The 57,671-nt window shown below is 42.2% G+C and carries 33 protein-coding genes and 1 tRNA gene (1 of these 34 running past the window's edge); 11 read left to right on the top strand and 23 right to left on the bottom strand.

The genetic code is table 11. The annotated features are described in order from the left end of the window. Positions 1-160, top strand: partial view of a hypothetical protein gene (locus FIB07_12505; GenBank protein NJD53676.1) — the end only. The gene continues 1,901 nt to the left of window position 1, outside the view; only the last 160 of its 2,061 coding nucleotides appear in the window; its start codon lies beyond the left edge, outside the window; its stop codon occupies positions 158-160. Positions 161-365: 205 nt separating this feature from the next. On the opposite strand, the gene FIB07_12500 is transcribed toward FIB07_12505, so the two are convergent. The 5 genes from FIB07_12500 to FIB07_12480 form a co-directional block, all read right to left on the bottom strand. Further along, a tRNA-Arg gene (locus tag FIB07_12500) sits at positions 366-455 on the bottom strand. Between the two features lie 83 nt (positions 456-538). Beyond that, positions 539-1,645: a DUF2117 domain-containing protein gene (locus FIB07_12495; GenBank protein NJD53675.1), complete on the bottom strand. Its 1,107-nt coding sequence runs from the start codon at positions 1,643-1,645 to the stop codon at positions 539-541. Between the two features lie 221 nt (positions 1,646-1,866). After that, a complete protein-coding gene (locus FIB07_12490) occupies positions 1,867-2,061 on the bottom strand; it encodes a hypothetical protein (protein NJD53674.1) in 195 nt (64 codons plus the stop codon). 96 nt (positions 2,062-2,157) lie between these two features. Continuing rightward, positions 2,158-5,934 (bottom strand): hypothetical protein, encoded by a 3,777-nt coding sequence (locus tag FIB07_12485; protein ID NJD53673.1) that lies wholly within the window; start codon positions 5,932-5,934, stop codon positions 2,158-2,160. A 169-nt stretch (positions 5,935-6,103) separates the two neighbouring features. Then, the gene (locus tag FIB07_12480) at positions 6,104-22,066 is read right to left on the bottom strand and encodes a hypothetical protein (protein NJD53672.1); all 15,963 of its coding nucleotides are present in this window, start codon (positions 22,064-22,066) and stop codon (positions 6,104-6,106) included. A 371-nt stretch (positions 22,067-22,437) separates the two neighbouring features. Between FIB07_12480 and FIB07_12475 the strand changes: the two genes are divergently transcribed. Beyond that, the gene (locus FIB07_12475) at positions 22,438-23,253 is read left to right on the top strand and encodes a hypothetical protein (GenBank protein NJD53671.1); all 816 of its coding nucleotides are present in this window, start codon (positions 22,438-22,440) and stop codon (positions 23,251-23,253) included. Positions 23,254-23,436: 183 nt separating this feature from the next. On the opposite strand, the gene FIB07_12470 is transcribed toward FIB07_12475, so the two are convergent. After that, the gene (locus FIB07_12470; protein NJD53670.1) at positions 23,437-25,068 is read right to left on the bottom strand and encodes a radical SAM protein; all 1,632 of its coding nucleotides are present in this window, start codon (positions 25,066-25,068) and stop codon (positions 23,437-23,439) included. A 53-nt stretch (positions 25,069-25,121) separates the two neighbouring features. Continuing rightward, positions 25,122-25,823 carry an endonuclease/exonuclease/phosphatase family protein gene (locus FIB07_12465; GenBank protein NJD53669.1) on the bottom strand — a complete coding sequence of 234 codons (702 nt, stop codon included), beginning with the start codon at positions 25,821-25,823 and terminating at the stop codon, positions 25,122-25,124. Between the two features lie 830 nt (positions 25,824-26,653). On the opposite strand from FIB07_12465, the gene FIB07_12460 reads away from it, so the two are divergent. Together FIB07_12460 and FIB07_12455 are read left to right on the top strand one after the other, a co-directional pair. After that, positions 26,654-27,844: a hypothetical protein gene (locus tag FIB07_12460; GenBank protein NJD53668.1), complete on the top strand. Its 1,191-nt coding sequence runs from the start codon at positions 26,654-26,656 to the stop codon at positions 27,842-27,844. A 368-nt stretch (positions 27,845-28,212) separates the two neighbouring features. Continuing rightward, complete coding sequence (locus FIB07_12455) at positions 28,213-28,449, top strand: type II toxin-antitoxin system HicB family antitoxin (protein NJD53667.1); 237 nt, start codon at positions 28,213-28,215, stop codon at positions 28,447-28,449. A 448-nt stretch (positions 28,450-28,897) separates the two neighbouring features. Here FIB07_12455 and FIB07_12450 read toward each other — a convergent pair whose 3' ends face one another. Further along, positions 28,898-29,092: a hypothetical protein gene (locus FIB07_12450; protein NJD53666.1), complete on the bottom strand. Its 195-nt coding sequence runs from the start codon at positions 29,090-29,092 to the stop codon at positions 28,898-28,900. A 384-nt stretch (positions 29,093-29,476) separates the two neighbouring features. Here FIB07_12450 and FIB07_12445 point away from each other — a divergent pair, with 384 nt between their 5' ends. Beyond that, positions 29,477-29,917, top strand: a complete 441-nt coding sequence (locus FIB07_12445) for a hypothetical protein (protein ID NJD53665.1) — start codon at positions 29,477-29,479, stop codon at positions 29,915-29,917. Positions 29,918-30,091: 174 nt separating this feature from the next. Here the strand turns inward: FIB07_12445 and FIB07_12440 are convergent, their stop codons facing one another. Then, positions 30,092-33,091: a PAS domain-containing protein gene (locus FIB07_12440; protein NJD53664.1), complete on the bottom strand. Its 3,000-nt coding sequence runs from the start codon at positions 33,089-33,091 to the stop codon at positions 30,092-30,094. Between the two features lie 320 nt (positions 33,092-33,411). On the opposite strand from FIB07_12440, the gene FIB07_12435 reads away from it, so the two are divergent. The 4 genes from FIB07_12435 (at position 33,412) to FIB07_12420 (ending at position 43,175) form a co-directional block, all read left to right on the top strand. Continuing rightward, positions 33,412-35,766 (top strand): PAS domain S-box protein, encoded by a 2,355-nt coding sequence (locus FIB07_12435; GenBank protein ID NJD53663.1) that lies wholly within the window; start codon positions 33,412-33,414, stop codon positions 35,764-35,766. 225 nt (positions 35,767-35,991) lie between these two features. Further along, positions 35,992-39,654: a PAS domain S-box protein gene (locus FIB07_12430; protein NJD53662.1), complete on the top strand. Its 3,663-nt coding sequence runs from the start codon at positions 35,992-35,994 to the stop codon at positions 39,652-39,654. After that, positions 39,655-40,767, top strand: a complete 1,113-nt coding sequence (locus tag FIB07_12425; protein NJD53661.1) for a transporter substrate-binding domain-containing protein — start codon at positions 39,655-39,657, stop codon at positions 40,765-40,767. Positions 40,768-41,471: 704 nt separating this feature from the next. Further along, a complete protein-coding gene (locus FIB07_12420) occupies positions 41,472-43,175 on the top strand; it encodes a response regulator (protein NJD53660.1) in 1,704 nt (567 codons plus the stop codon). A 3-nt stretch (positions 43,176-43,178) separates the two neighbouring features. Here the strand turns inward: FIB07_12420 and FIB07_12415 are convergent, their stop codons facing one another. The 10 genes from FIB07_12415 to FIB07_12370 form a co-directional block, all read right to left on the bottom strand. Beyond that, positions 43,179-43,619 (bottom strand): hypothetical protein, encoded by a 441-nt coding sequence (locus FIB07_12415; GenBank protein NJD53659.1) that lies wholly within the window; start codon positions 43,617-43,619, stop codon positions 43,179-43,181. Positions 43,620-43,777: 158 nt separating this feature from the next. Continuing rightward, the gene (locus FIB07_12410; GenBank protein ID NJD53658.1) at positions 43,778-44,287 is read right to left on the bottom strand and encodes a type 1 glutamine amidotransferase; all 510 of its coding nucleotides are present in this window, start codon (positions 44,285-44,287) and stop codon (positions 43,778-43,780) included. A gap of 142 nt (positions 44,288-44,429) precedes the next feature. Then, positions 44,430-45,203 carry a hypothetical protein gene (locus FIB07_12405; GenBank protein ID NJD53657.1) on the bottom strand — a complete coding sequence of 258 codons (774 nt, stop codon included), beginning with the start codon at positions 45,201-45,203 and terminating at the stop codon, positions 44,430-44,432. Continuing rightward, entirely contained in the window at positions 45,188-46,105 is a 918-nt protein-coding gene (locus FIB07_12400; protein ID NJD53656.1) for a polyprenyl synthetase, read from the bottom strand. Before FIB07_12400 ends, FIB07_12405 begins: the two co-directional genes overlap by 16 nt. Continuing rightward, the gene (locus tag FIB07_12395; protein NJD53655.1) at positions 46,106-46,789 is read right to left on the bottom strand and encodes a hypothetical protein; all 684 of its coding nucleotides are present in this window, start codon (positions 46,787-46,789) and stop codon (positions 46,106-46,108) included. Beyond that, the gene (locus tag FIB07_12390) at positions 46,771-47,739 is read right to left on the bottom strand and encodes an NAD(P)/FAD-dependent oxidoreductase (GenBank protein NJD53654.1); all 969 of its coding nucleotides are present in this window, start codon (positions 47,737-47,739) and stop codon (positions 46,771-46,773) included. Before FIB07_12390 ends, FIB07_12395 begins: the two co-directional genes overlap by 19 nt. 95 nt (positions 47,740-47,834) lie before the next feature. Continuing rightward, a complete protein-coding gene (locus FIB07_12385) occupies positions 47,835-48,506 on the bottom strand; it encodes a hypothetical protein (protein NJD53653.1) in 672 nt (223 codons plus the stop codon). A 15-nt stretch (positions 48,507-48,521) separates the two neighbouring features. Beyond that, positions 48,522-48,776 (bottom strand): hypothetical protein, encoded by a 255-nt coding sequence (locus FIB07_12380; GenBank protein NJD53652.1) that lies wholly within the window; start codon positions 48,774-48,776, stop codon positions 48,522-48,524. Between the two features lie 29 nt (positions 48,777-48,805). Continuing rightward, a complete protein-coding gene (locus tag FIB07_12375; GenBank protein ID NJD53651.1) occupies positions 48,806-48,976 on the bottom strand; it encodes a cbb3-type cytochrome oxidase assembly protein in 171 nt (56 codons plus the stop codon). Positions 48,977-48,981: 5 nt separating this feature from the next. Next, positions 48,982-51,702: a c-type cytochrome gene (locus FIB07_12370; protein NJD53650.1), complete on the bottom strand. Its 2,721-nt coding sequence runs from the start codon at positions 51,700-51,702 to the stop codon at positions 48,982-48,984. A gap of 323 nt (positions 51,703-52,025) precedes the next feature. Here FIB07_12370 and FIB07_12365 point away from each other — a divergent pair, with 323 nt between their 5' ends. Both FIB07_12365 and FIB07_12360 read left to right on the top strand, forming a co-directional pair. Next, positions 52,026-53,504, top strand: coding sequence for a DUF2769 domain-containing protein (locus tag FIB07_12365; protein NJD53649.1), 1,479 nt, complete (start codon positions 52,026-52,028; stop codon positions 53,502-53,504). Positions 53,505-53,555: 51 nt separating this feature from the next. Beyond that, a complete protein-coding gene (locus tag FIB07_12360; protein NJD53648.1) occupies positions 53,556-54,815 on the top strand; it encodes a 3-isopropylmalate dehydratase large subunit in 1,260 nt (419 codons plus the stop codon). A gap of 200 nt (positions 54,816-55,015) precedes the next feature. Here FIB07_12360 and FIB07_12355 read toward each other — a convergent pair whose 3' ends face one another. The 4 genes from FIB07_12355 to FIB07_12340 all read right to left on the bottom strand — a co-directional run bounded on the left by FIB07_12355 (position 55,016) and on the right by FIB07_12340 (position 57,569). Then, positions 55,016-55,522 (bottom strand): hypothetical protein, encoded by a 507-nt coding sequence (locus FIB07_12355; GenBank protein ID NJD53647.1) that lies wholly within the window; start codon positions 55,520-55,522, stop codon positions 55,016-55,018. 20 nt (positions 55,523-55,542) lie between these two features. Next, on the bottom strand, positions 55,543-56,436 hold the full coding sequence (locus tag FIB07_12350) for a hypothetical protein (protein ID NJD53646.1): 894 nt from the start codon (positions 56,434-56,436) through the stop codon (positions 55,543-55,545). Positions 56,437-56,724: 288 nt separating this feature from the next. Further along, positions 56,725-57,012, bottom strand: coding sequence for a hypothetical protein (locus FIB07_12345; protein ID NJD53645.1), 288 nt, complete (start codon positions 57,010-57,012; stop codon positions 56,725-56,727). Positions 57,013-57,026: 14 nt separating this feature from the next. Continuing rightward, entirely contained in the window at positions 57,027-57,569 is a 543-nt protein-coding gene (locus FIB07_12340; protein ID NJD53644.1) for a hypothetical protein, read from the bottom strand. Between the last annotated feature and the right edge of the window lie 102 nt (positions 57,570-57,671).

Here is a 57,671-nt window from a genome sequence, read left to right as displayed (position 1 = left end):
AAGATTCAAATATATTAATGGTTTATATATAATTATTTTAGTATATATATTATTTATGACTATATTAAAATCTGTCCAGGGATCAATTAATTTCATGAAGGATTTAAAGGATGTAAGATTAAATGAAATTGGACGATCGAAACATATCAAGAATCAATAAATACGGATAGCATCTTATTAATTCAGGCTGAAAATTGTCCAAATCATGAAATCTATCTTAAAATTATTGCTTTATGAGCTTGCTTCCGCTGGTTGAAGTTGATCCGATTTTTCATACCAGTGCAAAACATAAAAAAAATTGCTGCTACGCTTTGCGCTCTTTGCGTCCTTTGCAGTGTTTAAGATTCAGATTGCGAGATATAAAACGGGCGCGGAGGGATTCGAACCCCCGACCTACAGCTAGCTCCAATATTATTTAGGAGGCTGCCGCCCTATCCAGACTAGGCCACGCGCCCTTTGGGGTTTTGTCTAAATGTCAGTGGTTTGTATTTAATATATCGTATCCATCGCCAAAAACGGGACTGTTTGGAACACAAAGTTAATAATAAGTCACTTCAACCACATATTTTTCAGCAATTGCAAGTATCTTTGCGGTCAAATCATCCTTATCATGCATGATTTGCTGTTTCCTTTGCATTATTTCCCGGGAAACTTCCCTTCCCACAACATCATCAAATCCCGGCCGGACGCGAATGATAATTGACCCTTCCGGAACCACTGTATTCGGAAGTACATTGTCTATATCCCCGTCAATAATACCGATAACCGGAATACCAAGACGCGCCAGGATGTCCGCAGCAATGATCGTAGTATCATCCCCCATTGTTATGACAAGCCCCGCATCATGAACAAGTTCAAAGGTTGATTCAGCAGCGTGGTCAATTATTGCGATCTTATTGTTCGGATATTTTGAAATACCTTTTATCCTTGGTTTTGATCTTGTTCTCCTGATCCCGCCGGTTTTTACCTTTGAAGTGAAAAGATCGATTGTGCGATTTTCAAGTTTTTCAAGACCATGAGGTTTTGCTCTTATACCCTCAAGCCCTGTGATCTTTCCACCCCTGCATACGATTCCAACATCAGGGGTTATGATTTCACCGATCACCACACCATCGAGGCGGATGTTTTCACCAATGAATGCGCCTCCTATGCTGCGGATGACAGAATCCCCATCGATCCGGACATGCGAGGGTCCAGGTGTTCCCGGCTCCACAGGCAGGGGATAGTTTTCATCATATTTTGCGAGGAAGTTCCTGACAAATTCAGCGCATCGTTTTGAAGACGGATAGTAGTAGATTATCCTGCCATTACTATCCGGGCTCTCGATATGCACAAATGGCAGTAAATTATCCAGTTTAGATGCTACGATCCTGCCGAAATAACGGCCGGTATCCAGTGTTTTTCCGTGGTTAAGGAGTATTGCAAGGTCAATATCATTCTTCAGTGCGATTATAGTTTCACTGGGTGTGAGCCCCTTTGAAATATCAATAACGTTTTCAAGACCGGCATCCAGAACTGCTGTTCTTCCCATTGTCCCCCCAAGTCTTGCGATTACGTCATGCTCTTTTTTGAATATGTCGATTATCTTCCGTGCAGAACCTATATCAACTATCTCAGGTCCGTGAAGAATTATCCCTATGCGCATGCGATTGAGTAATTGGAGGTATCGGAATAAATATTTAAGTATCAAAAATAATAAAAGCTATTTATGCAACTTAAGGATATTGTCCTTGTCATTATCGCGATCATTCTTGCTTTAATTGTAATTAATATCTTATGGACGATTACTGCAATTATTTTTAAACTCGTTATATTTTTAATCGTTGTGTCTGTAATCTATTTATTTTTAAAAAAATTATAACAATATTAATCCAGATTATCAGAGCGTTTGTTAAGGATTTGATGAACAATAAAAATAACTATCCAGAAAATAATAGCTCCTATTAGAGCGCCATTCCAGTCCAGGACTTTATTGTGTAAAAGATATTTCAGGATAATAAATGTAACAAAATATGTTAATGATGCCGCAGAGGCTGTAAAATACGAGTTCGTTTTTTCCATGGATAAATTTATTAATTTATTATATCAAATATCTTTCCATTTTGTCCTGTCTCCTCTTATTTAATGCCTCGTATAGTGACTTATCTCCTGATCATACTATTCATTCGTTACCATACCACTTATGTTTCCCGTTGGTTTCTTCGCAAGATCAAGGAGTATTATAGTAGTATTACCTGAAGCAACCATCACATCTGTACTGGTATTGTCGTAGTGTGTCGGCTGTTTGCTGGCAGTGACATTGTAAGTGCCTGCAGGTACTCTCAACGAAAAATTACCGTTTTCTAATGTGATTGTGTTCGCGTCGGTGGTCGTTATTATCGCTCCTGCTAAGGCCACGCTGTTGCTTGTTACTGTCCCGTTGATATATCCCAGGGGCTGGATAACAAGCTGAGCATTCATCGGGGCACTCCACTGTTTCCCGATATCCATACCCCTGACAAATACAGTATGGTTACCGTCTGAGAGATTGCCTGTATCGAGCGTTGCATTAATGTTCTCCCAGTTTCCTTTGACTGCATTATAATAACCATCTGACGGGTCCATGGGGATTCCTTTCCCCTGGCCGGGATCAACATCTATATAGTATTCAGCCCCGCCAACACGTGAAGCTGCACCAGGTGCATCTTTAATTCTTGCTGTAACTTCAACAGGAACTCCTTTTGTGACTGTGAGTGAAACATTGTTATTTAGATAGACTGTATCGGTAGAACCCGCTGTACCAGAAAATGTCCTGTCAACATTGTGCTTTGCCAGAGTATCCAGACTACCAGTACTACTGATTCCAAGATGGCAATTGTTGCCACCACATGTCGAATAATCGGCCATGTTAGTCCCTGATAAGTTAGCTGCCCCATATTTGTCTGCATATGTCGTATGACATGAGCGGCAATTAAAGGTGACCGGGAAGCCCAGGCTTTCATTGTGCAGGTCTGGTGCACTGCCATCCACGTGGCACCCATTGCATGTTGCTTTACCAATATGGCCTGTTGTTATAAGTGTAGCATTACCATAGCTTGAATTTGATGGATTATGGCAATTATTGCAGTCTTTGTTATATGCAAGAGCATCTCCTGAAGTCATGAATCCAAAGCGTGGTTTTAAGGTCTGGTTTACTGTTTTTACGAGTGATACATTTGTTAAATAATGACTGACACTTGCATTTAATGAAAAAGCGTACAAATTGATACTGTTATTGTGGCATGTGGTACAGTTAGCAGTTGTTTCTATGTTTGTCCCGTTAGGCCTGTGATTCTTTATACCGGGAGCAGGTACATCGCCATCAACATGGCAATCTACACAATCATAAGTGTTGCTGCTGTTTGCCCCGCCCGGAATCATAAGTAAATCTCCGGTTTTGCCTCCAAAATGGCAGGTCTTGCAATCATCATCTGTGAGATTTTCCTGGCCGCCATCTGTTATATTGAGATTTATATGACGGCCAAACAGGGTTATATTAATTTCATCAAGTTCAGCATGGCACTGTACGCACCCTGTCGTAACATCAGCGGGTACATCATGCAGCTTTTGGGCATTCGTTCCGGTCACTTTTGTACCATGACACAGATAACACTTATTAATGCCCAATCCTGATGTTGAGTGGGATGGCTGCGGGGCACTGGCAAACTGGGGGTCATGATCTACATGACAATATATGCAATCGGCAACAACGCCAGTACTATTTTTTACATCCCCATACTCTGTTGTGAGGTTGTGGAAATTAGAATCATTGTTAGCCAACGGATCGGCTGTTACATCAGTCCTGGTGTGGCACGTCCTGCAATTAGCATTCTCCGGGAATGAAGCATTTGAACTATTGTGGTAGAATGAAGGAATTGAACGATTCGAAGCCTGGAAGGGTGAGGATGCATCCGGACCATGGCAATAATCACAATAATTCTGGGTCAGTATGATTGGTTTTTGCAGATAATGAGATGTAATTTTAGAATAATTCTGGCCTCTGTCATTCAAGCCAGGATCAAGTTTAACAAGATCATGACAATCCTCACACGAAGTTTTGTTAGTCTTTCCAGGTCTATGTGATATAACATCAGGCGCACCGGGTAAGCTATTATTTTCGTGACAATCTTCGCAATAATATGTGTTATTACGATTTGCTCCACCTGGAACCATATCCAGCTCTCCTGTCTGACTTCCAAAGTGACATGTCTTGCAGTCATCATCCGTGATATTGTCCTGACCGCCTGTTAAATTTATATTCATGTGAGAACCAAACACACTTACATTAACTTCATTTTGTTGATGGCACGAAATACAATCTGTCGTAATATTTGAACGAACATCATGCAACTTTTGTACGTTCGTTCCAGTTACTTTGTTGCCATGGCACAGGTAGCAATGAGTCAAATTCATCCCTGTTATATTATGAGACGGTGAAGGTGCATTTACAAATGTAGTGTTGTGATCTACATGACAATCTACACAATTAGCAACAACGCCAGTATCATTAATTTTTACATCCCCATACTCTGTTGTGAGATTGTGGAAATTAGAATCATTCTTAGCTAACGGATCGGCTGTTACATCAGTCCTGGTGTGGCATGTCCTGCAGGTAGAATTACCAGAGAATGAATCATTCGAACTATTGTGGTAAAATGAAGTGATATTTCTATATGGGGCCTGGAATAAAGAGGAGGCATCAGGACCGTGACAGTAGTCACAATAATTTTCTGTCGGAACTAAAGGTAACTGGGCGTAGTGTGAAGTAATATTTGGGTACTCCTGGTCATCATCGTTCAAACCCGGATTAAGTTTAACAAGGTCATGACAGGCCTCACATGAGGTTTTATTTGTCTTTTCAGGTTTATGCGATATTACTTTAGGAGCATCGGGTACAATACCGGGTATCTGCACATGGCATTCAACACATGTATATTTATTGGATTTATTCATGTTCCTGTTATAATGGCATGTCCAGCAATCGCTGTTATTGACAGATCCGCTTCCGTTCGACGTATTAATATCGACATGGACCCCCCGGGCAAAAGCGGTCACATTGAAATCTTTTGTCATATTGGTCGAATGACAGGAAACACACCCCTGAAATAGCTTTATTTCTGTTCTGTAATAATTTGTAAACGTGGTTCCATTGGAATGGCATGCACCATTGCAAATATAATCCTTATTAGATGTATTCTTGTAATCCCTGCTTTTTATGAATCCATAATCGCCATTCGTATCATTGCTGTATGAAATAGCCATACTATCCCTTGTCATCTTCGGGTAGTTAGTTCCATGAACATTATGACAGGCAACACATGAATAATAAGAGTCTTTTATCCCATCATGATTAGAGTCAAAATAAGCAGAGCCGTTGTGCAGAATGCTTCCAAAATCATCCAGATGATCCCAGTGAATATTTGCCGGGAAACTTCCTGCGTCCGGTTGGCCGTTGGGATTCGTATTAATAAAATTAGTTCCCATACTGCTTACTATGATAGGATCATTCATATGGTCCGGGCTTAAACCCGAAACATATTCAGATGTTATACCAACAACCTTTTCTTCCGCATGACAGAAATAACATAGAGAAAAATATTCGGAATAATATTTCGTTAATATCGGCCCGGTCAAATTACTTCCATTAAATTGTCTTATGAATTGGCCATGACCCGGATCACCAGGTTGAGGAGTGGTTGAATTTACGTGACAGTCAATGCATTCAAGAATATTATGAGGATTTGAATTATATAGAGACTGATTGACAGACCTGTTTTCTGTGGCATGACAGGCAAAACACTCATCGTTGGGAGATGAAGCTGAAGTACTCGAAAATCCCAGTAAGAACAAACCGATTACAACAAGCAACAATTTAATTCTGTTGACATTTTTTAAGATTATCCCTGGTTCCGACATTATTTTACACCCTATCCTGAAAATCCTTTTATCGAATTAAATTAATTATTATATATAGGTTTCTAAATTGTTTGGTTTTGCAGGATTCTGAAATTATTTCGTTGGAATCCTACTAAAAATGAAAGTCAGGACCCTGCCTACCGTATTTCGTTTTATAATAATATTTTATCTATATGCTACTCACCACACCACTTATATTTCCCGTTGGTTTCTTCGCAAGATCAAGGAGTATTGTAGTAATATTACCCGGAACAACCACCACACCCATACTGGTATTGTCGTAGTGCGTCGGCTGCTTGCTGGCAGTGACATTGTAAGTGCCTGCAGGTACTCTCAACGAAAAATTACCATCTGCTGATGTGGTTGTGTTCGCGCCGGTTGTCGTTATTATCGCACCTGCTAAGGGCACGCCGCTGCTTGTTGCTGTCCCGTTGATATATCCAAGAGATTGGACAAAGAGCGTTGCATTCTTTGAGGGACTCCACTGTTTCCCGATATCAACACTCCTGACAAATATAGTATGGTTACCATCTGAGAGGCTGCCTGTATCGATTGTTACATTAATATTCTCCCAGTTTCCCCTGGCTGCATCATACAAGCCGTCCGCTGCTGACATAGGAATTCCTTTTCCCTGGCCGGGATCGATATCGATATAATATTCAGCCCCACCAACACGTGAAGCAGCGCCAGGTGCATCTTTAACCCTTGCTGTAACTTCAACAGTAGTTCCTTTTGTAACTGTGAGTGAAACATTGTTATTTAGATAAACTGTATCGGTAGAACCTCCTGTACCCGGATATGTCCTGTCAGCATTATGCCTTGCCAGGGTATCCAGGCTATTGGAAATATCAGTGCCATGGCAATTTCCCCCATTACATGTTGAATAATCGACCATGGGCGTCCCTGTGAGGTTCGGCGCATTATATTTTGATGCGTATGTTGTGTGGCATGATTTACATGAGGTCGTTAACGGCATTCCAAGCGAACTATTATGCAGGTCAGACGCACTGCCATTTACATGGCACCCATTGCATGTACCGCGTCCGGTGTGGGATTTTGTAATAAGTGTGCCATTGCCATAGCTTGAATTGGATGGATTATGACAGGAATTGCATTCTTTATTATATTCCAGGGAATCTGCCTGGGTGAAGAATCCGAACCTGGGAATTGCAGTCTGGTTGACAGTTGGATGCAATATTGATCTATTTGTGACATAATGGCTGACACTTGCATTTTTATTATATTCAAATGTATTGATACTATTGTTATGGCATGTGGTACAGTTAGCAGTTGTTTTTATGTTTGTCCCGCCAGGTCTGTGATTTACTATTTCAGGAGCCGGGAAGTTTCCTTCCAGATGACAATCATTACATGCGCGTGTAGGAGTTGTCCATTCCGGATTATCCATTAATGAAGTATTATAATGGCATGCAACACAGTCATTATTATCCAATATGTCAGACCCGTTCGTGGTATCCAGGTTCTTATGTTTTCCAAATGAGGTATTGACGATCCCCGGATATTTATCAGGGTCATCCACCGGCCCTGTTGGCCTGCCATCATGGCAGTTCAGGCATTCACTCCCGCCTGATCCTGTGGTAACACCATGCATGAACTTTTTTGTATTATTGGCTTTTCCATGGCATCTTGTACATTCATTATCCGAATAGTCAGAAAGGCCATGATCATAATAAATAACCCCGTCATTGGAAGTCGCATAGTTCCCATAGCTTGCGTTTCCGGTTATCTCCGGAGGCACAGGAAGACCCATTTCGATAAAAGTATTGACCATGTCATTGTATGTGACATTCCCGGATACATATCCCTGGTAATGGCATGCAGCACACCAGTATGAGCCTGACAGGCTATTATTTGCAGTATTATTGCCTGCTATCGCTGCTATCCTTCCGAGGGGATTATGGCTGCTGAAGTTTTTCGAAATGGTATGACAGTACTGGCAGGCTTCATAATTATTATTCCAGTATGCAGTGGTCTTGTTCCATTTCCTTCCTGCTATATTGCTTGTACTATGCTGCAATCCGGGTATCTGGACAGCCGAAATGTTGCTTTCCGGCCCTGTAAGATTCAATCCTTTACCATAGGTATCAGATAGTGAATCTGCAAAAGTGGAATCCTGGTGGCACATGCTGCAATCTTTTATTCTCGTCATGTTTGCAGGAGTATGGCCGTGACAGGCGGTGCAGTTCATGTCAAGATGCGGCGTGACCTGGGTAGATACCATATAGCTGCCATTCTGCAACAGGGTAGCTGCTGAACTTTCGTTATAGTGACATATAACACAATCCGTATTATTCCCGCCATAGTAAACAAGACGTTCTGCGCTATGGGAATGGCATACGGTACAGGCCGTCTGTCCATGTCCCATTACCTGGGGAGAATGCACAATGGATATGGAGGTGGAATTATCTACGATTTCCGTTCGTTTTGAATCAGGATGTGTATTTTCGATCAGTGAAATGTTCTTACTCGAGTTCTGGTGACATGATTCACAAATTGTTCCTTCTGTGAAATCAAACCCATTGAAATACGAAGGTGTATGATCATGACATTCCCTGCAGCTTGCATTGCCATGCCCCAGCACCTGCGGCGCAATCACATTAAGCGGATTTCCCCCCGGATTTGTAACAATGCTCCTGAAAGAGTCCGGCTCCCTGAATGGGATCAGGGGGTAACTTGTGCTTGTGTTCCTGTGGCAGTTTGCACAGTCAATGGCCGATGATCCAACATAGGTCAGATTGGAGTTCACATGGCCATGGCAGTTGCTGCATGATGCATTCCCATGGCCGGTGACCTGCGGGGGATGAACGATAAGGGCTTTTTCCCCGGGGTTTGTTACATTGGTGAGACGTGAATCATTAAGAGTTCCAGGAATAAGCTCGGTCAATTCTGCCATGTTCTGGTGGCATCCAGCGCAATTTGACCCGTAATTGAGTGTAAGGGTCTCTGGCCTGTGCCCGTGGCATTTATAGCAGGATACATTCCCGTGCCCGTCTATCTGGGGAGCGTACGGTTCCCGATCCGGATCGGCTGCTACCAATTCATCCCTGTCTGTATCGGCCAGGACCGATTTTATTCCGTGGCAGTCAGAGCATATTGAATTGTCCAGGACCCTGTTAACAAGTCCCTGGTTGCTTTCATTTACTGAATCGTTGGCATGAATGTTGTATGCAGATACCGGGTTCTTATGGCAGAACAGGCACTGGGTTTCATTATTGTATGTATATGAAAGGCGAAGTATCGTTGTGCGCGGGCTTCCTGAGCCAACCGGAAGCGGTGCTTCCTCCGTGGTCTTGCCGTGACATCGCTCACAATCAAGATGCAGGCTCTTATTGTACTGGACGTTCTGGTAATTCTGGCCATGTATCCTTTGCTGGTGGCAGGTGTTGCATTCCGCAGTTTCAAGATGCGTCCGGTTGAAATCATGCGGGACTGTGTGGCATTTCAGGCATGTGGAAGCTTTTTCATAATTCGTGAAATTCCCATCCTCGACCTCCCCATGCCGTGAGTCAAAATGACAGTCCATACAAACGCGTGTGAATTGTTTGTAATGAGGTTCATTGAGATTGTGGCACAGGGAACAATCAACGATCGCTGATGTAATATCTGTTATACCGTGAAGGTTCTTGATCCGGGTGTGGCAATCAGCGCACTTCCAGCTTTCATACTGGTGGTAATCGTCAGAAACAGCCTGTCTCAGGTCATCAAAATAGACCGTTCCGGTACTATTTGCCTCATAGACACCAAACCATATCTTTGATGGGTTTCCTGAGGCGTTAAACGAAATGGTTTCGTTGACCGTGACATTGTGATATAATATATTGATCTCCTTCCATCCATCCCAGTCCATCGGGACAGAATAATTATACCACATGGTCGTATAAACTCCGAATGCGATTTTTGTTCCCGGATCACCGGATGCTTTCACGAACACGCTTATTCCTTTGAATTTATAAGCATCGGTAACATTGATACTGTTGCCAAGATACCCGCCCAGGTTTGTATAATTAAGGACTGCACTGTGATTTCCGTTATCCTCGTAAATCCCGTTATAATAAATACCGGACTGGTTAAATCCGGTTAAATCTGTTGTAAATACCGAGATATTCTCGAAGCTCTCCAAAATTTCTGCGTGTTCACTGATGTTGCTGATATTGATGAGATTCTCTGAAGCATCCGCGTTATGGCAGTTCATGCATGATGCATTATCGCCTGCATATTTATCCTGCGCTGGCCAGCCATGTTCCTGGTTCTGGTGGCAATCCTGGCACCGGGGAGCTTTCTTGATTTCATGTCTTCCGGCATGACAGACACCACATTCTACCTCATCATACTGGGTGTGGCTTCCCACAGCTTCTTTTTTCAAATCATCAATAAATATTGTGCCGCTTGATCCGAGTTCATTATTGCTTTCAAGCCTGATCCTCACAGTATCTGCAAAAGTAATGTACAGGAGAGCTGACTGGCTGAGTTCCTTTATGGGGACAGAAACCTTTTTCCAGCCTGTCCAGTTGATAATTATCGGGGCTGACTGGTGCCAGTTGACTTTTGAGGATTTTGTGTTATTGATGCCAAGGTACATGGTGGTCCCGGAGTTATCTCCATACACCCAGGCGCTTATTCTGGTTGCATTTGTCAGGTCAAGGTTTTTCTTGTCGAGATATACCCTGCCGTAACCCGGACCGAAGCCGTAATTGATCTTCCCTGAGTAACTGCCGCCGTGATTATTCGAATCAGCAACGATTGATATAGTGCTATATCGGTATCCGCTTGTAGCTACGATATCCGATACGTCCTCAAAGTCCTCAAGAGTTGTACTGTACCCGTTCAGGTTTCCCGGCATTGTCTTCATGCCGGAGCCGGATGAATTCGGGTGACAGTTCGTGCATTGCGGAATACCGGGTTTATTTGTGCTGTTTAATGTGCCATGACAGGATTCGCATGCTGTGCTCTTGCCGTACCATGGGCCGCCGGGTTTTGTATTTATGTTTGCATGGAGGTCTGCTCCATAGGTTGTGTTGAGATATCCCTGGCTATTGTTCATAGCGCTGTTGTGACATGCCTTGCATTTTAAAGGCGCATTCGTGCTTCCTTCAAAGGCATGGCATCCACTGCAGCGTGAATCCAGAGAGCTATGGCATCCGCCCCCTCCGCACATATCGTATCTTAAAGTCCTGTGTGAATGATTGATAGCAAATGTGGAAGGAGCTATACTTGGGTCATCGTGATAAACGTAATGATATGTGACAGTATTGGGTTTATGACACTGGGCACATCCCCAGACCATGACACTGAAATTACTCCTCAGGCCAGGATATTCTGCTATTTCTATATCATAAGTACCTTCCGGGACGTTCTTGCCAGGCAGAAGGACATTTGTAGAATATATCTTATCACTTTCGTTCATGACATAAGAACCGAAAATTGTCCCGTTCGGGTAATAAATCCTGGCGGTCAGGTTCTGGCCTGTCATACGCATTCCTGATATGGCAAGCGCTGCCACTTTGATCGTGATGTTCCGGTACTCCTGGGGCGCTGAATTTTCAGCCCAGGAAGAAACACCTATCTGTGCTTCTCCTCTCTCAGTCCAGATACGAAGGTTTGTGGTTGCGATCATATCCGAACTAATACCCTGGATGCCATTCTTACTCACATTTGTGATCAATTTATATGAGGTAAGCTCGTCCGGAAGTGTGAAACTCACATTGGCAACACCCGTTGAATTTGAAGTGGTATTTTCTGTGTCTATGATAGAACCATTCGCAGCATATACAAGCTGCGATGTTACCTGGACGCCGGGTTCAAAACCCGTGCTATTGAAAGCGCGGACATAAGCCCTGACATGGTCTTTTAATTCATAATTTTTCTTGTCAAACTGCACCGAGACAATATACCTCACAGGTACATTCAGGGATGGAGCGCTTCCACTGATACCATAAGAGTCCACGGCAGAAACGTTCAACGTATAATTACCCGGAAGCGGCAGGGGAATTCCATCAATGGAATACCCTTCAGGACCGTATGCCCACATTTCATAGATATAAATATATGAATTATAATATGATGTTTGATAATATATTCTAACACCTTTTGTTATGGTTGTTGGTATCCTGTCCTCTATTGTTGGATATGTTGTGGGGCTTGCTATGAAACCGGATACTGTTTTCTTATCGACCCATGTAACACCATCAGGCGCAAGAACCTGGATCTTATAAGACTTTGGCCAGTATTGTGAGTAATAGTACGCTCTTATTCTGCTGATAGTTCTGTTATCCGGCCATGTTACCTGGATATAACAGCCTGCGCAGCTGGAAGTGTAAGCATAAGTTGAAGTAGAACCATCATTAACTTTTGAAGGGTTGTTAAATCCTGATTGCCCTGAGCTCCCTGTTTGCGTATAACTTTCGGTTGCAGGGATCGTGCCTGATTTATTATACCTGGCCATCGTACCATCAGGATATGCCAGGTCAAAAGTAATGTTCCCTTCAAAAGCTATATCTTTCAATACCGAACTGATATTACCCGAAACTGTAAGGTTATTCCCTAAAACATAAGGTCCTGTTATCTTTGAGGATATTGATATACCATCAATCCCAAAAGTGGTCGATGACGTGCTATTATATGTTCCAGTATCTATATTCGAAATGGCGGTATAATTACCAGCCAGATCCGTGTTTGTATAGTTCAGGGAATATGTGCCGTCACCGTTATCGACAATACCTGAAAGGGTTGAAAAATTATTTATAGTCATATCAGGTCTTGTGATATTTATTGTGACAAATGCACCAGTAACAGGAGCGCCTTTTACCAGTTTCAGGTCATCAATATATAATGATCCGGTACCTGTGACTTCACCTGTGCCGTTATTATCATCTATGAAGACTGTCAGGTAATGGTTGTGGGAAAGATCATTTCCGAAGGTGCTGACATTGAACGAATAATAGTTCCAGCCAGGAACCGGGTTTTGCCCGTATATCTTTTCATCGCTGCTCAATCCTGTCGGGTCATTCTCAAGAACAAGCGCTACAGAATCAAATGCACCAGGCGGGGGAATGTAAAGCCAGAACGATATGATCCTGTAGTTGCTGACATTCACTGCTCCCATTCCTGATTCAAGGTACATGTACTCATTTCCTGCGGCGAGACTATAATCTACTTTGAGCGATTTTGATCCGCTCTTATGATTAAGGGTGCTTTGTCCCCTGATGGTGCCATCAGTCCCGGTGCGGTATGTCCAGCTCGTGGAGGTTCCTTCAAGATCATCAATCCTTGTATCCTCGAATGCTTCTGCTGTGAGGTTCTGGAAACTGCCGCTATTTATATATATTTTTTCTGTTGACAATGTAGAAATGAGGCCAATATTGAATTGGGTGTTTGCTGTTCCTTTTACGCCCTGGTAATCTCTTGCTGTTATATTCACACTATATTTTCCTGCAAGGCCGGGTGTAGCTATAATAAGTTCATAATAACCCAGTATATTCGAGGTATTAGTATATTTTTTAGTTGAATTGTCAGGATATATGATCTCAATATCGACAGCAGCCCCGCGAATATTCATTTTTGTACTGTTATCTGTAACATTACCGGATATAGTGACATTACCGGAACCCTGTCCGTACGGACCGCCTGCGCTGGCAGTGACATCAAGGATTCTTGTTGTGAATGTTGTTGTGTTTGTCCTGGAAAGAGTTCCATTAGTTGTGTAGTTCCCGTTAACATAAGCTATGTATGAGCCTGGACCGGGAAGTGAAAGATTAAAGCTGTAAGCAGGATCGGATGTGGTACCGGATGTGTAAACCGCAGTGTTATCCGGGGGCTCGATATTCACATCATCGAACCATACGCTTCCCAGGATGTTTGAAACAAGGTGCACTCTCACGTTATTGGCATTTAGCGGAGATACTGCGCTTCCCTGGATGAATGTCCATCCGTTTTGTGAATTTATGGTTTTGATCGCGTTTATGGCTGTGGCAATAGAAGTCGTTCCATTGTACCAGGACGCCCACAATCTTACAGAACCTCCTGTAAAATTATCTGTCCTTGCCCACATGCCGAATGTGTAATTTGTATTGGGTGAGACCACATACATGTTGGGATAGTACCACAGCCCTTCGGTGACATTGCCTGCTGATCTTGAAACTTTTACAGTATAATTTCCGGTTCTTGCCGCAGCATCCCGTGTCATTATTCCATCCCATGCAGGAATCCAGCCATCTGGTTGCGAATTAGCATCAAGGTCTGTTTCAAACGACGGATTGATAGCAAGGTCTTTTTTAATCGCCAGGTTCACACCCGCATTTGAATTTGCTCCCCTGTATGCTGTTACACCGCTTATCGTGATATTTTCGTTTGAAGTATAAACTGGTTTGCCGACTGTTGCGCTTAAGTCAAATGAATCGAGTTCAACAATCGTGCTATTGAATCCGGCATTCCCGGTCTTGTTCGCGCTTACTGCAATCGTATAATTGCCCAGGGGCGAATCAGTTAAAGGATAATTGAATTCTGCAGGTATCCCGAAATCCAGAGTGACATCTTCAAGTGTGGGTGTTCTTGTAATATCGGTTGTTGTAAGATTGGCCCGGTACTGGATATACCTTGAACTGCTTTCTATTTCTCCGCCGTTTGCCGCTGCCACCCATGAGGACCATGTGATGTTATTTTGTGATGTTCTCGTGTATATCGTAATATTATTAGAAGTATGCGTTGTCGCGTTCCATTGAAGGATTCCCCAGTCGGTTGCCCATTCGCTATCATATACTTGCGAGGTCAGGCTTCCTGATGTATAATAATTACTCCCTGTTTTTGCAAGAACAACGTTTCCATCGCTGACATTCACATTCCATAAGGACGCGGTGTTAAAATCAGCATCTGTTGTTTGTAACCAGAATGATTTTGTGTTCTTTGTTTCTTCAAGGACTTTTGTGCCATCAGGATTGGATATTTTAAGTGTGACGCTGGCAGCTATTGTATTTCCGTTATCGTTTGCATTCACTCCAATTTTTACGTTCTCAAATATATTATATACTGATTTATCAGTATCAATATCAACCGTGAGATTTCCGACACTGAAGCTTGTACTCTCTTTTCTGGGTATCCCGTTTACGATAGTCTCTGTAACTGCACTGAAACTCCCTTTTAACGCTGGAATTGAGTAGTTTACATAAGCTTCGCCTGAGTCGTTCGTCGAAGAATAATTAACCTGTGCAATAGTCCCGTTGGGATAATATATCGTTGTAGTAATGGCGGATACTAATGGATCTCCTGTGATGTTCCTGAGTTCCGATTTTAGCACTACGGTCTCGCCTGCTGAGTATATGTTCCTGTCAGGAGTAATAGTCGACCTGTATCCCTCAACAGTCCCGGTGACCACGCTGTATGGTGAACTCAAGGAACTAAGGGCTGAATTGTGGGGTGTGACCGGATAGGGCCGCTCAAAATAAAGATAAAGTGGCTTTCCTTCATATGCTGAAAGCGTCCTTGTAAATGTAATATTAAGATAGCTTCCCATATCCAATATGGCCGCTGTCTGCCTGTTCCCTTCTATATCATAGAGTGCTGCGCTGCTATCCGTAGCTCCGCCCGGAAGGGCAAGGTTAAATGATACAATACCGGGATTATAGATATGGGCAAGGTTAGAGGAATTAAAACTGTCTGCAATTTCAGAATCTGAAAGTGCCCGGTTGTATATTTTGACTTCATCAATAGAACCTGAGAAGTCCCTCCATGCCCCGTTCGTGGCTGCACCGATGATCAGCGGATTCGAAAAGACCGAGGTATCCAGGACACCTGTTGCGCCTGAATGTTCATATTTCAATGTTCCGTCAAGATATACCCTGAAATTAGTTCCATTGAAAGACATAGTTAGCATATGGTACGAGTTCCTGTCTATCGGAATAGTGGTTGAATCGTATACAGTCTTGTTCACATAGATCCTCGCTGAGAAAGCAGGGATAGGATCGTTTGTTATCAAGAATGCCGATCCGTTAGCCCACATCCCCTGGAACAGGGCAGTTGTTACGTTGGTTCCACCCCACTGTTGAATCCATGGACCAACTTTCACCCACATGGAATATGTAGCATAAGATAAATTCAATGACAGAGCCGGATTGACCTGGACATAATCATCCAATCCGTCAAACTGCAAGGCAGTCCCGGACTTCCCGTCTGTCCATGACTCTGCGGGATTTGCAACAGATGCACCATACAGCGTTCCCGTATTTCCATTTCCGCTTGAATCAGCAACATTTGTGCCGGTTCCTTCATTAAATTGCCATCTGCCTGCCAGGCCACTTTCATTATTAAGCAGGATAGGAACCCTGTAATCCAGGGACGGGTCGATCCATGACTGGTTTATTGTGATTGCATTGAATGAGTTGTTCCGGGAAGCAAGTATGCCGCTTTTATTCACATTTACGCTCAGGTTGAATATGCCGACAGCTGTATTGTCCAGTTCACCTGCAAAACTGATGACATAGTTTCCCGATATTGAAGAGGTAACTTTTTGTGTCAGCGGGATTGCATTTTTAAGTATCGTTACACTGACATCGGCGCCTGTAATACCTGCCCTGGTCTCAGTATCCTGGACAGTTCCATGCACTATAAGAGGAACAACAGTATTGTTTGAAAGTGTTGATTCATTGAAATTATACGGGCCATACACAACCGAGGAAACATCCAGGGTACTGACCTTGAAAGCTGTGAAACTGCTGCTGTTGCCGGATGTTGCATTTATCCTGTACATTCCGACAGATCCTGCTGTAAAATTAAAGCTGTAGTTGCCTCCGGTCCCTTCGGGAGTGCCCTGGGACAGCACGGGTGAACTCAGGTTATAAAGGGTTACATTGTCATATTTTATATATGCGCTTGTACCAGTATCCGGGTTGAGTGCATAGCCATTTAATTTTATGGCAGAATTTGCGGGCATCATGAAATTGGTCTGGTAGAACTGCTCACCGTTTTTATAAAAACGAACTGTGCCTGCATTGTATTCTATGGTTATACGGATTTTCTCGTTATCCATGCTCTCTTTGAACACATATTGTGACACTCCGTTTACGACTACATCGTATCCGTCCTGTGCATTATCCAGATAGTTCCGGAAATTCAGGCGAACGTAATTCGTTGTATTTCCAATATCAGGTCTTGCTAAGAGCTGGCTTGAAGTGCCGCCCGTAGAAACTTCATAATCAAGTATAAAGTGGGATGGTAAAGATGTAGTGTTGAGCTGTACAGCTTTTCCAATCCATGTATTATTTATAGTGAGGTTTGCTGTATAGAACACCAGTTCATCATTCTGGAAAAGAGTTAGATAATAACCTGAATCATAATCAGGTGCGGTTGCCATCATTTTATTTGTATCGAAATATGTGCCTGTGAACTCATCCCAGATATCGAATTTCTGCACCGACATGTTAATCACAGCGTCCTCCGGAACGCTGCCGTTCCTGGCAAAAACGGTGACATTGACTGCATCCCCGGGATTATAATGGGTGCCAGTGCTCACAATAATATTCAAAACAACTTCGAACCGGGCAGTTGCGCTGCTTCCAACACCTTCCGGAGTGACGGCATTTACATTTACAGCGTACCATCCTGCTTTTGACGCGTTTGAAAGCGTATAGTTCCAGGTATAGCTGCCGTTCATACCGTACAGTGTTGTATTTGCAATCCCGATACCGGATGAGTTATTAATACTGATAAACACATCAGCAACCCTTGCTGCTCCTAATGTGTCCCTCATCAAACCGGATATAATGACTGTTTCACCCGGCCTGTATCGGACAGGATCCCGGTCAAAGCTTGCATTCACGAAAAATCCGGATGCCCTGAAGCTCCGGTTCATAGCATTGCCATGTGCTGATGTGGAATTATTCAGTGCGCCTGCACTTATGGTATAATCCCCATCAATACTTGAATTTGTAAATGTTGTATTAAATGACCCGTTAATTGCGAAGCCCGATATTGTTTCAATGCCGGAGTCCGGTTTCCTGATGTTAACCGATATATCAGCTGTTGCCGGCTGGTTGTTCACATCCGAAACTGTTATATTTATCGGCACTGCTTCGCCAATTGAATAAATTGCCCTGTTGGTGGTGGTATTCACATTATAGTGAATATGGAATCCGCCTGCTGCGCTTCCTGACAATGTTGTGTAGGTCACATCCGCCCAGGCTGTATAAACACCTGCTGATAAATTCATGAAGGATACGGAATAATTCCCTGCTGATGAAGTAGTGTTCCTGGATATCTCAGCGCTTCCATTGTTAATTGTGATATTGACAGCAGCTCCTGTTACTTTTGTGCCAGTCTCATCGTCATATACTGTCCCGTTGATCACAACTACATTGCCAGCGTTGTATTCCGGCGCAGTGTTCGCAGTGACGGTCAGACTGCTAATCCTGAAACTTGTATTTGCGTTCCCGGTATTGTTGTCCTTTGAGATACTGGCAGTAATATTGTATTGCCCGTAATTGCTGGTATTACTGTGGGTGAAATTAAACATCCCGTTCAGGTCAGTTGTACCATTATAGTAGAAATACCGGTTCGAAATATTAACAACGGAATTGACAGCCGCTCCCGGAACAGGTATGAGGGAGCGGTCATAAACCGAGAGATTGGCAGGAACGGGATTGTTCTTATTATACGATGCCTGCAAAACAGAAACAGAGACATTATATTTTACTTTATAAGTTGTACTGGCGATTCCCCGGATGTTGTTATTAAAAGCTGCCACGGTGATATTATAATCCCCGGCGGTATCAACAGGCCGCGTGAGATTATAATATCCTGATGGTGTAGAGGTTGTGGCTGTGCTATTATAAAATGTATTGTTCCATACCGAGATGTTAACCAATGCACCGCTTACATTTGTGTTGTTCTCAAGGTCTTTTATGTATCCTGATATCGATGCATTTTTATCCACAACATAAGGCCCGCCTGCATTCACTGTGACATTAAGGCCGTTGACCCTGAAGGCGATGCTCTCGTTGTCAATTTCAGTTGAACTATTATAAGCCCGGATTGTAACATTATACAGACCAAGTGCTGCATCAGGTTGCAGTGTGAAGTTAGCAGAGTATAAACCGCCATATATATTGGCAAGACTTAAATTCGCGATCGCATCTCCACCTTTTGTCACATTGGCAAAAACTGTCGCATCGCTTACATTTTCACCGGAATAAGTAATATTCGCGCTGATATCCACGATGTCCCCGCGATTGAATTGCTGGCCGACAGATGGAATAATATCAAGGATTGGCACCCAGTATGTGATATTTATGATCTTTGCAGTATTGACCTGGGGAAGGGGAAGTTCAAGGTTCTCGCTGATAACGGCACTGTATGTCATATCTGTCCCGTTAACATAAACAATAACATCTTTTGCGCGTTCAAGCAGCGGTATGGTTACGGTAACTGAGGTAAGGTTAGATTCGGGAATGAAGGTCACTGTATCTGTGATATTATACCTGCCCGATGATTCGGCCTGGTTATGTATGGTATATCCTGAATATTGTTTATCAAGCGTCAGGTTATATCCAAGTATTGACGTCCTTCTGCAGTTATTCAGGCGAATGGAATTATTGGCTGAATCCAGACCCGATATATCCACAGTTGCATTAGTGAAGTTCCCGGTATTAGCATAAGTGAAATTGTTGTTGGTTTTTATATACAGGTCGCAGGGTGAGGATATGCGACCTATGTAATCGACATATATTTCCTCCGTGAAATAATACTGCTGGTTGCTTCCCGTGTTCTTATTATATACCCTGACAGTCTGGGTGACCCCGGGCTTTAGCATGCCCGGAATATATCCATTAATATTGTCGCTGTGTTCAAATGACAGATCACCATGAGGTATTATTAAGCTGTTGATCTCCCGGTTATCTATTGTCAGGTTGAATGCCATATCTTTTACAGTATCCACAGGGTCTTCTGCTGTGGTATTCAGATAGGCGCCGAGTATTTCAAGATAATCGTAAGGATACAGGGGCAATTTGAATGTCCCGCTTATGTTTCCCCCGAGGTTTGCAGGGATGATCTTGTGAGCTACAGGCAGTGGATTATAGAGAAGACGTATTGCAGTCTTGCAGAATATATATAGGTTTGCGCGCGTGATGTTAGTGCTATTTATCCAGAGAGTCGCATCCGGGGCAAGGGTCATTTCCCCATTTACCACGGGCAGCGTCCCGTTTAACAGGTAAAAATATTTATCCATGACATCAAGAGAAGCGCTTGCTGACGGCGTATAGTTGCCAGATGTGATATTTGCTGATATTGTATATTTTCCCGGGTTTTTTCCAGGTAAAGTGTAGCTGAAAAATCCGGATGGATCAGAGAAGGTGCTATAATGATCGCTTCCGGAACTGATCCATATAGGTCCTTCATAGCCTGTATTGTTAGTATAATATGCTCTCCCGGTAACATTTATCTGCCGCTGCGATAAGGCCGGTTTTACATTAAGGTAAAGCAGGAGGTCTTTTACATGTATATAGGTGCGATTTGCATCATTCCTTTCCACACCATCTATATTGGATGAGGCTGTTGCTGTGATATTATATACCCCGGCAGTTATATCTGAGAAAGAAAAAGGAGTTCCGCTGCTGACATTGCTGTTATATACGAGTGTGGTATCACGGTATATCCGTATCCAGACACCGGTACTTATCCCCGAACCGTTATAATACACATCCGGGGTCACATAAATGATCTCCCCTTTTTCTGCTTCTTCATGGCTAACTGTCATGTTAATTGTTAATTGTGCCAGGCTGTAGTTAACGACAAAATTCCTGGCCGTTTTATTGTAAATGGTTCCGATCGCGCTGTTTTTTATTGTCAGGATCCCGCCGTTTCCAGGTATTATGCTGTTCCCTGTAAGATTTGTGCTATTTTCCCATACAGAAACATTGTAAGCGCCATCTGGCAAATGATAGGAAATATCGGTATTGTTCCAGTTGTAATCCATATCGTTGATAACAATGAGATTTGCGCTGTAATAATCAGGTTTGGTTACTGATGCCGTTTTTGTAATATGGAAACTCTGGTTTATGGTATAAGTGATATTTGCTGATGTATCGGTTGTAATATTGATGTCGTTCTGGCTGTCGAGGTAACCCGTAAGGTTCAGGGTTACATTGTTTGTTGTAGAATTGTAGATCGTTATATTATTCATACTGACTTTCATGCCCGCGGCCGAATCAAGTGAAAGCAACAAATCGGCTGATACCGGAACTGCATCTTGGGGGAAAGAAAAAGATATGTTTGCCTCTGCTTTTGAGACTGTAGTATTTCGGATTGTAGCGCCTGTGCTAATAACAAATAAACTCGTGTTCGTTACCCGGATAGTTGTCTGGTTCTCTCCGTCCTGTATCCCTGATGTTGCATTGACCCTGATTGTGTAATTGCCAGGCTGCTGGGGTACTTTCAGGATTTTTTGGAAGTTTCCCTGCGAATCTGTTATTGTGCCGGATAAATTATCCCATGACGGATTGATCTCGATATTGATGCCGGAGGCAGCAGTGCTATTATTAAAATATGCGGCACCTGCGATCACTGCATTGCCGCCTGTCATGACCTCCTTATCTGCAAGAAGATGGATGTTTATCCCTCCAGGGGCGCCTACGGCGAAAACAGAGAGTGACTCTGTAACAGCTTCAAGATAATTCCCGGTTATTGTTGTTTCAAGAGGCTGCCACTCATTATCTTTGTAGTGATATATTATAAGATCAGACCGGTTCCATTCATTTATGATACGGATTGTAATACTGGAATAATTGAGACTGTCAGTATGTATGTCAAGGTAAATTAAAGGTTCAAATCCAGGTGTTTTTATTTCAACCGGTTTTCCAGTAAGCTTTAATGCGCGAAGCCTGCTATTTCCGTCGTTTGATTTCTGGGACAGTGTTTTGATATCTTCGATAGCGATCGAATAGGTATTTCCAGCAGTATCAGCCTGACCTGTGGATGTATAGCCAGGATACGGAGAATTAATAAAAATCGATATGAGTGAAATTATGTCTGTATGGGTTTCATCTTTTGTTTGCGCTGTTGCGGTAAATACTAATGATATCATCAGTATTACAATTAATACTAATTTCTTGTTTTGGGCTTGAGTCATACGGTTCCTCTATTTTCAAGTACACCGTTTTTTCTATTCTACCCGTTTTTTAACCGGACAATACAGTTAGTTATGCTCAGTTTCAGAAAATGAAGTCATTTTTCCAATTTTTAAGGATGACTCAGGAAATAAGACATACTGTCATTAAACTGATATGTCGCTGAACTGCGTTTTTTGATCTATTTTCCTATTCTATCCAATTATCCTGATTGTAATTATGGAAAGAAGTGAGTTATAAATGTTATGGTAATTTCGCCAGGAGATATGCAATATATATAATGTTTAATAATATTAAAACAACTCTCATATGTTCACTGTTCGATCAGGAATGAGCAAGGATATATAACAAAAGCGCCTGTAAATCCGGGAATATGCATGATGAAAACATCAACAAAATAAAAAAAATTATCGGATTGGCTGCTGGTATTCCCGACCCGGTAGAACGCTCAAGGAAATACAGGACCATAGTTGGAATCCTGTCCCAGGATGCGGTACGTTCAAACGATCCGGAGTATATTGAAGAGGCAATGAAGATCGCAGGAATGGTTTCTGATGATCCATCCAAAGCTTATGTTGAGATCATCCGTGCCATTTCGAAGATGAACCGGAAAGATAAAAAAACATTCGATGATGCTGTTAAGATCACGGAAAAAACAGATAATGATCTTGACCTTTCCGTCGGGCTTTCTGAAATCGTATCTGCGTTCGGGAAATATGGTATTAATAAAAAAGATGAGATGATCTATTCCGGGTCTCTTGACCTTGCAAAAAGAATACCGATGAACACATATCGTGCAATGGCTTATAGGAATCTTTCAAAGGTAATGGCAGATATTGATCGATTAAAATCACTGGAATTGCTTGACAGGTCTATTGGGATACTCGAAAAAAGCCAAGGGATCAAAACGATATATCAAATACCGGCATATTGCGATACCAGTGCTATCCTGGCCAGGCTTAATGATAACCGGAGTTATGGTTTTTTCAGGAAAGCAAGAGAAATGGCTGAAAATGTCACGGATGATTTTGAGAAGTCCGCAGTTTTGTTAAAGATACTGGAAACAGGTGTTGAGATCGGAAAAAAATCAGGTGATAAAAAACTTCCGGATGAAGCGGCGGAGATATCAAAGGAGATCACAAGAGAATATTATAAGACACTTGCGAAAAATGCATTATTAAATAATTAACAAAATAAAGAATTACCGGAACTATCTTGGAAAACTGGAAAAGCCTATGGCAATCAGGGCAAGCACCCATATTGCAATTTTTTCTTTTGTTATTCGAATATTCATCATCTCTATCCGGTTAATATAATGTTCCTCATAATCATAAAGATATTGCATGAAAAATCCTTATAATAATATTTATGATTATAAAAGAATTGTATCCAGTATCTTTCCCCGGATGGATGTCCGTTTCATAATATCCTCCCTGTCTTTGAATGGTCTTCCCCGCATCACCTCTGCAACCTGTTTATTATCAATTCCGGGGAGCATATCCAGTAATTTAACCGGAAGACGGTTAATATCGACAGGCACAGGAATCCCGGTTATCGATCTGTGACCGTGGCCTGTGACGAGAATATCAAAGGAGCAGCCAGGATCAAGTTTGAGTGGGATTCCCACAAGCAGGGGATATGTACCAAGCTGCCTTCCGAATGTAATTTTATCGAAAATTTCCGTCCTGACGTCTTTAAGGATCGTGCCTGCCGGGACCAGGCGACGAAGCATGGGAAGGTCAATCTCGTTCCTGATCTTTTCTTTATAGCGAAGGAATAGCTCCTTATTCTTCCATACGGCTTCATCATGCCCCTGCATCGGGGTTCCCGCAAATGTCATGACCTGCCTGATATTCACTCTCCTGACCATAAGGCCGCTATCTAACACTTTTTTCAGGAAGCCAGAGTTGAGTTCAAATGTCTTTTTTGTTTCACCTTTCAATCCATGAACAAAATTAATTCCCGGCAGAAGTTCAGGAAGGCCGCTTGTTCCGCGTGTCCCTCCGACCTCGTTTAAGAGTTTTATGGCTTCAAATACTTCATCAGGCGCTGCTTTCAGGTCGTTTGCACTTATCACATCAGGGTCTGCGCTTTCCATTCCAAGTGCTGCGACATCTCCTGGTGTGTGATATTTTACGATTATTTCTGCGATCTTTCGCGATTCATCCGGATACTTTGCTATTGTTACGGGATTGGCATTATCCATATGCAGCACCTTGAGGGCTGGGGCAGCTTTTCGTATGCCGCTATAGAGTTCTTCTAAAGCTTCCGGGTCAGGAACACCTTTTTTTGATTGGTACATGAACAGGTCGGGCTGTCTTCCCAGCCTGAAATAGCGCGCCCCATTCTGGTAAAGAGCTGAAACCTCTCTTAAACAATCGTTTATTTCACGAAAATCAGGTTTTCCGTAGAATGGTTCTGTACAGAAAGAACAATGTGAATGGCGCGGACATCCCCTGTATGTCTCAAGCTCGCACATAACAAACGGGTAATCAGGATGCTGGGTGATGATGAAAGCGCCCGATTCTGCCCATCTGCCTATCTCGCTGGTTGTGCGCATCCTGTGGTTGATTGAAGCCGGATCGTTGTGTTCCATAAGATCAAAAACGAACGCTTCGATATCTTTCTTTGCAAGCGTAATTCCGGGAACAGAAAAATCTTTTGCAGATGAGCCGCCTTCCTCGCCAAATCCTAACCTGATAGGTCCTCCGATTATCTTTGTACCCTCAAGGTGCGATAATTCGCTGATCTCTTTAAGGGTGATGGGTGATGATCTCAAATATTTCCCCGGGACTGTCATTCCTGCTATGATAATATAAAGATCAAATTGCAGAGGCTCTCTGCGCGTTCTGAGCTGGTCTATAGTGCGATAGACGATATTCTCTTTTTGAACTCCTTTTTCGATGAGAGCGCCTGCTATATAACGAGGATAAGGAGCCATATACGGCGGAACGCCAAGGCATGCAGGTTCGTCTACATACCCGTCAAGGATCAGGACGCGCATAGTGTGTTGTTTTTGGGGATTGTTTTTATTTGTGTTGAAGTACCATAATACAATTAAATCTCTATCAATAGAGGCATATGATCACTATAACCAATCCATTCATTATATTTTCCAACTGAAAAATTTTTAATATTATCTATTGTATTTTTCTTTAAAAAAATATAATCCGTATGATATGATTTTGATTCTTTTTTGAACATGAAATATGTTGGATTTTTTTCTCTCCCAAAATCTTCTTTGAACCAATGATGATAAACACTCTCAATATCGTTCTTATTTAGTATTTCATTAACATTTTGAAAATCTCCTTCAAGAGAATTACTTTCTTTTTTATCCCAGATTATATTCCAATTAAAATCACCCAATATAATTAGATTTTTATTAAATAATTCATGGTATTCATTTAAAATATTCCACACTTGCGCAATATAACGATTTTGAGGTTTTTCTTTATCATTCATTGCCCATATTCCAATAAAAAAAGTATCATTTATCTTAAAAGGGATATAATACCGTGATGATAAACTTTTTTCATCCAGTTTCCTAATTTCATATTTAGAAAATACAGCTATGCCTTTGGTTCTATTTTCACCTTTCCAAATTCTAAATGGAAATAATTTATATGGAAACTCATCAGGATACTTATCAGGAGACTCACACTCTTGTATAAAGGCAATGTCTGGATCAAGTTGCTTGACTAAGAGTCCTTCTTTTTTTCTGAATTTCATATTTGCATTCCAAGTTACAATTTTCATTTATGTTTTTCCTGCCTAACAATTATGACTGAATTGCCTTCTATGCTTACCTTTCCTTGATCCAGAACTAAATCTTTTTTATCCATTATATGCTATACTCATAAAAATACTTCTCCCAATACTGGCAGCAATTATATGAATTCCAAGTTGTGGACGCCAATTTTCACCCGGTGCGCCCCCTTCGATGCTACTCCCAGCCGCATCCCCTGACGGCGCAGCCCGATGAATTAGGGAAGATGTATGCGAAATTGCGAACAGCCGAACTTCTTTCGGCCGCGCTGATTTTTGATGATTTTGTTGAATCTGGCATATTAACCACAGATGAACACAGATAAACACAGATACGCGTCATGATTTTGGGCGCGCCTGAGTTTTATTTTTATGATATTATAATTCATATTTTAACTGAGACATCAATATGATTTTCGTAAAGCACAGCAGTAAATCTGTGTTCATCTGCGGTTTTTTCGTAAGTTATCCCATGCCCTTCTAAAGTTTATCGGTTTTTTGTCCCCATTTATTACTTATCCATGTTTGCTATTTTCCTAATTATAACTTGACTTCGCCAGATAGCCTATAAAAGGGAAATCACATTTCAGAAGTTTTTGTGAACAACCTTGCATGAAAATGTAACTTTCCCAATAGGCAATATTGTATTGCTCGATAGAATTAAAAAAGATTTTGGTTACCTTGATTTTTTGTTCGGAAAAATCGGAGGAAAAGCCAAGGATTTCCAGAAAATCGTAAAATCATTAATCTACAACAAATTGACAGATAATGTTTCCATTAATCAAATCCCGAATATATACCCTGATGAAGCTTTTGAATGCTTGGGATTAAAAGAAACACCAGCAGAACGAAATTTCTATAGAACTATTGAACGAATTGGAGATAAATTTGAGATTATCTTGGAACTTCATCAGCAATTCCTAGCAAAAAACGATCTCGTCTCAAAAGAGCAATTCATTGATTTCTCGTCAACATATTTTGAAGGTACTAAACCTGAATTGGGTGCTTTAGGCTACTCAAGAGATGGAGCCCCCGGAAAGAAACAAATCACATTTGGGATCAGTACCGGAATCAACAATATTCCAACTGCATTGACAATCCAAAAAGGAAATATCCAGGATAAAACACATTTCGATCATATTTTCAAAGCAGTCAAAAAAGTATTAGGTGAAGGCAGTGTTTTAATATTCGATTGTGGAGCCAACACAAAAACAAATAAAAAAATGGTTCGCAATGGAAAATATCATTATCTTACTTTGAAAGCTAAGAAAAAGAAAATCTACAAACCAATTATTCATTTTTTTCATCAGGGAAAAAAGAATGGAAACATGAAAAGATTTGAAATGAACGATTCCTTTTATGAGTGTGTCAAACTGAAAAAAGATGACGAAACAATATATATTTTCTTTTCAGAAAAGCTGTATCAGGAGCAGCTACAGAAAAGAGAGAAGAAATATCTAAAGCTTCTCGAAAAAAACGATAAGGACCTGAAGAAAGTCAAAAAAGGAAAGAAACTTGGTTCAGTCATAACGAAAGATGGTTACATTATTCTGCATGGAAGTATCCAAAAAACCCTTACTCCAATAAGTAATCCTTTCATCAATGGATTGGAGGGATTTTTTGCTCTTGAAAGTTCTGTCGATGATGAACCCGAAAAAATTCTTTCGTTATACAAAGAAAGGGATAAAGCTGAAAAATTCATCCGAGGTTTGAAGGATGGGCTGGAGTTGAGACCGATACGACATTGGAGTCCTCTTGCAGTCAAAGGTTATTTGCTGCTTACGTTCCTCACGAATTTCCTGGTAAATTTGACACTTTATTTAGCTAAAAAACCAGTAGTCAGAGACATAAGATTACTCAGGAAATTCCTGAACAATTTGACACTTACAGTTGTATACCCAAAAAATGCCTTCAAATTTACAGTACTATCCAATATTTCAAATGAAGTAATCAGTATTTTAGGGGATTTTACCAAAAAATATGAGGATAATAGTCTGAAATTACGTTGGTAAAAAGCCATCTGGCAAATTGTATAAAGGGATAAAAATACGTTTTACTTAGCCGCAGGTGGCGAAGTTAAGTTATAACGGTCAATTATTGCATAAGCCTATACGCGAGAGCTCATTCATACCCGGGCGCATCCCCGTTAATGCCGCTTCCAGCCGCATCCCCTGACGGCGCAGCCCGGTGAATTGGGGCTTAGACCACAGTACAGATTCACGGTTTTTCATTCAAAAAATGTTTGAAGTTGTTCCCTTAAAAAGGATGCGAATGACAATAAATTCAATTCCAACCACTTAAATAAATAAAGCACCATTAGGATTGATTATAGAATTGTTTAAATATCCCTATAGATGGATTATAATGAAAATGAAATAATATGTATCGTTTCCTTGTTGTGATCGAAAAAGCGGATAATAATTATTCGGCATATTCGCCGGACTTACCGGGTTGTGTGGCTACAGGTGCAACTCGTGAAGAAGCTGAAAACAACATTTATGAAGCTATTGAAATGCATATACACGGGTTAATAGAGGACAAGTTACCTATTCCAGAATCAAAGTCATTTGCAGAATATGTGGCTGTTGCAGAAACAAGCATTGAGCAAACAACTTAATAATAGTTTACAAAAGACTTATGGCAGATTCATTTCTTTTGTGTTAAGACATGCGCGCCCCCCTATGTGCCGCTTCCAGCCGCATCCCTGACGGCGCAGCCTGGTGATTGGGAGATTGGGCGACAGTACGAACATCGGAACTTCTATCGGGCGCGCTGATTTTCGATTTGTTCGATGCATCGGGCAAATTAGCCACAGATGAACACAGATAAACACAGATACGCATCATGATTTTCGAGCGCATGATAATTTTATAATAAAAGTTGAATAATTCGTGGTGTTTTTGACCGGATTTGTTTTTCTTCCATGGAAATTTGTTTTTCATGATGCGCTTGTGGTTGCCTGAGGTTCTGATGGCGCGCCGAAATTTTATTATATTTATTTTATAATTTATATTGTGGCCGAGACATCAATCTGATTTTCAGAAAGCATAGCAATAAATCTGTGTTCATCTGTGTTTATCTGTGGTTTTTTCGTAAGTTATCCCATGCACTTCAAAAGCCAATCGTTTCCCTCCCCCTTCGTTTCTGCTCCCCAGCCGCATCCCTGACGGCGCAGCCTGGTGAATTGAGGAAGATGTATACGAAATTGCGAGCAGCCGAACTTCTTTCGGGCGCGCTGATTTTTGATATGCTCGATGCATCTGGCAAATTAGCCACAGATGAACACAGATGAACACAGATACGCATCGTGATTTTTGGGCGCGCCTGAATTTTATTTTTTTGATATTATAATATATATTGTAACCGAGACATCAATATGATTTTTGTAAAGCGTAGCGGTAAATCTGCGTTCATTTGCGTTTATCTACGGTTTTTCGTAAGTTCTCCCATTTTGCTATTGTCCTCATCATAACGGTCAATTATTGCATGAGCCAGGACGCAAGCGCTCATTCATACCCAGGCGCATTCCCGTTGATGCATCTTCCAGCCATCCCCCTGACGGCGCAGCCCGGTGAATTGGACCTCTAAAAATTGAGTTATATTTCAAGTTAAGCTTAATATAGTTTAAAACTATGAGTTAAAGAATGCAGAAATGCTACAATGTATCAATTATTGGTAAAGTCCAGGACGTGGGCTTTAGAAATCTTATAGAGGAAGTTGGAAGACTACTGAATTTAGCTGGTTATGTTTTCAATGCTTCTGATGGTAGTGTAAGAATGGTATGCAGGGGAGAATCCGGTGTAATTACCAAGTTCTTTAAAGAAATACAAACATTTGGAGAACAAAAGGGTGCTATAATCGATAATATTCAAAAAGAAGAAATATCTGTTAATATTTTCCTTCCAGAAAAATTCTCAAAACTTTATACAGATGAGATTGTGGATTTAGGTAGAAAGTTGGATATTGGAATTGACGTATTGAGAAATATTAAAGGGGATACTTCTGTATTGAGTTCTTTTGTTGCTGAGCAAAGGGTACATAATCAGAATCTCGAAAAAATTCTTGACAAATTAGCTGATAGATAGAAGTAGATTGCGCTCATTCAAACCCAGCGCGTCCCCTTCTATGCTGCTTCCAGCCGCATCCCCTGACGGCGCAGCCCGGTGAATTAGGGAAGGTGTATGCGAAATTGCGAACATCTGAACTTCTTTCGGGCGCGCTGATGTTTCAAACGGTTACCTCTGCAACTTGCCCTGTAATTAACAAGGATAAATCATCTCTTCTATAGCCAGAAATATTTTCTCTGTGCCTTTTCCCTCCTGATAGATTCGGCGGGCATTCAGTGACATTATCTTTCGCCCTATGCCGGGGAACTCATGATCAACCTCGAAATTTTTAATTTGTTTACTCCTGGGTATGATTTCTTCCAGCAATTTTCTTAATTGGGGAATGTCCCACTGACCATTGCCTACATCGTAGATGAATTTGTTCTCAGTTTCATCTGGTGAAACTTGAAACGTGCTGTAAAAAGACGGATTTGCAGATATTACCTTCAGGTCTTTATCCAGCACCATGATGGGTTGCTGTATCGTTTCTACAATGCTCTCTGAGTATACCCGTGCATCCTTCTCATTCTGCTCTGCCAGCTTGCGCTTAGTGACATCAATGAATGTGATAACAACGCCATCTACGACATTGTCTACGGTTCGATAGGGTAAGATCCTCATTAAATACCAGTACCCTTTTTTATCAAGTATTTCTTTTTCCTTAGGAACCAGAGTATTGAGCACTTCCTTAACTTCTCTATATATGTCTTCATCTTCTATATTTGAAACAATGTCACTAACAGGGCGTCCAATATCAGTTTTAATAAGGTTGATTACTCTTGTGGTTGCAGGGGTATAACCTTTAATTCGAAGGTCGTTATCCAGAAAGAGCGTGGCAATTTCCGTGCTTGCGATTACATTGTTCAGGTCGCTAACTGTGTTTGATAGCCCTCCAATTTGAGCCTGATGTTCAGCGTTAAGCGTTGACAGTTCCTCATTAAGCGATTGGAGTTCCTCTTTTGATGCACTCAGTTCCTCATTGGTACTTTGCAGTTCCTCATTAGCAGACATCAACTCCTCATTGGTTGATTTAAGTTCTTCATTGGATGTCTGAAGTTCCTCTATTGTAGCCTGGAGATTCTCTTTGGTGAACTTTAATTCATTTTCAAGCTCTGCAATATGCTCTTTAGCTTGTTTTGATTTGTAAGTTGCTCTGACTGACCTTGACTGCCTGGGAGATGGGACATCCTGGAAGGTGACCATTATCAGTCCCTGCAATTCCGGTTCTTTTATAGGCCTGACCGTTAAATCAATGGTTTGATAAGCGCCATTAGTTTTTACATTCAAATCCTGAAAGATAACATCCTTTTTTTGTGTTATAACTCTATGAATAGCTATATTCAATTCAGTCCTTAAGCCTTCACGTGCCATATCACTGATATTAGAACGGAAATTTCCGGAGGCAGGCTCAAGATATTTACCTGTTCTTCCATGGATATAGAGGATATCGCCTTTCTCATTTATAATAGCGCATGGAGGTATGTGGATATCAAGCAGCGTCTTTTCGATCTTTTCGCCAATGTTGATATTTATCGCTCTTGTTTTCATTTCACCTATTTTCGGGATTTCAACCGATGGAGCCATAGGGGCATGTTCAATCATCAAAGGTACATGTGCCCTCGGTCCTATGCGTTTATAAATTTTCCATTTTTTATCGACGGCAGAGTAGAGATCTGTGAATTCACCTATCGTTTCAGAACTGCCAAGGAAAAGGTACCCATCCGGATTTAAAGAGTAATGAAAGAGGAACAATAGCCTTTTCTGTGCTTCTGGGATAAGATAGATCAATAAGTTTCTACAACTTATCAGGTCTAACCTTAGAAAAGATGGATCGGTTATAACATTCTGAGGAGCGAAGACAACCATGTCCCTTATCTCTTTTTTTATAGTATATGTATCTGGATTTTTTATAAAAAAATGATTTAAACGTTCAGAAGACACGTTAACTGCGATGTTACCCGGGTAAACACCAGAACGCCCTATTTCAACAGAATCCCGGTCAATATCAGTTGCAAAAATCTGGACTTGAAAATTATTTTTTACCTCATCCATGTACTCCTTGAAGGCTATGGCTATAGAGTATGCTTCTTCGCCTGTTGAACAGCCCGGAGCCCATATCCGCAAAGGTTGATCAGGTTTTTTATTTTTTAATATCTCCGGTATTACTTTTTCTTTGAGGGCTCCAAAAGCTGCAGGATCTCTGAAAAAACTTGTAACTCCGATAAAAAATTCTTTGCACAGGGTCTGGACCTCAGCCTGGTTTTCCTGGAGGTAATGTACATAATCTGACATGTTCCCGATTTGATGGAGGCTCATTCGCCGCTCAATTCTGCGAATGATAGTATTCTTTTTGTATGCAGAAAAATCAATCTCGGTCTGATTTTTGACCAAAATAATTATTTTCTGTAAATAATTGGCAATTTGTTCGGTTACGATTCTTTCAGGTTTCAATAATTTCGTATCATAAAATTGGTTTACATAGCTTACCAGTTGCTCTGGTATTTTTTCCGGCGACAGGATATAATCTACAAGTCCTGTGGCTATTGCACTTCTTGGCATGCCGTCATATTCAGCAGACTCCATACTCTGAACCATAACCATGCCGCCTTCACCTTTTATGGCTTTTAATCCCAGGGTTCCTTCAGTTCCCGCTCCTGAGAGTATGATGCAAATGGCATTTTCTTTCTGGTCATCTGCCAGAGATTGGAAAAAGAAATCGATCGGATGCCTGATACCCCTGCTCACTACAGGATCATATAAGTGCAATGTCCTTTGCAGTATTGCCATATCCTTATTAGGCGGAATGATGTACACACGGTTTGGTTCAATCTTCATCCCATCTTCTACCTGGAATACCTCCATTTTTGTGTATCTCTTTAATATCTCAGCCATGACGCTTTTTGCAGTAGGATAAAAGTGCACAACGATGACAAAGGCCATACCGCTATCAATTGGCATATTGCTGAAAAATTTCTCTAAAGCCTCAAGCCCGCCTGCAGAAGCTCCCATGCCGACTACCGGAAAGGCGCTTTCCTGGCTTTCTTGATCCTGTTTAATGGCCACTATATTTTCATGGGCAGGGGAAGTAGAATTAGTAGCATTTCTTCCATTATTTTTTGGTTTCTTTTTATTTTCAGCCATCTTTTCAGCCATCTTGATAACCATTGTTCTATTAACATTTAACTTTCACTGTAAAAGCTATACCTGGACTCAGTCCGGGTTATTCTATTTTCCCTTTAACATCGTGCTTACTATTCTTGAAATTGAGAAAATTTAAACGTGAAATAGTGGGACTGTCGGAGCGTCAGATTAATATAATATGTAAAATCTATGTCTGATATAAAGGATGCAAAGGTATTTATCATGGGATGAGGGAGGTAAACTGTTGCCATATATCGCCTATCCGAATAGAAAAACGGTGAAAAAAATGAAGAATCAGAAAATCTGCGCACGCGGATAGAAAAAAATACTACATGGGAATAACAGATCTGCAAGAAATGTCAGTTGAGGAAGTTCAGAGCCTTGTCCATGAATTGAAAACCCATCAGATCGAACTTGAAATGCAGAATGAGGAGCTTTGCAAAGCACAAAATGAACTCGAAAGATCACGTAACGAATATGCTGACCTGTATGATTTTGCTCCCATTGGTTATTTTATTTTTGATAAAAGCGGGCAGATTTTAGATGTTAATCTTGTCGGCGCTGATAAATTAGGTGTAGAAAGGCGGTTGTTGATCAAAAAACCATTTTCTCTTTATGTTACACCGGATAGCAAGGATACGTTTTATTTACACCTCAGACAGGTTTTCAGGACAAACATCAAACGAACCTGTGAAATCAAACTTGCAGATAAGGATGGGGTTCAGTTCGATGCCCGGCTGGAAAGCCTATTAGTGCAAGGTAGCGAAGGTAAATTCGGTCAATGCAGAACAGCAATAATCGACATTACTGAGCACAAACAGATTGATAAAGAATTAGAGGACAGCGAAGAGAGATACAGGGAGCTTGCTGAAAGCATAGGCGAGGTCTTTTATGCGATGGACAGGGATTTAAGATATACCTACTGGAACACTGCATCTGAAGCCCTTACAGGTATCCTGGCGAAGGATGCTATTGGAAAATCTCTCTTTGAGCTTTTCCCGGAGTTAAAAGAGACAAGGGCAGAGAGGTTGTACAGAAAAGTATTAGAAACACAGAAACCAGAGCGTTTCGTGAATAAGTATCGGGTTAAGGGCAAAGACCGCTTTTTTGAAATTAACGCCTATCCGTCCAGGTTCGGTCTTTCCATTATTGCCAAGGACGTCACTGAGCGTAAGAAGGCTGAGAAGCAAATACAGGAACAAGCTGCCCTTCTCGATAAAGCGCGGGATGCTATTGGAGTACGTGACATGGAACACCATCTCACCTACTGGAATAAAGGTGCACAGAGGCTATATGGCTGGACTGCAGAGGAAGCCATAGGCAAAAATGCTGACAGGCTTATATATAATAAAGAGTCACCCGGTCTTATTGAAGCTAAAAAAAGCGTTATCAGGAATGGCGAATGGACAGGTGAACTGCATCAGGTAACTAAAGATGGTAAAGAAATCATTGTAGAAAGTCGCTGGACTTTGATGCGTGATAGCGAAGGAAAACCAAAATCAATACTCGTCATAAACACTGATATCACAGAGAAGAAAAAGATTGAATCGCAATTATTGCGTGCCCAGAGGATAGAAAGCATTGGCAGGCTTGCTGGAGGTATTGCGCATGACCTTAACAATGTGTTGACACCGATAATACTATCTTTGCAAATGTTAAAAGAAAAATTCAAAGACGAGCAGAGCCAGAGATTGCTTACTATTCTTGAAAATAACTCGGAGCGCGGGGCCGGTTTAATAAAGCAGGTTCTGTCATTTGCACGGGGTGTCGAGGGTGAACGAAATCCTCTTGCTGCAAAACATGTTATCGGGGAAATTGAGAAAGTTTTAAAAGAGACATTTCCAAGATCAATTGAAATCCGAACGGATATACAGAAAGATCTCTTTACAATCTCCGGGGATGCTACACAACTGCACCAGGTTCTAATGAACCTGTGCGTGAACGCCCGCGATGCAATGCCAGATGGCGGCACATTGGGCATTACAGCTTATAATTTCTTTATTGATAAGAACTATGCTCAGATGCATACTGACGCAAAAGTCGGTTCATATATCGTTATCGCGGTCTCAGATACCGGAACAGGTATTCCTCCGCATATATTGGATAGGGTTTTTGAGCCGTTTTTTACGACGAAGGAAACTGGCAAAGGCACAGGACTGGGTCTTTCAACAGTTCTTGCAGTTTTGAAAAGTCATGGCGGGTTTATAACTATTTATAGCGAGGTTGAAAAGGGAACGACATTCAGGGTATATCTGCCTGCTATTAAAACAGACGAAACACAAAAAGTAGAAGAGCAACAGGCTGAATTGCCAGTAGGGAACGGGGAATTGATTCTCGTTGCTGAGGACGAAGGATCAATTCGTGAGATTACAAGTTCGACCCTGAAATCATTTGGATATAGAGTGCTTACAGCCAGTGATGGTGCAGAGGCAGTAGCTTTGCATGCTAAAAATAAAGATGAAATCAAACTTGTTCTTATGGATCTGATGATGCCTGTCATGGATGGTGAAGCAGGCATCCGGGCTATCCGTAAAATTAATTCCGAAGTCAGGATTATTGCAGTTAGCGGATTAACAGAAAAAGATAGACTTACGAAAGTCGCTGAACATACAGATTTTTTTTTGCCAAAGCCTTATACGGCCTGGATGCTGCTTAAAACCATACACAAGGTTTTAAACGCAAAATAGAGGCGGTTAACAAACTGTGGAATAAAATTTATTGAATAATTTAAAGATATATGACCATCAGGTTAATATACGCCTCTTTCTCATTACTGAGATAATTACGGCTCTATCTCATTACTGAGATAATTACGGCTCTATCTCATTACTGAGATAATAAACAGCAAGCGAAGATTTAATACCAAAAATTCCACGTAAGCGGGTTAGGATGCATCGCATGCCCAAAAGCGTATGCCTGGAAACAGGTTGATGCGCTTTTGCGAGAATCAAAAAGGTAAGGATGATGAGATGAAAAAATCAGCTGATGGGATAAATTCAAGAATGAACAGCGGTAGCCCCGGTGAGGCTGGCCAGGTCCGGTCTCGCGGCTGGAGCCGCTGGCTGGGACTGATACCCATTGCGCTTATCGTGATGCTGACTTCACTATTAGCCATGTTAAATATTCGTGCAAGTATGGTCTCACCCGTTCTCTTCCCCATACTCAACACCCTGTTCATATTCAGCACGTATTCTCTTGCTGCATACTTTGCCGCGAGGAACTTCTTAAGAACCGGCTCATGGCAATTACTGTTGTTTGGCACCGGCATCCTGATGTTAGGTATATCTGCCACCCTCGCAGCATGGCTATCAATTGCAGGCGGGCTGAACCTGGTAGCGAAAATACATAATGTGAATGCCCTGGCAGCATCCTTCTTAATGCTCTCTGTAGCAGCTTTCGCCTGGAAAGGTGTATTACCAAGAAAAAAACCAGGTCGGCTACGGATCTTGATTAGCGTTTATACAATTGCACTGGCATTCGTAGCCCTGGTGACAGTGCTGGCTCTGGAGAATCTCATACCCACCTTCGTTAACGCTTCTGGCCCTACGATGCTAAGACAGGTCATATACGGGACGGCGGCGGCGATAACCGGGATTTCAGCTTTCTGGTTACTGCGTCTTTACTCCAGGTCAAAAGCCGATTTCCTATACTGGAGCTGTCTGGGACTTATGCTGATTACTATCGGCTTTACTGCCGGGCTTTTTGCGGTTATTCTCTCGGATTCGGTTAGCTGGCTCGCCAGGATAGGCTTGTATTTCAGCGGCATATACTTCATAATTGCAGGCCTTGTCGCCAGAACCGATGCACAGACCAGGGGTATGGATATCCATGAACTCATAGCTGAATTTGCCAAACATGCAAACGTAAACTATGAGTTTCTGGTCAATACTGCCAGCGATGCGATAATTGCTGTGGATAACCTGGGCAGGATATTGACGTGGAATCCAGCCGCAGAGAAAATGTTCGGCTATAGCCGGGGTGAGGCTGTAGGCTCAGCCTTTATTTATCTGTTAATCAGCCCCGATGACGTGGACTCTTACAAAAAGGCGGCATATGCAGTTGATCAGGATAAGGAAAACGATGGGTCTTCTGTGACTATGGAACTAAAAGTCAGGAGAAGAAACACAGAGGAGTTCCCGGTGGAACTGAGGCTGGCTTCAAGAAAGCTGTCAATGGGGCGGCTTTATATCACTACACTGATCCTGAGGGATATTACCGAACGCAAGCGGGCTGAAGAGGCGCTGCAAAAAAGCGAGCAGCGCTGGGCAACCACCCTGGCCAGCATCGGTGATGCGGTCATTTCCACCGATGTCGATGGCAGGATTACTTTCATGAATGCCAGGGCTGAAGAATTGACAGGCTGGATGCTCGCTGAGGCTGCGACAAAACCGATAACTGAGGTCTTCAATATCATCAACGAATACACCTTCAAGGAAGCTGATAACCCTGTTATCAGGGTGCTTCAGGAAGGGACAGTGGTCGGCCTTGCCAATCATACTATTCTGGTAAAAAAGGACAAAACTCAAGTCCCGATCGACGATAGCGGTGCACCTGTAAGAGACACTGACGGTAAGATCATGGGTGTGGTGCTGGTCTTTCGCGATATCACTGAGCGCAAGCGAGCTGAAGAAGATCTGCACAAAGCGCACAATGAATTAGAACTGCGTGTTCAGAAGAGGACAGCTGAACTGAAAGAATCTAATATAATATTACTGGCTGAAATCACCATGCATAAACAAGCCAAGAAAAAAATCGAACACCTTGCATTGTTCCCGGAGTTAAATCCGAACCCGATCATCGAAATAAATGCAGAAGGAACGATTACATTCTCCAATGCAGCGACTTCGCAAATCCTGAAGACATTAGGGATCCGGGACGATGCACGTGTCTTTTTGCCAGGTGATTTTGAAGATATCATGAAAGCCCTGAAACAGGAAAAAGAGATCCAACCTTTTTATCGCCTTGTTGAGGTCAAAGACAGAATATTCAGCGAGTCCATATATGTATCGAAAAAACTGAATGTTGTGCATATTTATATGAACGACATCACCGAGTACAAAAAGGCTGAGGAAAAAATAAGAGAACAGGCCGCACTCATTGATAAAGCACAGGAGGCTATAGGGGTCAGAAGCTTAGAGCACATCCTCACATACTGGAATAAAGGCGCACAACGCCTGTATGGCTGGACAGCACAGGAAGCTATAGGCAAAAATCCTGCTGAGTTCCTGTTTAAAGACAACAAAGAGCCACCCCGGCTCATTGAGGCAAAAAAGATTGTGCTTGAGAAGGGAGAGTGGATAGGCGAGCTGCATCAGCTTACGAAAGAAGGTAAAGAAGTAATTGTTGAAAGTCACTGGACCCTGATATATGACAGCGAAGGAAAACCGAAATCAATACTTGTTGTCAACACGGATATCACTGAAAAGAAAATGTTCGAGTCGCAATTATTACGAGCGCAGCGGATGGAAAGCATAGGCATTCTTGCAGGAGGCATAGCGCATAACCTCAACAATATGCTGACGCCGGTGATGCTATCCCTGCAAATGTTAAAAGGAAAATTCACAGATGAGCATAGCCGGAAATTGCTTTCTATTCTTGAAAATAACTCGCAGCGCAGCGCTGACTTAATAAAGCAGGTCCTGTCATTTTCACAGGGAGTCGAAGGTGAACGCAATCCTCTTGAAACAAAACATATTATCTTTGAAATTAAGAAGATCGCAAAAGAAACATTCCCAGGAAATATTGAAATCAGAACTGATATACCAGAAGATCTCATTACCATCCTGGGAGATGCCACACAACTGCACCAGGTTATAATGAACCTGTGCGTGAATGCCCGTGATGCTATGCCGGATGGAGGTATTCTGACAATCTCGGCTGAAAATTTCTTAGTTGATGAGAACTATGCACGGATGCATTCCGAAGCTAAAGCGGGTTCTTATGTTGCCATTACAGTTTCGGATACCGGGACAGGTATTCCTCCTGATGTACTTGATAGGGTTTTTGAACCGTTCTTCACGACAAAGGAGTTTGGAAAAGGAACCGGACTTGGCCTGTCAACGTCTCTTGCTATTGTAAAAAGTCATGGCGGTTTCATAAAAGTACACAGCGAGATTGGAAAAGGGACGCAATTCAGCATATATTTGCCGTCGACTAAAACCGAGATTCAAAGTGCACAGGAACAACAGCTTGAATTGCTCTTCGGGCATGGAGAATTGATTCTTGTTGTCGAAGATGAAGATTCTGTCCGCAAGGTTACTGTTTCGACACTGGAAAAATACGGGTATAGTGCGCTTGCAGCCGAAGATGGTGCGGAGGCGGTAGTATTGTATGCCCGGAATAAGGATAAAGTCAGAGTTATCCTTATGGATATGATGATGCCTGTCATGGATGGTCCTGCGAGCATCCGGGCGATTCATAAAATAAACCCTGAGGTTAAGGTTATTGCGGTTAGCGGATTAGCTGAGAAAGACATCCTTGAGGAGGTTGAAGACCTTGCAAACGCGTTCTTGCCAAAACCTTACACTGCCCGGAAGCTGCTCAAAACCTTAGATGAAGTTTTGAGCACCAGGTAAATGCATCAGGCTCTGGAATACAGCCAGAATGAGAATTTCCAAAACTATATTAAGATGCGAATAAGTCCAGATTCATTGCTTGCTATTGATATGGTAAAACGAATGAAATCAGAAAAAATTGTAGCGGTGGTAGCTATGATAGTGCTGGTGGGTTTTAGTGCATTGTGTGCGTGGTACTTAACGGGTTTACCAAAAATGAGTTCAGGAGCCTCAGAGCAAATAACTATCGGGATAATGCCCATTGAATCACATGCATTAATCTATGTTGCCGAAGATAAGGGATTTTTTTCCGAAAATGGCCTCGATGTGACAATACGGGATTACAATACAGGACCTGCGGCAATCCAGGGATTGTTAGACAATGAAGTGGACATTTCAGGATCAGGCGAGTATGTTGTCGTTAGAAGCGCATTCAATAAAAAGAATATTAACATAATCGCAAGCATAGATAATTACCAGGTCTTCTATCTTGCTGGCCGCAAAGACAGGGGAATTGAAAACATTTTAGACTTGAAGGGAAAAAAGATCGGTGTTACGCAGGGAAGCCAGGCTGAATTCTTTCTTGGCAGATTTCTCAACCTGCGCGGCATTAGGTTGCAGGACATAACCCGTATTGATGTCCAGACGTCCCAATCCGTGAATGCCATAACAAATGGCAGCGTAGATGCGGTCATTTACAGTCGGCAGTATAATGATACTATCAAAGACAGGCTGGGTGACAATGGGGTATTCTGGCCAGCGCAAAGCAGCCAGCTGCTTTACAGCGTTATGGCTTCCAGAAACGACTGGATCGCCAGTCATCCCGGAACAATTAACAGGTTCCTGAAATCTCTTGTCCAGGCTGAAGAATATACGGCAAAGCATCCCGCTGAAGCAAAGGCTATAATACAAAAGAGACTGAACTATAAAGATGCGTATATGGAAACAGTATGGTCTGAACACCAGTTCTCCCTCTCACTTGAACAGTCGCTCATTCTCATGATGGAAGATGAAGCCCGGTGGATGATCAAGAATAACCTTACCAGTGAAAAGAAGACTCCAGATTTCCTCAAGTACATATATTTCGACGGCTTAATTACGATAAAGCCGGAATCTGTGAACATCATACGTTGAGACGGGGAAAAATGAAAATCAGGACACAGTTGATTATCAGCATGGTTTTCTTCAGTATAGCCCTGCTTATCGTTTCCGCATCGATGATTATCACAGACCGGCAGCTAGAGCGGCTGCATATACAGGAAGAACTGACAAATAATATCGAGATTAAAGCCAACGAGCTCAGTTATTTATCGAACGATTTTCTTCTGTACCATGAAAGCCAGCAAATCGACAGGTGGAAGTCACTGTATTCCTCTATCTCCGACGATATATCTAACCTGAATGTGGACAGGCCGGATCAGCAGGCGCTTATCAATAGCATCAGGTCAGATCAGCAGAGGCTGAACGCAGTCTTTACTGATATATTATCAAAAATAGAAACCTCACCCAACGCGTTTGATCCGGCATTTATCCAGGTATCATGGAGCAGGATAGGCGTTCAGACCCAGGGGTTAGTCTCCGATGCTTCGAGCCTGTCGCAAAAGATCCATGACGAAGGGGAACAAACAAAGCTCATTAATTACCTGCTCAGTGTCGCCCTGCTGGGAATATTTGGCGTATTTCTTCTCACCAATTATTTCCTGATTTACAGGCGCACGTTGAAATCGATATCGAACCTGCAGGAAGGGACACGAATTATCGGTTCCGGAAACCTTGATTTCTCAATAGAAGAAGAAAAGGGCGATGAATTCTGGGAATTATCTCACGCCTTTAACCGGATGGCAACAAACCTGAAAACCGTTACTGCTTCCAAATCGGAGCTGGAGAAGGAAATTACCGAGCGCAAGTGTGCTGAGGAGGCACTGCGTAAAGTGCATGATGAGTTAGAACTGCGTGTTCAGGAACGGACCGCGGAACTGAGAATAGCCAACATAGAATTAGAGACTGAGATAAATGAACGCAAGCTGGCTGAGGAGAAAGTACGGGAGCAAGCTGAGCTTCTTGATAAAGCACAGGAGGCTATAGGGGTCAGAAGCTTAGAGCACATCCTCACATACTGGAATAAAGGCGCACAACGCCTGTATGGCTGGACAGCACAGGAAGCTATAGGCAAAAATCCTGCTGAGTTCCTGTTTAAAGACAACAAAGAGCCACCCCGGCTCATTGAGGCAAAAAAGATTGTGCTTGAGAAGGGAGAGTGGATAGGCGAGCTGCATCAGCTTACGAAAGAAGGTAAAGAAGTAATTGTTGAAAGTCACTGGACCCTGATATATGACAGCGAAGGAAAACCGAAATCAATACTTGTTGTCAACACGGATATCACTGAAAAGAAAATGTTCGAGTCGCAATTATTACGAGCGCAGCGGATGGAAAGCATAGGCATTCTTGCAGGAGGCATAGCGCATAACCTCAACAATATGCTGACGCCGGTGATGCTATCCCTGCAAATGTTAAAAGGAAAATTCACAGATGAACAGAGCCAGAAATTGCTTTCTATTCTTGAAAATAACTCGCAGCGCAGCGCTGACTTAATAAAGCAGGTCCTGTCGTTTTCACGGGGAGTTGAAGGTGAACGCGTTTCCCTTGCTGCAAAACACCTCATAATTGAAATTAAGAAGGTTGCAAAAGAAACATTCCCAAGAAATATTGAAATCAGAACTGATATACCAGAAGATCTCATTACTATCCTGGGAGATGCCACACAACTGCACCAGGTTATAATGAACCTGTGCGTGAACGCCCGTGATGCTATGCCGGATGGAGGTATTCTGACAATCTCGGCTGAAAATTTCCTGGTTGATGAGAACTATGCACGGATGCATTCCGAAGCTAAAGCGGGTTCTTATGTTGCCATTACAGTTTCGGACACCGGGACAGGTATTCCTCCTGATGTACTTGATAGGGTTTTTGAACCGTTCTTCACGACAAAGGAGTTTGGAAAAGGAACAGGACTTGGCCTGTCAACGTCTCTTGCTATTGTAAAAAGTCATGGCGGTTTCATAAACGTACACAGCGAGATTGGAAAAGGAACGCAATTCAGCATATATTTGCCGTCGACTAAAACCGAGATTCAAAGTGCACAGGAACAACAGCTTGAATTGCTCTTCGGGCATGGAGAATTGATTCTTGTTGTCGAAGATGAAGATTCTGTCCGCAAGGTTACTGTTTCGACACTGGAAAAATACGGGTATAGTGCGCTTGCAGCCGAAGATGGTGCGGAGGCGGTAGTATTGTATGCCCGGAATAAGGATAAAGTCAGAGTTATCCTTATGGATATGATGATGCCTGTCATGGATGGTCCTGCGAGCATCCGGGCGATTCATAAAATAAACCCTGAGGTTAAGGTTATTGCGGTTAGCGGATTAGCTGAGAAAGATAAACTTGCAGAGATTGCACGCTCTCATACAAAGGCTTTTTTACCAAAACCTTATACTGCCCGGAAGCTGCTCAAAATCATACACAAAGTTATAAGTGAAGAATAAGAATTAATTTACAATATCTTCAACTTTAACCTTCGTCAATTCTTCTTTAAGTACTGAAATAAATTTTGGGATTTCAGCAGGTTGGTAAATACTAATGAATTTTATACCTGAACCTTTACGAATATATCTGCATTTTAAAAATCCAAGCATTTCAAGTTCTTTAATTTTTTCTGAAACCTGGTTTATATAGAGACTATTTATACTGGATTCATTAGCCAATCTCTGGTATTCAAAAACAACATCATCTACTGTTATCCTGACATTCTTTCTATCCCGGTCATGTAACCTGAGGCATGCATAAAATATGAGTTTAATGTGAATTGGCAGTGTTTTAAGTACATCAAGTATAAGATCAGAATGTGATCCTGAGGGATAACAAACATGTCTATCCGGGTTTTCTCCCCGTATCTGGTTGAAAAAATTCATTTGCCTGCCAGCTCGCATTTTAAATAATGGTAATTCATATTATTATCCTGAGACGAAATAAATGATTTATTTTTTAATTATATTCAGAATCACATGAATATATATGCAGGTGTGAATTTTAGAACACCGGATCAATCCCCGGCACCAAAAAAATAAAAATATTCAACCGCCTCATTTCACAGGAGCGTATGGATTTTCTTAACAAGTTCTCTACCAAATGCATAAAGGTCGCCCGGATGTCTTGAAGTGATAAGATTTCCGTCCACAACAACTTCCTTATCTTCATACAGGACACCTGCAGATTTCATGTCGTCCCTGATACCTATGTAGCACGTCGCTTTCCTTCCTTCTATTAATCCTGCTGAAATAAGCGTCTGGCCGCCATGACATATTGCACCCACAAGTTTATTCTCCCTGAAAAAATGTCTTGCGATATCAAGCGCCTTTTTTTCAAGCCTGACCTTTTCAGGCGCCTTTCCCCCGGGAAGAATTAGCATGTCAAAATCTTTCGGGTCCACTTCGTTAAATGTCATATCCACATTTATAGAATAACCATATTCCCCTGTAATTATTCCCTGCTTCAAGGATGCAACCTTCACAATAATGCCTTCTTCTTTTAACCTGTTAAACGGGTATAAAAGCTCCTGGTCTTCAAAATTATCCGCGCTTAATATAAGTGCTTTCAATACGATTCCCCCCATAATCTAACTTAAACCTCCTGAGTATTAATCCTTTTGATGATACTCTGACGAAAAATTAAAGTTCATTGGAAACTTATTATAATACGGAATTGGGAAATCCAATATCGAGAAAATCTAAAAATGCTCATCATACGAGCAACAGCATGACCAATACCCCTCCGTAGATCAATGAGCCGGCCACAAAGAATTTCGGCTCTCCTCTTTCTGCGCCAGGGACTTCATCTTTGATAACATTGAACAGCACTGCACCTGCTATAAAAGCCAGAAATACCGCTGCTTCTGATTGCCTCTCCGGAAAAAGAACAGACAGGGCCCAGCCTGTAAGGGGCATTATACTGAGTATATACCTGCCATACCTGTTGAACAGGGAACTATAGTGTATCTCCATGGTTCTATCCATCCCGAAGAAGTGAAGTATCAGGGCAACAGAGAATAGTACTGCTCCGGGTAAACTTGTCCGGACCTCGAAGCGCAGGTTGAAGGCTATCAGCAGGCTTACAAGGGCAAGCATGCTGAAATGGATAATAAATATTCCTTTTGGGGCTGTGACAGAATCCATATTTTGCCCTGCTTTTGCTGCAATATGGCGGCGTGAGTGTATTGCAGCATGTTCTGATATGAAGAACACAAGAAAGCCTATGAATGCAACCCCGAAGATCGCAACCTCTGATGTAAATATCTGGCCGGGGAAATTACGCAGTAGCAGCTTGAGATGTCCGCCTGCCTTCTGTATCGTAGGCAAAAGATCGAAGAATACGTAGGCTGCTGCAACACCGCCTGAGAACGAGATTACTGGCTTCTTATATCGTTCGGAGAAGCTATATAATCCGGGAGCAGTAAGATGAACTGCACAGAAGAGTATAGATATTATGAGAGTGATTAATATTATTCGCTCTGGCATACTTCCCCGAACTCTCTTTTTAGCCAGTACTCACCAAGCATCATATTTACAATCCCGGAGGGGACATCAAGCAGCATCTCTCTATATGCATATGGTACATTAATTGAGGAAATCGTCCTCCTGGACCTGGCAATTTCCTTATCAAGAAGGCTGTTGATGCCTGTATTCAAGCACCCTGGAAGCAATAACCCTGGGCCCGGCAGACCGGATTTATTTCCGTCTATCACTTTTTTCAGATCTACTATGTCATCAGCTATCTGCATTGCTTTTCCACATCCAAGCCCGTATTCTGCAAAAGATGCTATCTCTTTTTCATACGGACGCATCTCACCGGATATCCCCTGGCCGCCTGATCTTGCAGCCAGGCATCCCCACATAGCTGCCAGTCTGAACAATCTCCCCGTCTTCTGGGTAATTATAGCATCGTAAATTTCAGCCGACTGCAGGTTAGATGCGTGGAACAGCTCATTTACAACACCGGAGACCATCCCTCTCTGGGTTTCTGCCAGCATGTGCACATACAATTCCCCGTAATGTGCAGCGATATCATACGGCAGGCTCAGAATATCCATTACATCAAGAATAGCCCTTTTGTGCCCTCTTGTAAGGTGCGCTGCCGGCTGTCCCCTGCGCTCTTTATCCCCATCCAGCATATCATCCAGGATCAGCGAAGCACTGTGCGCCAGTTCAATAGCACAGGCAAGGTCAAGCGCCCCGGATATATCCCTGTCCCGGTCAGATACGGCATCAAAAACAAGAAGAAGCAGCCCGGCACGCATTCTTTTCCCTTTTAACAGCGTTAAAATTACATCCGGGTCGGATATTTTATTTTCGACTATGAGTTTTATATGACTGTTTATTTCCTGTCTTTTTTTATCAAGGTATTCCTGAAAGGTTCTCATTTATATCCTCTCCAGGAATAGCGTCCCTGCCAGTGCATATATCAAAACGAACTGCAATCCCAGCAACTTCCATGCGATTTTATATTCCTGTGTCTTGGTATGTTCATAAAGTGCAAGCATAACATAGCCATAACCAAAACCGAATACACCAAGACCTGTTATGACAATCAGGTTTGCTTCAAGCCCCAGGGCAAGCGCCTGTGCAAGATAAGAGGATACGGGTATTGTAGCCATACCCAGGGCACCGAACCCAATGGTATGGAACCTCCTGAATTCAAGACCGTACAGTGTACAGAAAAGTATGCCAATACCAACTGCCATGCCGGGAAATAGAGACCCCAGCATGCGATTTGCGTATATACCTGTTAATAATGCCAGTATAAACGCAAAACAGCCTGCTGATATAAGAGCTGCATCGCCAAAAACGGTTTTCCAGGGTTTTCCTGCCCTGGTTGTATCATCAAACATATGCTCACCATATAGCAAAAGAGATACAACTGCAAGAGACAGGCCCAGAACCGCATTGTCTACAGCCCTGAATGCAGATGTCCCGATTATGACCAGGGATAAAAACGCCAGCATAAAAGGCAGGTGTATCAGGGTAAACAGACTGCCGACCGTGCTTTTATTATATACCAGGTATTTGTACCATTCTAACTGCCTGTTTATTTCCTCGCCCTCCATAATAACTTCAAAGCCTCCCATAGATGAAGTTTCATGTTCAATATCTTTGTAGTTTTTTGAAGTGTCCAGCCATCTCTTATACCGATATATGCTCCTTTCCTTAATCTGTCCATTACCCTGCGTTCATCTTCCATCCATGCAAATTCCTTCTGTATCGCATGTTCATACGCAGAAGGATCATCCCAATTCTCTACTAATATCTGCGCGCTTCTCATTCCCGGTATTATGCCTTCGCCTGCAAGGGGAGCAACGCATCCTATTGTCTCTCCCACTCCCCATATATTATGAAATATGTACGGCATGCTGCTGCGCGGGGCGGTTAAGCGTACCTTACCTGCACAGCCGCACAACACCTCTCTTTTATCGCCTTTAATCCAGTTCAGGTTTTTGAGAATATTATGGGGCTCAATCACAAGACTGCCTGCCCCTATATGGTATTCGTTTCTCGATATCGGAAAAATCCACGCATACCCTGTTCTGGTTATTTTAATACTCATTCCAAGAGACTCTGCACTGCGAATACGGTACTGGACGCAGGGAAGGATCATATCATTTTTTATCCGGGGCAGATATGCACGGGAAATCCCGGTCGCATCGATGACCCTGTCGTATTCTGCGATTTTTACAGGCGAACGTTCTACTGAAGCGCCATGCAAAAGATCGGATATAAGAAGCGGCTTATCAAAAGTTTGCGCGTATGCTTTTATTTTCATCTCATCCATTATAATATGGTCGAATCGCATCCTGACATATTTAGCCGGGTCAAGCCCGGTATCCTCTAAAAGCTGTTCAAACCCGGATGAAGTACCCCATGCGCATGGACTTATGCCGCAGCTTGTCTTGTGCGGTTGTTCCTGTTCGAATAAAGTCACGTCATCGAATCCCCGGTTGCGCAGGAGCCTGTACAGGTATGCACCTGATATTCCTGCGCCAGCTATCGCTATTTTCATCTTTATTCCCCGTCACCCCCTGGTTAATTGAAATTTTTATCGTTGTTATTGTAATCGTCTAAAGATTTTGATATGATTCCAGATATACTTTTCCACTATCTTGCCAGAAACGAGATTGCCAGGAAATAGCTCATTAAGCACAGTAACTTAAGAGCGATTTCAGGTTTGTGAATATAGTATTCAGCATCTTCAACGTCTTTTCTTACTGCCCTGACATACCTTGAAAGGGTTATTTCTATAGCAGAGATATTAGCTGCCAGAACCGCCCATATTAAAAATGCCGGGTTGAGTGTCAGCGTATTCAGATAAAATCCGACCATTACAGGGATGAACCCGAATGATACAGCGAACCAGAAATCATTATGAAAAAATCCTTTCATGAACCTGGCAGGATATGCCCAGACAAAAAAAGTCTGCAGGGGGATCATCCATAGCAGGTGCCATGCAGCAAGCTCTATCATCCAGTATATACTTATTATAACTGCTATGCTTACTGCGGCCAGCCCCAGCAGCAGCAGTTCTCTGGGCATCAGGTATTTCACGTAACTGCTTCCCATCCCCGGAAGCTGGTCAAAGGAATGGGCTGCAATCCCCAGTCCCAGGAAGTATGCAACAATAACCCATGCAAAAACATCCCACCTGTGGATGCCTGCTATCCCGAACCCGATAGCCAGGAAGCTCAGGTTCATTGCTGTGTATGGAAGATGCAGTATTGTCCATATTTCGGCCCGCTTTGAACCCTCAATCTGATACCAGGTCTTTTTCATGGATTATCTTGAAATTCATGTTGAGAGATGCATAAACTCGCTCCAGTGCTGCCACAGGTAAACCAGAGCCCACAGTATCATAATAGCGTAGCTTACATAGAGAAAATCTGTAATCGGACCATGAGATTCGGCTATAACTCCTCCAAATTCTTCAGCATGGGCGCTGGCATCCTCAGGGCTGTATTTATCCCCACTTTTGACTGCTAACCACACCCCTGCCAGGATTCCTGCTATGATAACAATCGTTAACCAGACGTAGGAGTTTATCAACAATCCGTAACTCTCGGTAAAAACCATATTTAAACCTTCTTATCTTCTTTTTCAGATACTTCGGGTTCCTCGAATATTCTGTATTTAGGAGCCTCAACATCGGTAAATTGTCCTGTTCTGATCCCCCAGACTAAAAATCCCAGGAATATGAGGAATATAATAAAAGTCATTATAAATTCGGCAACCATGTACTCTTCCATTATTTTCACCTCTTTAAATTTCTTGCATATTTATCTTCATAAAGCTGCATCCACTTTGTATTATAATCATCAGGAGTTGAAAAGCTCTGGATATAATAAATCAGCCTGTAGACCTCATCATCACTTAAAACATATTTCCATGGCGGCATATTTGTAGTTTCTACCCCTTCCCTGATCTTCCAGACATATTGCCCGTAATGTTCAAAATCACCCCCGGTCTCAGTAAAATTAGCAGGCACAGGTGAAATATATCCTTCTTTGCTCAGGACAGAGGCTACTCCATCGCCCTGTCCTTCTTTCCCATGACACTGTTCGCAGTAAAGCGCAAATAATTTTTTTCCTGACTCAAACTGCTCCCAGGTGCCTGATATGGGTGGAGAAAAATTCGTTTCATTGACAAACCGCATTGCTTCGTTATCAGAAAAGTCGCCACTTATAGTCCTTGTTGCACCTGTAGCGAAGCTCATCTCAAAAAGAGCAACTTTCCATCTATCTGTCTCATTCATAGAAAGCTTCCATGGAGGCATAGCTGTTCCCGGAACTCCTTCGCTCACCCGCCAGAAATGGTAAGCATCACCTGGTTCAGGCAGATAGGTTCTGATCCTTTCATGAAGGTTGGCTGGCTGGGTTATGACGTGTCTGGCATATGGTCCCTGAGCGTTCCCGGACCCCCCGTGGCAGGGAAGACATTTCTGCGTAAAAATTATTTTGCCATCATCAAAAACCGACCCAAATTCAAGCCCTGTACTCTCACTTCCATTATATGTACCATTCTCAGCATCATAATACTTTACCACCTCCTTCATAACAGGAGCATAAGGCTGTTTCTTATCCGAATACTCATATGGGACTGCGGGATGGAAATTCGCAGGTTCCAGGTCTTCTCCCCCCAGCCTTTGAATATAGGCAACCAGGGAATTGAGTTCATCTTCGGATAAGAACTCAAATTTGGGCATAATCGAACGGGGGCTGGTATTCCTTGGGTCTTTATCATGGATTATATGCCACTGAGTCGGTCTCATACCTCCGATCTGGGCAAGATCAGGACCTGTTCGCTCGGTGCCTAATAAATGAGGAGAGTCATAATAGTAGTCGCCCTTTTCTGAAATCCTGCCAATAGCCCAGTCCTGGGGTCTTACAAACTGGGAATGGCAGTAAAAACATCCCAGGCTTTTATATAAAACCCTTCCTTTCTCTTCCTGCATGGTATAGGGATGGGATATGTTGCTGGGCCCTGGCGATACAGCCATATAAGGCATTGCTACGACCATGAAGGTCATCAGGGTAAAAAGACTGAGAGCTCCAATTACTATGATCGGTACGTTGATGGTATGCTGGGACTTTCTCTGGAGGCTGGAATGCTGCTTTGAACTATTAACCGCGGTGACTTTAAGGTGTTCTTTCTCCACATGAGGCTTGCTGGCGATATTTTCACGGGCTGTATAGAAGGTCATAAGGACGTTAAAAGCGAAAATATATGCGGCCACCACTATCATCCCGCCGCCCATAGCCCGGAGTATATACCATGGCTGGAGAAGCAGAAGAACAGATTGTATGTGCATGTTCTGCCACCAGGCAGAGTTTGCAACAAGCCCTGCAATGGTCATAGCCCAGAAAAATATGTTAAATGCAACAAACGCGAGCCACCAGCTTATGCTCATGAGCCTCTGGCTGTAAATTTTAATGCCTGTAAGCTTGGGAACCAGCCAGTATATTATACCAACTGCAAGAAACCCAAAACCACCCAGGATCGCCAGATGCGCATGACCGACTGTCCACTGGGAGAAGTGCAGGTACATATTTGTGCTTCTCAATGCCTGCAGGCTTCCCTGGAGAGAGGTAAGGAAATACATGAGAAAACCAGCTACAATGAACCTGAACGGGATATTCTCGATGAACATGCTCCAGGAGCCGCGAAGGGTAAGGCCTATGTTTACTATAAAGGTCAGAACAGGAACCAGCATCAAGACGCTTGTTGTGACCGCTATTGTTTTGAGCCACTCGGGTATGGGGGTCTGCAAAAGGTGATGACCGCCAACGCCTGTATAGAAAAAAGCTATGGTGAAGAAACTTATCAGTGAAAGCAGGTGGCTGTAGAGAGGACGGTTTATCATACGCGGGATAGCATAGTACCATGTTGCTATTCCTAATGTCGTGAACCACAACCCCAGAACGTTATGACCATAGTACCAGTTGAATATGGAATCGGTAATGCCGGTAATAGCGCCTGTTGAAGGTCTCCACATCACATTGCCGATGAAATAAAGGATTGGGAACCATAGAAAAGTACCTGTGTAATACCATGTGGAAACATAGAGCTTCTTCTCAACCCTCCTGCTGAGTGTAGCTAAGATATTATAAAGTATCAGAAGAAGAGTGAGCATAATAAAAACATCAGCAATCCAGGGAAGCTCAGCATATTCTCTGCCCTGGGTTTGCCCGAAAAAGAGGATAAGCAGTATTCCGCCGACCAGTGTACCATTCCACATTATTGCTGCCATTTTTGCCAGCCTGGCACTGAAGATCGGTGTGTTTACCAGCCTCGGAATCGCCCAGAACATACCTCCTATTAAACCTGAAGAAACAAACCCGAAAAGTACACCGTTTACATGGGAGGGTCTAATCCTGCCAAAGGTTAGATAGACTGCATCACTCAAAAAGTACGGCTGGAAGAATTTTATTGCAAGAATGAACCCGAACGTGGCAAATATGGGGAACCATACCAAAGAACCTAAGAACCATAATTTTACAGCTCCGTCGCCGTCTTTAAATTTTCTTTCCTGAGGGCTGTAATGATCCGATATATCTGCTGTTATATAATTTCCCCCTTCACTGCTACAGGTAACTATTGTTATCCTGCCTGGTTTTTGAATGAAATACAGAGATTGTACTCTTTTCTTTAAAATTGGACTGTTGTGTATAAATATCTTTTCTAAGGGATGGAAAGCCTTTTTAATCTTTAGATTGTATTAAAATATGGGGGGTTATGAAATAAGCAACCGATCCGAAAGTTCCATTTTTTGTGTAAAAATGAGAAGGCGAGGCAATTATGATGATAGTTCAGGATACTGAAGATAACAGGATGAAATGCATTTGCCCGGATTGCCCGAGTTATCCTCACGACTGCAAAGGGGAGATTCTTTACTGCGGCAGGGGTAATAGTGCCTGCGAGATCAGCATCAGAGGATGCAATTGTGTAAATTGCCCTGTTTATTATGAATACAAGCTGGAAGGGTTGTATTTTTGTGATAAAGAAGAAGCCGGGGAAAGCAATACTTTGATGCGCAGGAAAAGGTCTTCTGAAGATGATTCCTTTTACCGGACAGTAGTGGGAATTAAAGATATGGCAGCAAGGGGAGAAAGCACAGTAGCCGCAATGGGATCATTGAAAAAACTCCCATTCTCTCTTGATGAACTGCATTTTATTCCCGCGCAGGTGGAAAAGATCCCTTTAAATATGGATGATGACGTAAACACTGAAGTTTGCATCGGGCCTGATGCGAAAAACCCGTTAAAAGTTTCATCCCCCCTTCTGATCTCAGGGATGAGTTTCGGAGCAGTTTCAAAGAATGTCAGGCTGGTAATCGCGCAGGCAGCTTCAAGGTTAAAGATTGGCTTCAACTCAGGCGAAGGCGGGATTCTGGATGATGAACTCAGTATCGCCCGTGATTATCTTATTGCCCAGTATGCTACAGGCCGGTTCGGCATTAATGAAGACATGTTGAAGCATGCCGCTGCTATAGAGATCAGGTTTGGGGAAGGAGCATATCCGGGTAAAGGGAGTTATCTGCCTGCAAGTAAAGTCACTCCTGAGATTGCGGGGATGAGAGGCTTAAAGATCGGTGAAGCTGCATATTCACCTGCACACCATACCGACATAACCACAGTGCAGGAACTTAAAGAAAAAGTTTCCTGGCTGCGTGATCTCACAGGCGGTATTCCCGTCGGTGCAAAACTGGGATGCGGCAATATCGAAAAAGATATCCGGGCCCTGGTTGATGCCGGGGTTGATTTTATTGCACTTGATGGTTTTGGCGGAGGTACAGGGGCCACGGATCTTTATGTGAGGGAAAACGTTGGAATTCCGATTTTTGCAGCCCTGCCACGTGCTTTTAAATTACTTTCTGACCTCGGTGTCAAAGATAATATTTCTCTCATCGCAGGAGGAGGCTTACGCACTTCTGCTGATTTTGCCAGATGCCTTGCGCTTGGTGCGGATGCTGTTTACATAGGCACATCTGCATTGATCGCTATCAATTGTGAGCAGTACAGGATCTGTTATACCGGCCTGTGCCCGACAGGTGTGACCACCACAAATCCGGTACTTGTAAAGCGGGTAAATATTGAAAAAAGTGTTGGAAAACTATCCAATTTTATTAATGTATGTACCAGGGAAATAGCTAACCTGACCAGGATCGTGGGAAAAGATGATGTCAACGAGCTTGATAGCAATGATCTTGTTTCAATGAACAGGGAACTGGCAATCCTTACTGGTACCAGATGGTTAAATGGGGAATATTTAAAATAAGTATAATCCTGGCAATTACTTATTTATTTCTTGGAATCCTATAATCCAGAAATGCCTACTATAAGTGAAAAGATACTTTCCCGTGCTTCGGGTAAGCCCGCAAATGCCGGTGATTTTGTTTTAGCAAAAGTAGATTATGCGATGGCTCATGACGGGACAAGCATCCTGGCTGTGAAATCCTTCAAGGAAATGGGTGTGAAGAAAGTATGGGACCCGGACAGGATAATCATACCATTTGACCACATAGTTCCGGCCAATAACGAAACTGCTGCAAAACTTCACAAAAGCACCAGGCAATGGATAAAAGAGCAGGGGATCATAAATTTCTTCGATGTAGGCGAAGGCATCTGTCACCAGGTCTTGCCTGAGCAGGGTTTTGCCATGCCCGGAAAACTTATAATCGGGGCGGATTCACATTCATGCACTTACGGAGCCTTCGGGGCTTTTGCCACAGGGGTCGGTGCAACTGATATGGCTGAGATCTTCGCAAGCGGCAAATTGTGGCTTCGCGTCCCGCAAACAATAAAGATCACAGTGGAAGGGAAACTCGCAAAAGGCGTGTCAGCAAAGGACATGACACTTTTCATAATCAAGAATGTAGGTGCAGATGGGGCTAATTATAAAGCTATAGAATATTACGGCAGTGCCATCAGTGAATTATCAATGGCCGAGCGTATGACCCTTTGCAATATGTCAATAGAGATGGGGGCAAAAGCAGGCATCATTCCTGCTGATGCTAAAACCCTCGAATATCTTAAAGGACGGGCGCGTGATAAATTCGAGCCTGTTTATGCCGATAAGGATGCTAAATATTGTGAGGAATATAATTTTAATGCAGCAGACATTGAACCGCAAATTGCAAAACCGCACGAGGTTGATAATGTATCAGGGGTCGGAACACTTCTTGGCACGCCTCTTGACCAGGTTTTCATAGGCTCATGTACGAACGGAAGATTTGAAGACCTGGAAGTTGTGGCAAAGATCCTTTCAGGCAAAAAGGTAAAAGTCAGGACAATTGTGCTTCCTGCTTCGCGCTCTGTCCTGATAAAAGCAACGGAATCCGGTATTATTTCTACTCTTCTTAAAGCCGGAGCCATTATTGCGCCGCCCGGATGCGGTCCTTGCCTTGGCGCCCATATGGGTGTAATATGCGAGGGCGAAACATGCCTCTCCACGTCCAACCGCAATTTCAAGGGCAGGATGGGGGCTGGAGGGCTGATATACCTCTCTTCGCCAGAGACTGCGGCTGCAAGCGCGCTGAAAGGGGAGATTGCTGATCCGAGGGACGTTGTTTCAGATGAGAATCAATAATACCTGGTATCATTAATGGTTACCCCTTTCTTTAATAAGGAAATAATATATCAGCGCCCCGATAATCCCTGTAAAAATTATCACCAGAACTCTTCTCCGGCATTAATTCCAGCGATGTAAATATTCATCGATTTACCATCAAATAATCTCTTAAATGATAAAGGAGCGTATATATTTTCTGTGGATTCTCTACAAATATTTTATTTCAACCTCACCAGGTTTGTCATGCCATAGCTCTTACGCTCAATACAATTTCTTTTTTCAAGGTTATCAAGAATGCGGGTCACCTTTGGTCCATTAAAACAAGATAGGGCTACCAGGTCTTTCTGGAGCATTTCACCGCCTGCATCAAGTATTTCTTTGTAGACTTTGTATTCATCCTCTTTAAGGGCATCAAGAACCACTCGCCACTTTTCACTTTTTTTTTCTTCTACCTCTTTTGATTCTGATGATATCGATTCTGAATATCCCCTCCATCTGCCTGCTAACAGGTACATGATTGTTGTGCCCAAAACAAAAGAGCTAAACGTACTCAGTAGCAGGTCTGGGTACGTAAAAAGTTTTTCAGGTCTCTCAATGACCACGGTACTTCCATTCATCACAAGATTTAGTCCAGGGCTGTTTCCGAGAAGCTTGTTTGTTAGAACGAAACTTGCTAAAACCAGTATGATAATTGCTGCAACAAACTTCCGGTTTTGTTTTTTCATCTCCATGAAGGTCAGTCCTGTTAATTTTCTGGTTTAATGGGCACTATTTCTGGATTGTTGTACCATTCGATCTCTTCAACAGTTTTATCTATTACGATTTTTTTCTCAATGGTCTTGTCTATTACAGTTTTTCTTTCATTTTCATTTTCAAATCCACGTTTTGTGATTCCGACTATTTTTGCGTTATTACCTTCAATATCTATGATAATTTCAATGGATTTGCTGTTCTTTATTATGCCATCGAGGTCTGTGCTATACAATATAAGAATATTATCATCATAAGAGAGCTTGTTACCACTAAATTTGTTTTGATCTTTAAACTCATTGATTTTGTCTGTTTGCTCCATGTTCTGCTCAACACTCATCTCAACAACAGTAGGGTTCATAATTTGTATCATCTTAAACCCATTCAATGAGGCGTCGATCATAGAATCCTGCTTGGTTATTGTATAGTATTGTAAAGGCCATGTCACCGTTACAATTCCAGGTTTCCATGGCCCCTTTTCATTTTCAGCAGGCTGTATAAATGCATAAAATAAAACGCTACTCTCTCCGTTCTTAATTGGATGATTAGTGATCAGGGTTATATTCTTGTAAACATCGCTTTCTGAAAAAATAACTCCCAGCCTTAGAGTATCATTACCAATGTTCTGAGCTTTGATGAAACGAAGAATAAAGCTGTCCAAATCGTATCCTTCACTTACTAAAGTATCTTGTGCTATTTTTGTAACAAACTTTCCCAAATCAGAATCTAAATCAATACTATACTGCCTGAATTTGTACGTATTTTCATAGTAGTATATTCCTGCAATCACTGCTCCTGCAAGTACAGCGCCGAGTATTGCGAATACCAGTCTCTTACCTGTCGGCATCTTTTCTCCTCTAATTTCTTCATCATTTAATTCATCATTCATATAAGTCACCTCATTGAACCAAAGGATGAAAGAACCAAAATAAGTTGCCTGCAATTACCATGAAATCCATTTCATAATGGATTGCTGAAAGACTATAAACACACTATTCCGAAACCTTTTCCAGTATTACATTGATTTTATCAACTTTATTCTTATCCTCCTTTAATTTTTAGACCTTTGCATTTTGAGCATGTGTTACTGGATTTTCTTTTTATATATCTATAAATAGCTGCATGGGACTTATTTTCAAGAACGCTTCTTTCAAAAACCCATCTCATAGCTATAATCCTAAACCTTTTCGAGCATGCGGTCTATTTCATCGATCCTGCTCTCAATCTTATCCATGTATTCTTTTAAATTGTCTATTCTGGCATCCAGATCTGCAAATATTTTTGTTTTTTGCATCCTTGCACTCATATAGCTTTTGGCGATTATGGTTAGCAGGTATATGCCAAGTGTAATTATAATTGCAAAAACCGTCGCTATTGGTGGATAAACTCCAAGGGCACTTAATAATACGAATGCAAGAATAAGAATTACAGTTGTTGTTACTGTTTCAATGCTGCTGATTTTCATTTTGAATTCCTCCTTTAATCCGAAACTTTTCGGACTATCCACTCTACTTTTTCTGCCTTGTTTTCCATCTTTCTTGCTAACTCATTCAACTGCTCTATCTTAGCCGCTATTTCTTCTTCTCTTGCAGTGGATTGTTTGACATACTGTTCAGTCATTTCACGTGCCCATTGCAATCCACTGGACCAGTAATCCATAATTATCAGAAGTGCAGGCAGTATAAGCGCTAAAAACATTATTATCGCAAGGTCGGATGTACTAGACTTCATCATCAAGGACAAAAGAATTAAAGATACAACTAAAATTATTATTCCAGTGTACGTTTCTTCAGTATCTTTAGCTTCTGACATTCTGGCATCTAAATATTTTTTTGTCAGAATTAACAGGTATATACCTGCTGCGATCCCGGAAACGTTCAGCCAGAGCAAACTTATCTCAACCCCAAGCGGGCGTATCAGAATACTGTTCCAGGCTATCTCTATTATTTCAGCCTCGGCTAGCAATGATATTAGTATAGTGGCTGCAACCAGGTAAAGTATTCCTGTGTTTTTTATCTTCATTTTGTGACTATTCAGACCCCCCAAATTATCCCATAACATATTCCGTTCATCCTAAAAAATTGAGTTCATTTTTTATTCTGCTATATTCGGAATAAATGCTTC

It is taken from the genome of Candidatus Methanoperedens sp. (assembly GCA_012026795.1).
Lineage (GTDB): Archaea > Halobacteriota > Methanosarcinia > Methanosarcinales > Methanoperedenaceae > Methanoperedens.
This window is presented reverse-complemented; position numbering and strand designations above follow the sequence as displayed.

Bases quoted from the DNA above. Each gene is read 5' to 3' on its own strand.
- FIB07_12495 (NJD53675.1), bottom strand. From the start codon at position 1,645: ATGCGCATAGGGATAATTCTTCACGGACCTGAGATAGTTGATATAGGT.
- FIB07_12490 (NJD53674.1), bottom strand. From the start codon at position 2,061: ATGGAAAAAACGAACTCGTATTTTACAGCCTCTGCGGCATCATTAACA.
- FIB07_12485 (NJD53673.1), bottom strand. From the start codon at position 5,934: ATGTCGGAACCAGGGATAATCTTAAAAAATGTCAACAGAATTAAATTG.
- FIB07_12480 (NJD53672.1), bottom strand. From the start codon at position 22,066: ATGACTCAAGCCCAAAACAAGAAATTAGTATTAATTGTAATACTGATG.
- FIB07_12475 (NJD53671.1), top strand. From the start codon at position 22,438: ATGCATGATGAAAACATCAACAAAATAAAAAAAATTATCGGATTGGCT.
- FIB07_12470 (NJD53670.1), bottom strand. From the start codon at position 25,068: ATGCGCGTCCTGATCCTTGACGGGTATGTAGACGAACCTGCATGCCTT.
- FIB07_12465 (NJD53669.1), bottom strand. From the start codon at position 25,823: ATGAAAATTGTAACTTGGAATGCAAATATGAAATTCAGAAAAAAAGAA.
- FIB07_12455 (NJD53667.1), top strand. From the start codon at position 28,213: ATGTATCGTTTCCTTGTTGTGATCGAAAAAGCGGATAATAATTATTCG.
- FIB07_12450 (NJD53666.1), bottom strand. From the start codon at position 29,092: ATGCATCGAGCATATCAAAAATCAGCGCGCCCGAAAGAAGTTCGGCTG.
- FIB07_12445 (NJD53665.1), top strand. From the start codon at position 29,477: ATGCAGAAATGCTACAATGTATCAATTATTGGTAAAGTCCAGGACGTG.
- FIB07_12440 (NJD53664.1), bottom strand. From the start codon at position 33,091: ATGGCTGAAAAGATGGCTGAAAATAAAAAGAAACCAAAAAATAATGGA.
- FIB07_12435 (NJD53663.1), top strand. From the start codon at position 33,412: ATGGGAATAACAGATCTGCAAGAAATGTCAGTTGAGGAAGTTCAGAGC.
- FIB07_12430 (NJD53662.1), top strand. From the start codon at position 35,992: ATGCCTGGAAACAGGTTGATGCGCTTTTGCGAGAATCAAAAAGGTAAG.
- FIB07_12425 (NJD53661.1), top strand. From the start codon at position 39,655: ATGCATCAGGCTCTGGAATACAGCCAGAATGAGAATTTCCAAAACTAT.
- FIB07_12420 (NJD53660.1), top strand. From the start codon at position 41,472: ATGGCAACAAACCTGAAAACCGTTACTGCTTCCAAATCGGAGCTGGAG.
- FIB07_12415 (NJD53659.1), bottom strand. From the start codon at position 43,619: ATGCGAGCTGGCAGGCAAATGAATTTTTTCAACCAGATACGGGGAGAA.
- FIB07_12405 (NJD53657.1), bottom strand. From the start codon at position 45,203: ATGCCAGAGCGAATAATATTAATCACTCTCATAATATCTATACTCTTC.
- FIB07_12400 (NJD53656.1), bottom strand. From the start codon at position 46,105: ATGAGAACCTTTCAGGAATACCTTGATAAAAAAAGACAGGAAATAAAC.
- FIB07_12395 (NJD53655.1), bottom strand. From the start codon at position 46,789: ATGGAGGGCGAGGAAATAAACAGGCAGTTAGAATGGTACAAATACCTG.
- FIB07_12390 (NJD53654.1), bottom strand. From the start codon at position 47,739: ATGAAAATAGCGATAGCTGGCGCAGGAATATCAGGTGCATACCTGTAC.
- FIB07_12385 (NJD53653.1), bottom strand. From the start codon at position 48,506: ATGAAAAAGACCTGGTATCAGATTGAGGGTTCAAAGCGGGCCGAAATA.
- FIB07_12375 (NJD53651.1), bottom strand. From the start codon at position 48,976: ATGGAAGAGTACATGGTTGCCGAATTTATAATGACTTTTATTATATTC.
- FIB07_12365 (NJD53649.1), top strand. From the start codon at position 52,026: ATGATGATAGTTCAGGATACTGAAGATAACAGGATGAAATGCATTTGC.
- FIB07_12360 (NJD53648.1), top strand. From the start codon at position 53,556: ATGCCTACTATAAGTGAAAAGATACTTTCCCGTGCTTCGGGTAAGCCC.
- FIB07_12355 (NJD53647.1), bottom strand. From the start codon at position 55,522: ATGAAAAAACAAAACCGGAAGTTTGTTGCAGCAATTATCATACTGGTT.
- FIB07_12350 (NJD53646.1), bottom strand. From the start codon at position 56,436: ATGAATGATGAATTAAATGATGAAGAAATTAGAGGAGAAAAGATGCCG.
- FIB07_12345 (NJD53645.1), bottom strand. From the start codon at position 57,012: ATGAAAATCAGCAGCATTGAAACAGTAACAACAACTGTAATTCTTATT.
- FIB07_12340 (NJD53644.1), bottom strand. From the start codon at position 57,569: ATGAAGATAAAAAACACAGGAATACTTTACCTGGTTGCAGCCACTATA.